A 57,671-nucleotide genomic window follows, 5' to 3' on the forward strand; every position below is an offset into this window, starting at 1 on the left:
GATCGCCGATCCCGATTGGGACCATGATCGCTTCGAAGCGATCAGGCAATGGTGTCTGGAGATTCCCGAGATCGTCAACATCAGCGTGAACACACCTTATCCGGGCACGGAAATCTGGTTGCGCGAACATCGCCAGTTGACCAGCCTCGACTACCGGCTCTACGACATCCAGCACGCCGTGCTGCCGACGAAATTGCCCTTGCCCGAGTTCTATCGCGAACTGGTGCGCACACAGCAGGTGCTCAACCGCAAGCACCTTGGCTGGAGCGCACTGCGCGGCGCGGCGAGCGAAGCGGCGCAGCTGCTGATGCGCGGGCAAACCAACTTTGTGCGGATGTTGTGGCGCTTCAACTCGGTGTTCAACCCGAACCTGCAATTGAACGACCACGCGCGCGAAGTCCGGTATGCAATGACGCCGCCTGCCGCACCGGTCGAACACGCCAATGTGAAGGTGCTTTATGTGCACGGGCCGGCGGGACGCAAGGGACGCAAGCTCGACGATGCAACGGAGAGCTTCGTGGATGAAACTCGCATGGGTGCGGGTTGACCTGCGCTGAAGCGGTGAAGGCGCAGCGCTTGCGGCACGCGGTGCAGTTGTCACAGCGAGTGTCGACGCTGCAGATGTAGAAAAGGCCACGTTCCTTTTGGGAACGCGGCCTTATTTCTTTGGTGCGTGAGGCCGGACTCGAACCGGCACACCATTTCTGGCGTCAGGACCTAAACCTGGTGCGTCTACCAATTTCGCCACTCACGCGAATTTTTACTGCAGGCAGGACCGCTACGGTTTCGCTCGCGATACAGCTCGCGGCAATACCAGCAACAGCCCTTATTCTACGCGGGTTCCAATGACTTCAGCCCTGGCGCCGCCCGGTGGAGCGTCAAGCCTGAAACAGGTGCGCGCACCTGTTTCGCCGCCCGCGCAGGCAGGCATGACACGATGCGCCCGCCTGTTGTCCCGCGTGCCGTCAGCCGCGCCAAAAACACGCGCCCGAAAGCGTAAGCGCGAGATTCTAACCGATTGATTCGCGCTTGTCTGCATTTGCCCGGCATCTGTGCGGGCGGCGCCGATGCTACAATTTTTGGCTTGTTGCACGCACGTCGTGCTCCCTCTTCGCCTGCCCTTCCCCACATTCCCAATCCCGTGAATTTCGACGAATATTGCCAGCAGAAAGCGGCGCCGCCCGGATCGAGTACTTACTATGCGCTTCGGCAGGCGCCCGCAGCGAGCCAGCCGCTGTTGACCGCGCTGTTCGCGCTGCGCCGCGAGTTCGAGGAAACGGTCAAGGAGACCAGCGATCCGGCCATCGGCCGCACGAAACTCGCGTGGTGGCAAAACGAGCTCGCCGCGCTGGCTGCGGACACGCCGTCGCATCCGGTGTCCAAGGCGTTGGCCGCCTACCTGCCCGATGTGAAGGCCGAGTACCCGATGCTGCAGGCGTTGCTCGCCAGCTTCGAGATGGATCTCGACCAGGCGCGCTACCTCGACTATCCGAATCTGCGGCGCTATGTGCAAGGCGTCGGCGGCACGTTCGCGTCGCTGGTCGCGCGCGCCACGGCGAAAGATGTCGCGCAGGCGTCGAACTGGTCCGCGGCGCTCGGCGAGGCGCTGCTGCTCGCGCAATTCGTGGTCGAAACGGGCAATGACGCGCGCCACGGCCGCATCTATATTCCCATCGACGAAATGCAGCGCTTCAATGTGACCGCCGCGGATCTGATCAATCGAAAATATAGCGACGCGTTCACCGAATTGATGCGCTTCGAGACCAGGCGCGCCCGCGACGCGCTGCAGACCGCGCTCGGCGCCGTGCCCGCCGGCGAGCGCCGCACGCAGCGCACGCTCGTCGCGCAAGCTGCATTGGCGTTGGCCTTGCTGGATGAAATCGAACGTGACGGCTATCACGTTCTGCATCAGCGCATCGCATTGACGCCGATTCGCAAGCTTTGGATCGCGTGGCGCGCGAAGTGAACTGAACTACCGGCGCGTCGGCTTCACGCGAGGCGCGTTCAGCACGTCGTCAGACGCGTAACAACGGCAGCGGTTCGAACCGCTGCTGCAGGATCGTCGACGCGTCGAGTCCCCACCAAGGCCCGAGCACGGTGGCATAAAGCTGCCGGAAATCGACGCCGACCGGCAAGTTGCCATTGCCGTCGAGCCGCGCCAGCACCGGCGGCACGCCATATAGGCCGCCGCGCACGCGTCCGCCGATGACGAAATGCGGCGCCACGGTGCCGTGGTCGGTGCCGTTGCTCTGATTCTCACGCGGACGCCGGCCGAACTCGGCATACGTCATCACCAACGTATCGTCCCAGCGGCCAAGTTCGGCGAGCGCCGACTTCATCGACATCAATCCTTCCGCGAACTGCTTGAGCAGCGCCGCCTGCTGACCAGGCTGATTCTGATGCGTGTCGAAACCGTTCAGCGTGAGGCGGATCACCGCGACGCCGGCGCCTCGCCGCGCTTGCGCTTGTTCTTGCTGCGCGTTGCGCGAAGACGCTGCTTTTGGAACTTCGCCCGCCGCCAGCACCTGCATCGCCGTTCTGATCGAACTGCCGAACGCGCCGCCTGGAAACAGGGTCTTCAACGGCGCCTGACCTTGCGCGGGACGCAGCCGGTCGGCGGCTTTCACAATGTCGTTTTCGACGTCGAGAATATGCGCCAACTCGGGATTGCGCTCGTGCAGCGATACGGATGTGGCAAGCCGCGAAGCCTTGACGAACTGCGCCGGATTGACCAGCGCGATCGCGCGCGCGCCGTTCGCTAGCGGTCCCATCTCCGCGCTGCCGATTACCACACCGTCGGCGGCAAAACCGGCGGGCACCGGCGTCTGCGCAAACGCGCGCGTCAGCCACCCCTCGCGCAAATACTGGTCGGAACGCGACGCGGTGTCCCAGATCTCGATCGAGCGGAAGTGTGACAGGTTCGGTTGCGCATAGCTCACGCCCTGCACGATCGCCAGTTGCTGGTCACGCCACAGCGGCATCAACGCTTGCAAGGACGGATGCAGCGCGGTGCGCTCGTCGAGTTGAATGGCCTGCTCGCGTTTGATGCCGATGTTCTTGCGCAACTGGTAGTACGTGGGGTCGGCAAAGGGAATCACGGTATTCAAGCCGTCGTTGCCGCCCTTCAGTTCGACGAGAATCAACAGGTTGTCGTAGCCGCGCGCCGAAGATGCGCCCGGCGCCGCCATCGGCGCGCCGAATGCGCGGGGCAGCCAAAGTGTCGCGCTCGCGGCCGCGCTCATCGAAAGAAAGCTGCGTCGTTTCATCCTGCACCTCGTTCGATCGTCGCAGCGCGAGTCGTATCGCCGTCGACAGACATATTCTTTTTAGCTGCGTGGCGCGTGCTTATTTCACCGGCTCACTTCAATTGATACGCCGGGTCCATCAGCAATGCCTCCAGATACGCACTCGCGGTCGAACCGGTTTCGATCGCGTCGACCGGCGTGAGCGGCAGGACTGCATGCTGCAACTGCAACTCGGCCGACAGCCCCGGCCTGGCGGTCGGCGCGGTGTTGTAGTGCGCGAGCCATGTCGCGATGTCGAAGCGTACGCCGCCTTTGCCGCCTTGATCGGCTCGCGTCATCGTGCGCTGCAGCGTGGGAGCCGTCTGCATCTCGGGCATCGTGCCACTCGCCGCGACATTTGCGTTCATCGGATTGGTCATGCGCCGCGGACCGGCGGCCTCGGTCGCGCGAAACAGTTGCTCGACGAATTGCTTGCGGGCGAGCAGCGTGGAACTGTTGATCCATGTCGTGCCGCCCGGCCATCCTTTGACGTTCGGCGGGTAGAACAGGTTCTCGCCGAGCGTGCGGATTTGCGAGGCGAACGGCGCAGTGTTGTCATAGCCGATGTCGAACGCGCGCAGCGTGCCGACCACGAACTCCGCCGGCGACTTGACGAGGACGCCGCGATTGCCGTCGTCCCAGAACGCGTCGCTCAGGAAGACGCCGCGCAACGCGACCTTGATATCGTAGTGGCTTGCGCGAAAGCGCGCCGCGATCGGTTCGATGCGCGCAAGGTCCGGCGTATCCGAGACGAACTCGCGCCAGAGCTTGGTCGTCACGAACGTGGCCGTTTCCGGCCGCGCGAGCAGGATATCGAGCACCTGATCGCCGTCGAACGGCCCTGTCTCGCCGAGCACGGTCTTCTCGCCGTCGTCGTGCTGAGTGGCGCGCCACACATAGGCCTGCGTGTCCGGATCGAGGCTCCAGCCCGTATATGCGCGCGCGGCCTCCGACACGTCGCGCTGCGTGTAGTGCCCTTCGCCGAGCGTGAACAGCTCCATCACTTCACGGGCGAAATTTTCATTGGGCTTGCCCTTGCGATTGCTTGCGCCGTCGAGGTATTGCAGCATCGCCGGATCTTTCGCGACGTCGTGCAATAGCTCGCCGAAGTTACCGAGCGCGTCGCGCCGCAACAGCATGTTCTGCAGCGCCATCTGCTGCGGATACGGCACCTTGTCCTGACCCGAGGTGAAGTGGTTATGCCAGAACAGCGTCATGCGCTCGGTGAGCGGCGACGGCGTGGTCAACATCTCGCGCACGCACCACGCGCGTAATAATTCGTAACGCCGCGCGCGCAGTCGCTGCTCCTCGCGGCGTTGATCGTCGGTCCACGTCTTCTTCGTCTCTCGTGTCGGGATCGGTTCGAGCACCCAGCCGGGTAGCGGCGTGAGCGCCTCGGTCCGCGCGCTCGCGAGTACTTTATCGACGGCCTGCGCTCGCGTGAGTCCAACGTATTGCGCGAGCTCAGCGCTATCCGGCGCGAAGCCGACGCGCGTCAGAAAGAAGCGCGCATCGTCGGCATCGAGGATGCTCTGTTCACGCTCCGAAGCTGCATGCTCATCGGCGGTCGGCGCAACGGGCTTGACGTGCGGAACATGAGCCGCGCCCGGTTGCACTGCGGCGGCGGGCCCACTCCATGTCATCACCGCCAGGGCAATCGCCGATGCTACAAACTTGCGGCCACAACTATCACGCGTGTGCAATTTCATCGTCGGTCATCAAGGTTGGCGCGATCTGATGGAAGGGGCATTGGCGCGTGCCGTGATTGCATCGCGCGCTTCGCTCTGACGACTTAACGGCAGATTGAACGGGGAAGTGGACAGGAGAAGTGCAACGAATTCTTTCACGCAGGCGAGAAACGTGAACCGCGTGCCGAGGGGCTGGCACGATAATAGCTACCGCTTATAGAGTTCGCGGACGGCGTCTTCAATGTGCTGCCGCAACAGACGCCGTTCGTCGGGCGTCATATGGCCATCGCGACGACGTTGATCAAGATCGGGGGGAACTGCGGTGCGCAACATGACGTCTGATGCGGGCTGCTGGGTGTTCGGGTCGTGGCGGTTAGCCTTGCCCTGCCTGGGCGCGCGCGCGCCGCGCTCGCTCGCAACTCTATCGGCGGAAGGCTGGGCATGGGCGAGCGTTGGTCCTAGTGAGCCTGCAAGCGTACCGGCTACCGCCAGTGCAATCACGCTCAGGCGCACATTCGGCCAAACCCCTCCCTTCATGTTGTTCCCTTCGTGGCGCGGCAACCGGCTACCTCAAATGCGTATACAAACCCCGGTAACGAGCCGGGTGCGAGAGTTTTAGTCGTGTGAAGTATCCACCGAACAGCCGCATTCAGTAAAGGAGTCTACCTGCCCCCGCTTTACGTCGTGCCACAGTGCGGGTAAATTTTGTAACTGACTGTAACCCGTTAAATGATGCAAACGCGCACCACTTTCTAATCGCGCTAAGATGCCGACCATGGAAACCAAAAACCCTTCGAAAATCCTCGTCGTCGATGACGATCCGCGCCTGCGCGATCTGCTGCGCCGCTACCTCGGTGAACAGGGCTTCAACGTCTATGTCGCCGAGAATGCGCCGTCCATGAACAAGCTCTGGGTGCGTGAGCGCTTCGATCTGCTGGTGCTCGATCTGATGCTGCCGGGCGAAGACGGTCTGTCGATCTGCCGCCGCCTGCGCGGCAGCAACGACCGTACGCCGATCATCATGCTGACGGCCAAGGGTGAAGACGTCGACCGGATCGTCGGTCTGGAAATGGGCGCCGACGACTATCTGCCCAAGCCGTTCAATCCGCGCGAGCTGGTCGCGCGCATCCACGCGGTGCTGCGCCGCCAGTCGCCGTCGGAGTTGCCGGGCGCGCCGTCCGAAACCACCGAGGTGTTCGAGTTCGGCGAGTTCGCGTTGAATCTCGCCACCCGCACGCTCACCAAGGCCGGCCAGGAAATTCCGCTGACCACGGGCGAGTTCTCGGTGCTCAAGGTGTTCGCGCGTCATCCGCGCCAGCCGCTGTCGCGTGAAAAGCTGATGGAGCTCGCACGCGGCCGTGAGTACGAAGTGTTCGACCGCAGCCTGGACGTGCAGATCTCGCGCCTGCGCAAGCTGATCGAACCCGATCCGGGCAGCCCGCGTTTCATCCAGACCGTCTGGGGTCTGGGCTACGTGTTCATCCCCGACGGTGCAGCCTGAGTTTGTTCTCACCTCCAGCTTTTGATTTCAGATAAGAAGGGCCCATGCGGATCGACCGGCGCCTCCTGACGCTCGCGTTCGGCGGCCTTTTCTGGCGGACCTTTCTGTTGATCGCGCTGTTGATCGCAGTCAGCCTCGCCGCGTGGTTCCAGAGCTTCCGGGTGATCGAACGCGAGCCGCGCGCGCAGCGCGTGGCGTTGCAGCTCGTCGCCATCGTCAAGCTCACGCGCACCGCACTCCTCTATTCCGATCCCGACCTGCGGCGCGCCCTGCTGCAGGATCTGGAAAGCAATGAAGGGGTGCGCGTGTACCCGCGCGAAACCACCGACAAGTACAAGCTCCAGCCCGACGAGTCGCTGAACCGGCTGATCGAACACGACATACGCGGCCGCCTCGGCGACGACACCGTCATCGCGCAGAGCGTGAACGACATCCCCGGCGTGTGGATCAGCTTCAAGATCGACGACGACGACTACTGGGTCGCGCTCGACCGCGATCAGCTCGACAACGCCACCGGTTTGCAATGGGCCGGCTGGGGCGTGTTCGCGCTGGCGCTCTCGCTGTTCGGCGCGGCCTTCATCACGAGTCTCGTGAACCGTCCGTTCGCGCGCCTCGCCATGGCCGCGCGCAAGGTCGGCTCAGGCCAGTCGCCCGAGCCGCTGCCCGAGCGCGGCATGGGCGTGGCCGCGGAAACCAATCGCAGTTTCAACCAGATGGTGCAGGATCTCGAACAGCTCGAGGCCGACCGCGCGCTGATGCTCGCGGGCATCTCGCACGATCTGCGCACCCCGCTCGCGCGGCTGCGGCTCGAAACCGAAATGAGCCCGTCCGACCAGGCCACCAAAGATGCGATGGTGGACGACATCGAGCAGATGGACATGATCATCGGCCGGTTCCTTGACTACGCGCGCCCGGTGCAGCGCGTGCCGGAGCCTGTCGACCTGTCCGTGATCGCGGGCGAGTTGGCCGCGCGCATGCAGAGCGAAGACAGCATGCGCCTGATCACGCGGCTCGCGCCGTCGGCGGTGATCGAGGCGGATGAGACCGACATGCGCCGGGTAGTCGGCAATCTGCTCGAAAACGCGCGCAAGTATGGCCTGAGCGACGGCGACGGCATTCCGCACGTGATTCTGGAAACGCGGGTGTCGCACTCGCGGGTCGAGCTCTCGGTGGTCGACGAAGGCCCCGGCATTCCGGAAGACCAGTTGGCGCTCGTCACACGGCCGTTCTATCGTGTGAATTCGGCGCGCACTCAGGCGAACGGCACAGGCCTCGGCATGGCCATCGTCCAGCGCCTCGTGGGCCGTTACCGCGGCGCGCTGCGCCTGCGCAATCGCACGCCTGGACCGGGTCTCGAGGTCACCATCGAATTTCCGCTGGCCAAGGGCGTCTGAGCGGAACAGCGATCATCCGCCCTTCGTGCGAGTTTGCCGGGTCAACGGCTATCGATCGAATCACCCAGTAGAGGCGAGGCAGATAACGTATAACGGGCTCGTTGCGACGAGTTGGTCGCTTTAACCATGCTGTTTTTCCGACGCACGAAGGAGCACTCTCATGAAAACTGTCGGCGATAAAGTTGAAGCGTTCACCGTCACTGCCGCGAAGCCGGGCTTCAACCATCATGAAGAGAACGGCATTTCGGCATTCGAAGAGATCACTGAGCAGTCGTTTCCGGGCAAATGGAAGATCATCTACTTCTACCCGAAGGATTTCTCGTTCTTGTGTCCGACGGAGATCGTCGAGTTCGGCAAGCTGGCCAGGGATTTCGAAGAACGCGACGCGGTCTTGATGGGCGGCAGCGTCGACAATGAATTCGTTAAGCTGGCGTGGCGCCGCGAGCACAAAGACCTGAACAGGCTCAATCACTATGCCTTCGGCGACGTGAAGGGCGAGTTGATCGACCAGCTCGGCGTGCGTGACCAGGAAGCGGGTGTCGCGTTGCGCGCCACCTTTATCATCGATCCGGACAACACCATCCAGCATGTTTCGGTGAACAACCTGAACGTCGGCCGCAATCCGGAAGAAGTGCTGCGGATTCTGGACGGCCTGCAAACGGACGAGCTGTGTGCCTGCAACCGCCCAGTCGGCGGCGCCACGCTCTGAGCCGGGGTTGTTAAAAGCCCCGCCTGGCTAGCATGCGCGCAGCGCGACGAACCTCCCGCCGCTGTGCGCGTCTTGTAGCACCAGGCTCAGTTCTTGATCAGCAGAACCGCAGCCTGGGCCTCGATACCCTCGCCTCGCCCGAGATAGCCGAGCTTTTCATTGGTCTTGGCTTTGACATTGACGCGCTCGACCGGCAGTCCGAGATCGGCGGCGATATTGGCGCGCATGCCCTCGATATGCGGCGCGAGCTTCGGCGCCTGCGCCACCACGCTGCTATCCACATTGGCAATGGAAAAACCCGCCGCTTTCACGCGCGCGAAACATTCACGCAGCAACACGCGGCTGTCCGCGCCTGCGAACTTCGCGTCGGTGTCGGAGAAATGCCGGCCGATATCGCCCATCGCTGCGGCGCCGAAAATGGCGTCGGTTATGGCGTGCAGCAGCACGTCCGCGTCCGAATGGCCGAGCAGGCCGCGCTCATAGGGAATCGTCACGCCGCCGATAATCAACGGACGCCCCGGCACCAGCGCATGCACGTCATACCCTTGCCCAATTCTGAAATCCATATGCGTCAAGTCCTTAAGCCCGCTAATTAAAATTGAAATCGTCCAATCAGGACGCAGCCGCCGGCCGGCTCAGAATCGCCTCGGCCAGATCGAAGTCTTCCGGATACGTCACCTTGAAGTTGCGCAAGCTGCCCTGCACCAGCTTCGGCGCGTGGCCCAGCCACTCGATCGCGCTCGCTTCGTCCGTCAGGTCGTGACCGTCGGCCTGCGCGCGCAGGATCGCCTCGCGCAGCATGCCGATGCGGAACATCTGCGGCGTCTGCGCCTGCCACAAGCCGTCGCGCGCTTCGGTGCGGGCGATCCGGCCGTCGGAAGACGTCGCGTCGATCCGCTTCAGCGTGTCCGCCACCGGCAAGGCCATGATGCCGCCCACTGGGTCGTCCTTCAGCGCGCCGACCAGCGTGCGGATCAAAGCGGGCGTGATGCCGGGGCGCGCTGCGTCGTGCACCAGCACCCAGTCGTCGTCGCGCGCGCCGAACTCGGCGAGCGCATGCAGGCCGTTGAGCACCGAGGCCTGACGCGAGGCCCCGCCGCTGCGGCGCACGGCAAAACGCAAGCCGCCGAAGCGGCGGCCGTCGAAATGAGCGTCGTCCGGAGCGATCACGACAAGAGTTTGCGCAAACTCGCTGCAGGCGTCGAACGCCGCCAGCGAGTAATGCAACATGTCGCGGCCGGCGACGGTGCGATATTGTTTAGGCATCGCGGCGCCGGAACGGCTGCCGGTGCCAGCGCACGGAATCAGGGCAAATAGACGGGAAGTCACGAGTGCGGATGCCGCGAAGTCAAAGTAAAGGACGGATTTTATAATAGGTCCTTCGCATCCACGCCCCGACACGCGTAAACTTGCCGCTCACGTGTGAGCCTGAGGCCGCTTTTTCTCTTCTATGCCAGACATCGCCGCATCATCGCAGTACTCCCCGCCCGTCGCGCTCGTCAAGGCCGGCCAGCGTTTCGCCTTCGACGGCACGCACGGCTCGTCCGACGCGCTGCTCATCGCCCGCTACCATCTCGCCTATCGCGAGAAGGTGCCGCTGCTCGCGGTCGTGTGCGAAAGCGCCGTCGATGCGCAGCGTCTGGCGCAGGAAATCGGCTTTTTCGCGCCCGAGGCGCGCGTGCGTCTGCTGCCGGACTGGGAAACGCTCCCTTACGATACCTTTTCACCGCATCAAGATCTGGTCTCGGAGCGTCTCGCCACGCTGCACGATCTCGGCGAAGGCCGCTGCGACATCCTGCTGGTGCCCGCCACCACGGCGCTGTACCGTATGCCGCCCGCCTCGTTCCTCGCGGCCTACACGTTCTCCTTCTCGCAAGGCGAGCGGCTCGACGAAGCGAAGCTCAAGGCGCAGTTGACGCTGGCCGGCTACGAACACGTAAGCCAGGTGGTGCGTCCTGGCGAATACTGTGTGCGCGGCTCGCTGCTCGATCTCTATCCAATGGGCTCGCCCTTGCCCTACCGGATCGACCTGTTCGACGATCAGGTCGACTCGATCCGCGCGTTCGACCCTGACACCCAGCGCAGCCTGTACCCCGTGAAAGACGTGCGCCTGCTGCCCGGCCGCGAATTTCCGTTCGACGAAGCCGCCCGCACCGCCTTCCGCAGCCGCTGGCGCGAGACCTTCGAGGGCGATCCGAGCCGCGCGGCGATCTACAAGGACATCGGCAACGGCGTGCCGTCGGCGGGGATCGAATACTATCTGCCGCTGTTCTTCGAAGACACGGCCACGCTGTTCCACTACCTGCCCGAAGGCGCGCAACTGGCGTTCGTCGGCGATCTCGACGCGGCGATCCGGCGCTTCACCAACGACACGAAGCAGCGCTACAACTTCCTCTCGCACGACCGCGACCGGCCGATTCTGGAGCCGCAGCGTCTGTTCCTGTCGGACGAGGACTTCTTCACGCTCGCCAAGCCCTTCGCGCGGCTCTCGCTGCCTGCGAACGCGGGCGGCGGGTGGTCGACGCCGTTACCGAATCTCGCGATCGACCGTCATGCGGAAGATCCGGTCGCAGCCTTGCGCGCGTATCTCGACACCACGCCGAATCGCGTGCTGTTCGCCACCGAATCCGCGGGCCGGCGCGAAACGCTGTTGCAGTTGCTCGCCGACAATCATTTGCGGCCGGTATCGAGCGACAGCTTCCAGGACTGGCTCACGAGCGACGAGCGCTTTTCATTGGGCGTCGCGCCGCTTGCCAACGGTTTTGCCGTGCCGGTCGACGGTATTGCGATCATCACCGAGACCGAGCTGTATGGTCCGCTCGCGCGTCGCGCGGGGCGCCGCCGTCAGGAACAGGCGAGCAATGTCGATTCGATGGTGCGCGATCTGTCCGAGCTCAAGGTGGGCGATCCGGTCGTGCATTCGCAGCATGGCATCGGCCGCTATATGGGACTCGTCACCATGGATCTCGGCGAAGGCGAGACCGAGTTCCTGGACCTCGAATACGCGGGCGACAGCAAGTTGTACGTGCCCGTCGCGCAACTGCATGTGATCTCGCGCTATAGCGGCGCCGACCCGGAAAGCGCGCCGCTGCACTCGCTCGGCTCCGGCCAGTGGGAAAAAGCCAAACGCAAGGCCGCACAGCAGATCCGCGACACCGCGGCCGAACTGCTGAATCTCTACGCCCGCCGAGCGGCACGCGAAGGCCATGCGTTCGCGCTCGAACCGAAAGACTACGTGAAGTTCGCGGAGAGCTTCGGCTTCGAGGAAACGCCGGACCAGGCCGCGGCGATCGCCGCCGTGATCGGCGACATGACGAGCGGCAAGCCGATGGATCGCCTCGTGTGCGGCGACGTCGGCTTCGGCAAAACGGAAGTTGCACTGCGTGCGGCGTTCATCGCGGTGATGGGCGGCAAACAGGTCGCCCTGCTCTCGCCGACCACGCTGCTCGCCGAGCAGCACACGCAAACCTTCAGCGACCGCTTCTCCGACTGGCCGGTGCGGATCGCCGAACTCTCGCGCTTCAAATCGACCAAGGAAGTGAGCGCGGCGATCCAGCAGATCAACGAAGGCACGGTCGATATCGTGATCGGCACGCACAAGCTGCTCTCGTCCGATGTGCAGTTCAAGCGGCTGGGCCTCGTGATCATCGACGAGGAACACCGGTTCGGCGTGCGTCAGAAAGAGGCGCTGAAGGCCTTGCGCGCCGAAGTGGACGTGCTCACGCTGACCGCCACGCCGATCCCGCGTACGCTCGGCATGGCGCTCGAAGGGCTGCGCGATTTCTCGGTGATCGCCACCGCGCCGCAAAAGCGCCTCGCGATCAAGACCTTTGTGCGCCGCGAGGAAGACAGCGTGATTCGCGAAGCCATGCTGCGCGAGTTGAAGCGTGGCGGCCAGGTCTACTTCCTGCACAACGAAGTCGAGACGATCGAGAATCGCCGGCAGATGCTCGAAGCGTTGGTGCCCGAAGCACGCATCGCCGTCGCGCACGGACAGATGCACGAACGCGAACTCGAACGCGTGATGCGCGACTTCGTCGCACAACGCGCCAACGTGCTGTTGTGCACGACCATTATCGAAACCGGCATCGACGTGCCGAGCGCCAACACGATCCTGATTCATCGCGCCGACAAGTTCGGTCTCGCGCAATTGCATCAGTTGCGTGGCCGTGTGGGCCGCTCGCATCACCAGGCGTATTCGTATCTGCTGGTGCACGATCCGCAAGGGCTGACCAAACAGGCGCAACGTCGCCTCGAAGCGATCCAGCAGATGGAAGAACTCGGTTCGGGCTTCTATCTGGCCATGCACGACCTGGAGATTCGCGGTACGGGCGAAGTGCTCGGCGATAAACAATCCGGCGAGATTCACGAGATCGGCTTCCAGCTTTACACCGACATGCTGAACGACGCGGTGAAGGCGCTCAAGGAAGGCAAGGAGCCGGATCTCACCGCGCCGCTCGCCGCGACCACCGAGATCAATCTGCACGCGCCGGCGATTCTCCCCGCCGACTACTGCGGCGATGTGCAGGAGCGTCTGTCGCTCTACAAGCGGCTGGCTAATTGCGAACACAACGATTCGATCGACGGCATTCAGGAAGAACTGATCGACCGCTTCGGCAAGTTGCCGCCGCAAGCGCATGCGCTCGTGGAGACGCATCGTCTGCGGCTGGCGGCGAAGCCGCTGGGCATTTCGAAGATCGATGCCGGCGAAGCGGTGATCGGCTTGCAGTTCATCCCCAACCCGCCGATCGACGCGATGCGGATCATCGAGATGGTGCAGAAACACAAGCACATCAAGCTCGCGGGCCAGGACAAGCTGCGTATCGAAACGCGTAGCCCCGACCTCGCGGTCCGTGTCGCGACGGTCAAGGAAACCTTGCGCGCGCTCGGCACGCCGAGTCGCGGCACGGCGACGAGCGCAGCCGCGCGATAAGTTCGCGGCATGCGCGGCTGCGCTGGCGCAGCGTCGAAAACCGGGGTACGTCTAGCGCTTTTCCCATTCATGCTGCGGTGCGCAAACACGCACCGCAGCATACGGGCGCCTTTTTTTTGGGTATGATCGAAAGACTCAAATGCCGGAGTTCTGTCATGTCCCATGTCGCTGAAACAGCGCAGTCCACGCCGCAGTCCACCTCGTCTTCTCCCGTTTCGCTCCCGTGGGTCACCCGTCTCGTGTCGATGGACACGGTCAGCCGCAATCCGAATCTCGGCCTGATCGAAACCGTGCGCGACGAATTGCGAGCGGTCGGCGTCGAGGCCACGCTCACGCACGACGAAAGCGGCAAATGGGCCAACCTGTTCGCGACGATTCCCGCGCACAACGGCGAAACGAACGGCGGCGTGGTGCTGTCGGGCCACACCGACGTGGTGCCCGTAGACGGCCAGCAATGGGACAGCGACCCGTTCAAGCCGGAGATTCGCGGCGACAAGCTGTACGGCCGCGGCACCTGCGATATGAAAGGCTTCATTGGCGCGGCGCTAACGCTTGTGCCGGAGATGCAGCGCACCAAACTCGCCAAACCGATCCACTTTGCGCTGTCCTTCGACGAGGAAGTGGGCTGCGCCGGCGCGCCGCTCCTGATCGCCGATTTGATGAAGCGCGGCGTGAAGCCGGACGGCTGCATCGTCGGCGAACCGACCAGCATGCGGCCTATCGTGGCGCACAAAAGCATCAATGCCTACCAGTGCTGCGTGCGCGGTCAGGCGGCGCATTCGTCGCTTACGCCGAACGGTTTGAACGCGATCGAATACGCCGCGCGTCTGATCTGCTACATCCGCGACATGGCCGACCAGTTCCGCGAGCAGGGTCCGTTCGACGAACTGTACGACGTGCCCTTCACCACGGCGCAAACCAGCACGATCGTGGGCGGCAACGCGATCAATACCGTGCCGGCCGAATGCAAGTTCCAGTTCGAATTCCGCAACCTGCCCACGCTCGATCCCGAGCCGATTTTCGCACGCATCGATCAATACGCTCGCGAAACGCTGCTGCCGAAAATGTTGCGCGAGCATCCATCGGCGGCGATCGAGATCACGAAGATCGCCGCGGCGCCCGGACTCGATTCGTCTGAACAAGCTGCCATCACGCAGCTGGTGCGCGCGTTGACCGCCGATCAGGACAAGCGCAAGGTTGCCTACGGCACAGAAGCCGGCCTGTTCTCGCTGGCGGGCATTCCGAGCATCGTCTGCGGCCCCGGCGACATTCAGCAGGCGCACAAGCCCAACGAATTCGTCGCGCTGGATCAACTGGTGGCGTGCGAGCGGTTCCTGCAGAAATTCATTCACAGCATGTCGGTCGACGCGCACGCGCACTGAAACTGTCACATGTAGAAAGAGTCTTACCCACACCGACCCAAGCACGCCGACGCCATGTCCACCGCCACCCCGCAGCACACCGACCATACGATCGACGGCGAGCCGATCCCCACGCTCGACGACATCGCCGCGCAGCACTTTGCGTTGACGCCGTGGGTGGCGCGAACGCCGGTGTTCGACCGGGTGGACTTTCCGTCGCTGGAAGGCACGGTGGTGAACTTCAAGTTCGAGCTGTTGCAAGCGGGTGGCAGCTTCAAGGCGCGCGGCGCGTTCACCAACCTGCTCGCACTCGACGAAGCGCAGCGCAGCGCGGGCGTCACGTGTGTGTCGGGCGGCAATCATGCGGTGGCGGTCGCGTATGCGGCCATGCGCCTTGGCATCAGCGCCAAGGTCGTGCTGTTTCACGCGGCCAATCCGGCACGTGTGGCGCTGTGCCGGCAATATCGCGCCGAGATCGTGTTCGCGCAGGACATTGCCGAGGCATTCGAACTGGTGCGCCGGATCGAGGCCGAAGAAGGCCGCTATTTCGTGCATCCGTTCAACGGCTATCGCACGGTGCTGGGTTCGGCCACGCTGGGCTACGAGTGGGCCACGCAAACGCCGGATCTCGAAGCGGTGATCGTGCCGATCGGCGGCGGCGGCCTCGCGGCGGGTGTCGCGACCGCGATGCGGCTCGCGAATCCGAACGTGCACGTGTATGGCGTGGAACCCGAAGGCGCGGACGTAATGGGCAAGAGTTTCGCCGCCAATCACACGGTCAAGATGCGCCAGATGCACGGCATTGCCGACTCGCTCATGTCGCCGCATACCGAGGAATACAGCTACGAATTGTGCCGCCGTCATATCGATCAGCTCGTCACCGTGTCCGACGACCAGTTGCGCGCGGCCATGCTGACCTTGTTCGGACAACTGAAGCTCGCCGTCGAGCCGGCCTGCGCCGCGGCTACGGCGGGTTTGCTCGGCCCGCTGCGCGAACAGTTGCAAGGCAAGCGAGTGGGCGTACTATTGTGCGGCACCAATACCGACCCGGTCACATTTGCCGCGCATATTGAACGCGCGCGGCATAGCGAGTCCCTGTTTCCTCAATAACGAAACAAACCTCGCGTTCCTGACCAAAAGACTAGCCTATCCTTCTCAGGTTGGTATCATTCGAACATCGACTTCTGGGAGGAACCTCTATGAGCATGGTCAAGGAATTCAAGGAATTTGCCCTCAAGGGCAACGTGATGGATCTTGCAGTCGGTGTGATTATCGGCGGCGCGTTCTCCACCATCGTCAATTCAATTGTTAAAGACCTGATCATGCCGGTTGTCGGGCTCGCCACCGGCGGCCTCGATTTCTCCAATAAGTTCGTTCGCCTCGGCCCCATTCCGCCCAGCTTCAAGGGCAGCCCCGAGTCGTATAAAGACTTGCAGACGGCGGGCGTTGCCGTGTTCGGTTACGGCTCGTTCATTACCGTGCTGATCAACTTCCTGATTCTCGCGTTCATCATTTTCCTGATGGTCAAGTTCATCAACAATCTGCGCAAGCCGGCCGAAGCCGCGCCGGCAGAACCGCCGCCGACGCCGGAAGATGTTCTGCTGCTGCGTGAAATCCGCGATTCGTTGAAGAACTCACCACGTTAACTATTCCGGCGCATCAGCCGGAGTCAGTCATAAATAAAAAGGCCTGTTGCGATTGAAGTCGCAACAGGCCTTTTGCTTACTTTCATGGTCCCGATGCCAGCGGCCCATACGCTCACGCGTCGCGCTGCTCCTTCAGAGTCACCGCGCCTTCGATCATCGTCTCGAGCTGGCTGAAGTTGACCGGCTTGGTCAGATGCGAGGTGAAGCCGGCGCTCAGGCAGCGACGCACGTCTTCGTCGGTGCCGAAGCCGGTCAGCGCGACCGCGGGCGCGTCCGAGTGCTCGCGGAACGCTTTGATGAAGTCGAGACCGGTGCCGTCGGGCAATCCTACGTCGCTGACGACCAGATCGAAGGTCTGCGATTGAGTCGCGGCCAACGCGTCGTCGACCCGGCCCACGGTCGTGACTTCATGGCCGAGGCTGCGAATCAGTTGCTCCATGACCTCGGCGGTATCCACATGATCTTCGATAAGCAGGATGTTCAGCAGACCGCCCGAATGCACTTCGTCGGGCACCACGACCGGTGCAGCCACCTCCGGCGCCGCAGCCGTCGGCAACATGATCGCGAAGGTCGCGCCGCAGTGCGCGCCGGGGCTCTGCGCGGTCACGGTACCGCCGTGCACGTCCGTCAACGCCTTCGTGATCGCGAGTCCGAGGCCGAGGCCGCCGAACTGCCGCGTCATGTTCTGGTTGCCCTGCTCGAACGCGTTGAAGAGCTTACCGATCTGGTCCGGCTCGATGCCGATCCCCGTGTCTTCGACCGATATCTGCACGTGCATGCGTTCGTCGCGCGTGCGCACATAAATATGGCCGCCGTCCGGCGTGAACTTGGCGGCGTTGCGAATCAGGTTCCACAGCATTTGCTGCAGCCGCGCGCGATCGGCCAGCACGTAATGATGCTGCGCGTCCTTATGGACGTGCACGTCCTGCTGCTTGACCTGAATCTCGCTGCGAAACAGTTCGAGCACGCTGTCGATCACGTCGTGCACGTCGACCGTTTCCAGCGACAGCCGCAGCTTGCCGTTGGCCACGCGCGTGAGATCGAGCAGGTCGTCGATCAGCCGCGCTTCGAGTTCGACGTTACGGCGGATCATGCGCACGCTCGCCCGCGCCTGATCGGGCAGACCTGGAATCATTTCCAGCACGCTGGCGCCGGCCAGCACCGGCGTGAGCGGCGTGCGCAATTCGTGCGACAGCATGGCCAGAAAGCGGTCTTTGGCGCGATTGGCTTCTTCGGCGGTCTGGCGGGCGGCCTGCTCCGACGCCAGCAGCCGTTCGCGCTCCTCGATCGCCTCGCGCTGCGAATGAATGTCCGTGCAACTGCCGAACCATTTGCTGACGTTGCCTTCGGCGTCGCGCATCGCCACCACGCGCAAGTCGAACCAGCGATATTCGCCGTCGTGACGGCGAATCCGCAACTCGTGCCGGTAGTCGCCGGCGTTGCCCGATACCGTTTTGAGCCAGCTTCGGCGAACCTCTTCGCGGTCGTCCGGATGCACGGCGTCGAGCCAGGCGAGACCGTACGAACAGCTTTCAGCGAGGCCCGTGTAGTCGTACCACTGCTTCGACAGAAAATCGCAGTCGCCCGTGGCGTTGCAGGTCATGACGAGGTGCGGCAGCGCCTCCGACAAAGTGCGGTAATGCTGCTCGCGATCGCGCAGCAGCAAGGCTTCGTCCGACGCGCGCTGCAGGCGCACTTGCGAGAGCACCCGTTCGACGGCTTCGGGCAGGTAATCGAGGTAATCGCCGGATTTTGGCACGACGTCGGACACGCCCGCGCGCAGCGCTTCGATGACACGCGATTCGTCGGTAAAGCCGGTCACGAGGATGGCGGGAATCCGCACGCCTTCCGCGCGCAGACGGCGAAAAAAGTCCAGGCCGGTCTCGGGCCCGCTCAGTTGATAGTCGAGCACCAGCAGGTCGGGACCGCTGCGCGCGAGCCGGTCACGGGCCGCTTCGACGCCGGCGCAGATCGCGACCCGGCAGCCGGCGCGCTCGAGCGACTTGCGCGCGAGCCGCAGGATGCCTTCGTCGTCATCGACCACTAGCACGTAGGCGGCAGGCTGCGTGGACACTTCGTCGGTCATGCGGAGTCTTCTCTGGCTAGGGTCAACAAGTGGTCTATCTTGTCACGAGCGGCTTTCGGCCCGCTTCATGCGAACCTTCCATCACGGCGCCGCGAGACGATGCCCCGAAGGCAGCTTGACCACCTGCAGGAAAAAACCAAGGCGGCGCACGGCTTCGATAAACGCATCGTACTCGACCGGCTTGGTGATGTAGACGTTGCAGCCGAGCTCGTAGCAACGCGCGATTTCGCGCGGGTCGTCGGTCGTGGTCAGGACGATCACCGGCACGGCGGCCGTCTGCGGCGATTCTTTCAGGCGCCGCAAGACTTCGAAGCCGTCCACTCGCGGCATTTTCAGATCGAGCAGCACGACGAAATTCATCAAATCGTCGCGTGCGGGTACAGCGCTGTGAGCGGGGTCGGCCGCGGAACTCGCGGCGGCGTCGGCTGGTGACGGCGCTGGGCCGAAGAAATAATCGAGCGCCTGCTGGCCGTCGCGAAAACGCACGAAACCGTTCGAAATGCCGGCACGGCGCAGATTGCGCTCGACGAGCGTGGCATGGCCGTCGTCATCTTCGATCAGTACGATGCTGACCGTTTCCCCGTGATTCATATGCTCTCCGTGCTCAACGATTGGTTGATGCCTGCCGCTTGTGATTATCCGCGCCGCCGCGCTCTTTGCCTGCCGAAGTTCAAAGACGCGCGGGCTGTTCCGGCAACACCACGAAAAACGTCGACCCCGCGCCCTCCGCCGACTCGACCCACACGCGGCCCCCATGCCGCTCCACCGTGCGACGCACGACCGCGAGACCGATGCCGTCGCCGTGCGCGACGTCGCCGTGCAGGCGCTGAAACGCCCGGAACACTTTCGACATATACGCGGCCGGAATGCCGAGGCCGTTGTCGCGCACATAATACGTGCGCATGCGGACCGCGCGCGGCTCACCCGCCTCGGCCGGCTCGACCGGCTCGGGTTCCAGTGCGCCGACTTCGATACGCCCGTTGCGCGCCGGGTCGAGATAATTCAGTGCGTTGCCGATCAGATTGCTGAAGATCTGCTCGATCGCGCCGGGGTCGCCCCATGCGGGCGGCAAGTCGCGCACGGTCACCACAGCGGAGCGCTGGCCGATCGCGCCCTGCAGCGCATCGACCACCCGGGCCACCACGCGCCCGACGCTGACGCGCTGCCACTGGTACTCGAGCCGGCCGGCGCGTGAAATGCGCAGCAGCGCGTCGATAATCGCGGCTGCCCGCGTCACTGCCGTGCGCAAATATTGCAAGGACTCGCGCACCTCGCCGTTGAGAATATGCGCCATGCGCCGATGCTCGGCGTCCGGCAATTTTGCCGCCTCGACGACGCTGTCCAGTTCGTCGCACGAGACCTGCAATTCCTTCGAGAAACCTTGCAGATTCACCAACGGCGAGCGCAGATCGTGCGACACGCTGTAGATGAACATTTCATTGTCTTGCGTCTCCTGACGCAGTTCCTCGTTGACGCCCGCCAGTTCCTGCGCACGTGCTTCGAGCCGCATTTTCAGCATGGCCTGCTCGGCTTCCGCCTCACGCAGGCGCGCACCCGTCTGATGCAGCACGGCGTCGAGCGCGGCAATTTCGTCCTTACCCGACAGCGCCGGCGCCAGCGTGCGCCCGCTGCCCAAACGCTCGGCATTCTCGGTCAACACTTCCAGCCGCCTGCCGATGCTGCGCGCAAAGACCACCGCGGTGGCGGCCCAGATCAGCATCGAGCCCAGCACGGCGCCGATCAGCGCGTACTGCTGACGGTCACGGCGCCGCGCGAGCGCGGCTGAGCGCTCGGCATCGAGCCGCGACGCCTCGTCGCCGAACGCCGCGAGCTCGTCGCGAAACGCGGCGATCTGCTGCGGCAACGCGCCGGTCTCCAGCGCCGCGAACGAAGTCAGACGACGCCCTTCGTGCAGCGCCTGCGAGATCGCGGCAGTCTGCGTGCGATACGCGTCGATCGCCCGCTGCATCTTGTGCACGCGCTCGACCTGATGCGGCGTGCCGGCGACCAGCACCTCGAGATTCGACAGCCGGTCGCCCAGATCGACCCACACCGTATGGCGGTCGATCAGTGACGCATCGCCGATCACCATGCCCGTGCGAACCCGCGCTGCCTGGCGCAGCAGCGGATCGATGATGGCCGACGACTGATAGAGAATCTGCTTGCTGTTGGTGACCTGCTGGGCGGCGTGCGCTGTCTGCTCCTGGGTATCGAAGACGACGCCAAGAAGCGCCAGCTCGACCGCGCTCGGCACTGCAATCAGCAGCAGACCCTTGGTGAATAGTTTCATGTTCGCCCGAAGGGTCGCAAAGGGTCGCTCAAGCCGCGGCGGCTCATGACCAGCGATGCAACGGCGCGCCGGTGGGACTTTGCGGTGGGGCATCGGCGAGCTCGGCGCAGTGCAGCCGGACGGGCCATTATCGACGTGAATTCGAGATATTTCAACGTATCGGCAAGATGCGCCTGCCCACACAAAAACGACATTTTTATTGGTATGAGATGATTTTTCGGCGCCTCGTGCGTCTATGATGGAAATAGATGGGATGGGAAGCGAAAGCGCGCGGCGAGGCGGTTCGGCATGATTCGTGCGGGAGGCGGTGGGGCGGCGTTGTTGTCGAATCACCGTGAATCCGACCTTGTCGTATGCTATAAAAGATCGACGTGCGGCGCGCGAAGCCGGGAGTGGTCGCATGAGGACGCTGCGTTTCTTGCAATTCTTTTTCAGGCGAATTTTTATGTCCTTCCCGAAAAAGCGTAGACGCGCGAAGGTGGACGGCGATGAGTCGTTCCTCGCGGTACTACGGCATTTCAAGCCGTTCGGTCAGCTCGACACCAAGATTGCGCGTGCTCGCGCGCAAGACGAGCCGGTCCTTTATGCGCACGTGCTGCCGGGGCTCGATGTCCTCCTGTGCAGTGTGCGTGGCGCACAGCCGCCCTATCCGGCACCCGCGGAATTGCGGCGCCGCTGTATCGAATCCATTACGAATGCGCTGGAGCAGCCGCTCGACGGTCTCGAGAACGGCGGCTACTGGTATGAGGCGGATGGCTTCGGCTTTCTGGTGTTTGCCAGCCGCGCTCGCGGCAAGATCCTGACGGAATTCGGCGCGACACGCGTCGGCGGCACACGTCGCGGGGTGCGTCGGCAGGATGCTGCCGGCGACGCCACACCGCGCTCGCTCAGGTAAACATTTAGCTTTGCGGTAGACCTTCAAATTCGCAACACCGTCTGTTCGCACAGTTCGTCAGGCGGCGTTGCGTCATCACCTTTCCTCGATTCGGCTTGCCATCTCAGGTGATCTGTCTGCGCGCGCGTGCAGCACCCGCCTCGTCTTTTTTCATCATGACGTCATCGAAGTGGCCGCGCCCGGGCGGCACGCTGATCAGCCACAAGAGGATCAAGGACAGGCCGCCGCCAAAACTCCAGCTCAGCCAATCCGAAGGCAGGATGAAAGGCATCAGCTTCCCTTGTAAGTAGCCGCGCTGGCGGGCGACATCACCGCCGGCTTCTTCTTGTCCGTCGTAGCCGGCGACGAAGCACCGCTCGAAGACTTGTTCACCGGCGCGCCATCCAGAGAAATCGCCGACTTGGGCTGCTGCTTGACGCCCGGCGGCGGCGCTGTCGGCGCCTGACGGATCTGTTCCAGCATCTGCGTGCATGGCAACGGCTTGTTGTTGCTCGGCGCGAGCAACGGAATCAACGCCGCGAACGGATTGATCAAGCCGAGGCCGACCGCCGCGCCACCGCGCAGTGCCAGCGCGGCCGCATTCACGCCCACGTGCGGGTCTTTGAAGGTGCCTTTCACGTAAAGCGGCGAGCGCAGCGAGAAGACACGGAAGCCCTTGGTATGCGGATGCACGCCGAGGTCCATCGACTCGTCACGCAGGTTCACGTTGCCGTCGATATCGATCACGGCGTCGTCCGTATCGAGCGCGAAGACGCGCGATTCGAGCACGCCGTTGGTTGCGACAAAATCGGCGGCCGCGCAGTTGATCTTCACGTCGCGATTGCCGAACAGCTTTTCGTAGACGACGTTCGCCACGTTCAGCCCCGCCGCTTCCATCAGCAGACGGCTCACCGTGCCGTCCGTCACCAATGCCTTCACCTCGCCGTTCGATGTGGCCGCAAGCGCCGCCGGCGAATTGCCCGTCGCGGTCAGCGCGGCGTCGCCGTTGATTTCACCGAGCGCGTTCTGCATCGACTTGAAGTTCGGGAACAACTGCTTGAGCTTCAGATGCCGCGCCGATGTCGCGAAGCGGCCCTTGAGCGGCGTCGCGCTGCCGTCCAGATGAATGTCGGAAGCGAGCGTGCCGCCCGCCACGCCGAACTTCAACGGTTCCAGCGAAAGCACGCCGTCAGTCAGCACGACGTGCGTGTACAGATCCGTGATCGGCAGATTCACGTCCTTGACGATGCGCCGGCCGGTGAACTTGACGTCGGCGTCGATCGCCTTCCAGCGGTCGGTGCGGAATTCCTCGACCGGCAGCGCCTTGTTGGACGGCTGCGCCGTCGCGTCGCCGCGCTTGGCCTTGCTGGCGTTCGAGTCCGCGCCGATCACGGGCGCCAGATCGGAGAATTGCAGCAGATGCGAGACGAGTTCGCCCTGCAGCAGCGGACGCGGTTCACGTGCCGTATAGATCAGCGAGCCGTTGATATCGCTGCCGCCGACCCGGCCTGTAAAATTTTCATACTTGAAGACGTTGCCGGTGGACTTGAACTGGCCGACGAGCCGCCCTTCGGTCGCATACGGCGGCGTGTCGGGCAAGGTCACGCCCGTCAGCGAATACAGGCGCGCCATGCTGTTGCCTTGCAGCCAGAGGCGCAGATCGACCGCGGCAAGATGCGCCGGATCGGTGATCGTGCCCACCAGGCCGATATGCAGATCGCCCGCCTTCACATCGGCCTGGACCGGGAACGGCCGGTTGGCGTCCTGCAATGCGAGCACGCCGCCTACCTTGCCGCTGCCCGACACCGGCGTCTTGTTGTAAGTCCCTTTGACGGTCCAGCCGATCGCGTACGGCGGAATCTCCTGCTTCGCGCCGGCTTGCGCCTCGTTCGCGCCCGAAGCCCCCGAAGCGCCCGAAGCGTTCGAAGCCGAAGCCGGCGCGGACGCCACGACTGCGCCGCTCGCGCCTGCCGCGACGGCCTCGCTCGCACCCTTCGAGCCGCCCGCGACCAGGCCGCCCGAGGCGCCCGTGGCCGCCGTCGTACCCGATGCGCTGATATCCGTCGACGACGCGCCCGAAGCCGCCGCCGCGGACGCCGCCGCAGCCTCCGACGCCGCCTGCGCATTCGCCTGCTGCGTCAGCTTGTTCGCGCCCGACTTGCCGATGGTTTGCGCCGACGAACTGCGCGACGCCGCTTCCTGCTGTTTCATCGCCTCGCCGATCGGAATCGGCTGACCGAGCGTGTCGATGGCCATCTGCACATCGACCTTCTTCTGCTGATCGGACAACGCAATGTTGCCCTTGGCAAAGGCGATATCGTGCAGATCGAGCTTCCATTCCGAAGGCCCGCTCGACGACGCCAGTTTGAACGTCCAGTTATTGCGCCCGTCGAGCACGCGCTCGAGATCGACCGAAGGATTCACGAGGTTGATCGTGGGAATCACGATATCGTGCGCGAGCAGCGGCAGCACCTTGACCTGAAAGTCGATCTCGTCGAGCGTGGCGAACTGCGGCTGCTTCGTCCAGTCCGGATTGCCCACGGTGACATTGGCCGCCGAGAAACGCGGCCACGGCACCCAGCCGCGCCAGCCGGTTTCGCCAACCGGATGCCGCCAGCCGACCTTCAGATCGCCGTTGATGGCGAACGGCCTGCCGATAGCTTGCGTGACCTTGTCGTTGACATAGGGCCTTGCCCGGTTCCAGTCGAAGGTCAGTATAAAAATAGCCAGCGCGGCAATCAGGATGACGATAATCGCCAACAGCCATGCGATGATTTTTCCGATCCGCCGTCCGGTCGTGCTCGACACTGCCATTGAGAGGCTCCGCTAATTCTTCTACGTTGAGCACCGTGCAGCACGTTGCATGCCCGATCCCTGGACGGCCTGCGCCAAACCGTGCCGCTTTATCATGATGCACGCATGTTGCACGCACACGTCGCAACGCGCTTCGACCTTACGCATCTCCCATTACAAATTCACACATGACCGATGTTCCATTAGTCCTTGCCGACGGCATCGTCCGGCGCGATGCCGTGCGCGGGCAGACGCTGCTGCAGCCGACCACCTTCGCTTTAGAAGCGGGCGACCGCGTCGCGATCACCGGGCCGTCCGGCTCGGGCAAGAGCGTGTTCCTGCGCGCGCTCGCGCTGCTCGATCCGCTCGATGCGGGACGCATCATGTGGCATGGCGCGCCGGTGGAACGCGCCGCCATTCCACGCTACCGGCGCAACGTCGCGTATATCCGGCAGCGGCCCGCGTTGCTCGACGGCAGCGTCGAAGACAATCTGCGCTATCCGTTCGAGTTGCGCGCGTACCGCGACGTGCATTTCGATCGCGGGCGCGCGGCGAGCCTCGCCGCTCAGGCCGGCCGCGGCGACGACTTTCTCGACAAGCGTGCAAGCGAACTGTCTGGCGGTGAGGCGCAGATCGCCGCGCTGATTCGCGTGCTGCAACTCGCGCCCGAAGTCCTGTTGCTCGATGAGCCGACTGCCTCGCTCGACCCGGAGTCGTCGCATGCGATCGAAGGTCTGGTGCACGCCTGGTTCGACGCCGACCCCGGACGTCACGCGTCGATCTGGGTGTCTCACGATCCGGCGCAAGCCACGCGCATGAGCGCGCGGCATCTGACCATGCGCGCCGGCGTGCTCGACGAAACCGTGCGGTCCGAGATATTGCCCGCGCATCAGGATCACCAGGAGTTCGGCCAATGACACTGCAAAACCTGAGTCTGTGGGATGTCGCGATTGCCGCGTTGCTGATCGTCGTGAACGGTGTCGTGTCGGTGGCGCTCAAGCTCGATCTCGAGCGCAAGCTGGCGTGGGCCGCCGTGCGCACCATCGTGCAGTTGCTGGCGATCGGTTACGTGCTCGGCTGGGTGTTCCGTTACGACCGCTGGTACGTGGTGTTGCCGTTGATGATCGTGATGACGCTGATCGCCGGTTTCGCGGGCGCGCAACGCGGCAACCGCACCTATCGCGGACAACGCGCGGACAGTGTGCTGTCGATCTGGGTCAGTTCGTGGCTGGTGGCCGCGGTCGGGCTCTTCGTCGTGATTCGCATTCACCCGTGGTACGAGCCGCAATATGCGATTCCGATTCTCGGCATGATCCTCGGCAATACGCTGACCGGCGTGTCGCTCGGCATCGAACGGATGACCGAGGAATTGACCGCGCGGCGCGACCGCGTCGACATGGCGCTCGCGCTCGGCGCGACGCGCTGGGAAGCGGCACAGGCGCCCGCGCGCCAGGCGGTGCGGGCGGGCATGATGCCGACGCTCAATCAGATGGCCGTGGTCGGCGTGGTGAGCCTGCCCGGCATGATGACCGGCCAGGTGCTGGCCGGTCAATCGCCGTTGCAGGCGGTGCGCTACCAGATCGTGATCATGTTCCTGATCGCCGCGTCGTCGACGCTGGGGACCGTGGGCGCAGTGCTGCTCACGTATCGGCGGCTCTTTTCCGCCGAGCACCGGTTTCTGTCGGCGCGGCTCGTGGAGCGGACCGCGGCGCGGCGTTGAGCCGCGCTGCGCCGCCGTGCTCCCATCAGTCGCCGGACTCAACGCTTCGCGCTGATCGCGACTTCCGTGCCGTCGCTGAGCGTGAGCGTTTTCGTGCTGCCGTTGACCGGCATCGTGAAGCGCACGATCTGACTGACGCTCACGTCGTTCGGACACTTGAGCGTTTTACCGCCGGCCGTGACGGTTTTCACGCCCTTCGGTGTCTGCGCCTGAAAGCTCAATTGCACGGTCGCCGTGCCGTCGCCTGCGACCACCGGCGCGAACCGGATCTGCGTTTGCCGGATCATCGCGCCGTTGGTGTCGGTCGGCAGCGACGTATAGTTCGGGCACGCATCCGTTGCGGGAACCGGGCCGCCAGGCGGCACCGTCTTCCACGTGAAGTCGTCCGATTCGCCGGAGCGGATCGTGCGGGTTTCCTGCGAGTTGCCGAACTGTTTCGACGTGACTCGCACCGTGTAGCGGATCGGCCCGTCGAGGGCGGACTGGGACGTGACCGTGATCGGCGTGGCCGCGTGAGCCACCGGCACGAGCATGCCGGGCGCGAACGCGCATGCGAGAGAAGCGACAACTGAAACGGCGGAGAGTCTGAAGCTCATACTGTCACCTCGTTGTTGTGCCGCTGCGCGCCCGCTTCAGCGCTACTGCCCGCGCACCGCCTGGCTCAATGATGCCGGGCCGCGAGACACGCAACCGTTTTAGCATGATGCCCTGCCAGTCTAACGCCAAGCGACGCTGCGCGCGCTGCCTGCGAATCGGGTGTTAACCCGCTTGCGGCGACGCGTTTTCTGCGCGTGTCTCGACTCTGGCGCACGAAAGCGCACGTCGCACCGCACTGCTGCATATCGACGCACCGGATCGCACAGTTTGATGTGCATCAAATGAACACGGCCGGCGCGCATTGCTGCGACGCCGGCCGTTATTTCGCTGCAACCCGCTTCAGGTGAAACGTTATTTAAGCCTCGAAACCCGTCAGCACCAGTTTGCCGATCGCGCGCCCTTCTTCGAGCAGTTGATGCGCGCGGCGCAGATTAACGGCATTGATCGCGCCGAGGTTCTGGCCGACGGTCGTGCGCAGCGTGCCCGCATCGACGAGACGCGCTACTTCCGTCAACAGCTTGTGCTGCTCGATCATGTCCGGCGTGCCGAACATCGAGCGCGTGAACATGAACTCCCAATGAAAGGCGGCGCTCTTCGCCTTCAGCAGTTCGACCGGCACCGGCTGGCTGTTTTCCACGATCGTGCAGATGCTGCCTTGCGGCTTGACGACCTCGGCGGCGGCCGGGAAATTCTTGTCGGTGTCGTTGAACATGAGCACGTAATCGACCTGGTCGATGCCGAGCTTTTTCAATTGCGCGGGCACGTCGCCGAAGTGATCGACGATGTGATCCGCGCCCAGTTCAGTGGCCCATTTCGCCGATTCGGGCCGCGACGCGGTTGCGATCACCTTGAGCTTCGCGAGTTGCTTCGCCAGTTGGATCCCGACCGAGCCGACCCCGCCCGCGCCGCCGAAAATCAGCACGCTGCGGCCTTCGTCCGCGCCTTGCGGCGACACGCCGAGACGGTCGAACAATGCTTCCCAGGCGGTGATCGCAGTCAGCGGCAGCGCGGCCGCGTGGGTGAAATCGAGCGACGCCGGCTTGCGCCCGACAATCCGCTCATCGACCAGATGGAATTCGCTGTTGGCGCCCGGCCGCGTGATGCTGCCCGCATAGAACACCGGATCGCCGACCTTGAACAGCGTCACGTCCGGCCCGACCGCGGCCACGGTGCCCGCGGCATCCCAGCCGAGGATGCGCGGCGTCTCTTCGAGCTTGTCTTTCGGTGCACGCACTTTGGTGTCGACCGGATTGACGGAGATCGCCTCGACCTTGACCAGCAGATCGCGACCGGTGGCTTCCGGTTTCGGGATCTCGACATCGACCAGGGCTTCCGCCTGATCGATCGGCAAATAACGATAGAGACCGACGGCTTTCATACATGCTCCTGTTGGTTCAAATCAGATTGAAAAGATCGCGATTTTGCGGCCGGCCTGTGGTGCCGGTTGCGTATCGGCGATTCCATGGGCGTCATCCTAGGGCGGTTCTTATTCTTTTAAAACCGTCATAATGGCTGAAACATCTTTTGGAATTTCAGAAGAATGAACCTGCCTGTCATTTCGCCCGAACGCGCGCCGCCCGGCGAACGGCAGCGGCTCGATCTGCTCGACGTCGCCCTGTTCGTGCGTGCCGCGCTTCTGGCCAACGTATCCGCGGCCGGCCGCGAATTCGGTTTGTCCGCGGCGGTGGCCAGTTCCCGCATCGCCCAGCTGGAAAAGCTGCTCGGCGCGCGTCTGCTGCACCGGACCACCCGCCGCATCAGCCTCACGCAGGACGGTGAAGTCTTCATGACGCGCGCCGAAGCCCTGCTCGATGCGGCCGCCGCCGCGCGCGCGTCGGTGGGCCGGGCGCAGGCCGAGCCGCAGGGCCGCTTGCGAGTCTCGATGCCGTCTTCGTTCGGACGGCAGCACGTGTCGCCGGTGATCAGCGAATTTCTGCGCCGCTATCCCGGCGTGAGCGTCGATTTGCGGCTCACCGATCAACTGGTCGATCTCGTCGATGCGGGTATCGACGTGGCGATCCGCGTCGGCGTGCTGAAGGATTCGTCGCTGGTGGCGCGGCGCCTCGCGGTGAATCGGCGGGTACTGTGCGCGGCGCCCGCTTACCTTGCCGCGCGCGGTACGCCGCGTCATCCTTCGGACCTCGCGCAACACGAGTGCATGATTCTGTCGGACCAGCGCGACTGGGCCTTCGTGACGCCTGCCGGACCACTTGCAGTGCGCGTGAGCGGGCGCCTCGTCACGGACAACGGCGAAGTGATCCGCGACGCCCTGCTGGCCGGTTTCGGCATCGCGCTCAAATCGACGTGGGACGTCGCACCTTACTTGCGCAGCGGCGAGCTGGTCAGCGTGCTGGACAGCTATCCGCTCGCCGAGAGCGTGGCGATCTGGGCCGTGTATCCGAGCCGCTCGTTCGTGCCGCCGAAGACGCTCGCCTTCATCGAATTCGTGGCGGCGCATTTCGGCGATCCGCCTTACTGGGACAAAGAGCCGGTTTGACACCGTTGCGCCGGCGACGGCACTCGGATCAATGGGTCGTCAGTGCTTGTTGCCGCGTGCGCCGCTGGCTCCTTTGTCATCGGAGTTGACGTCGGTGTGCGCATCGTTCTGCGTCTTCTGCTGATACTCGTCGCCGCCGCGGCGGTCGGTATCTTTCAGCCCGCGTTCGAGGTCGCGATGCGCCTGCTTGCCGACATGACGCGGACCGTCCTCGTGCTGCGATTCCGGATTCTGATCGGCTTCGTGCGGCAAAGGCGCGGCTGCTTCCTGCATCGATTTGGGCTGCTTCCCGGCATGCGGGTCCGCCTGCTTGTCGCCGTCGGACGATTGCGGTGAGGTCTTCATGGTGTAGCTCCTTGTCGTTCTGAATCGGGTCTGCCCAGGCTTATTGCGCGTCATCCAGACGTTTTTTCATGGCCGCGGTGATGCGCTGACGCGTCTTCGCATAGTCCGCCCACGGGTCGGTTTTGAGTTCGGCGAGGCGCTCGTGCAGATTCTCGATGGTCCATTGATCGCCGCCTGTGGTGCCGGCGACTTCGTCCCACGCAAGCGGAACCGATACACCGAGGCCCGGGCGCGCCCGCGCCGAGAATGCGGCGACCGTGCTGGAGCCGCGGTTGTTGCGCAGATAATCGACGAAGATTTTCTGCTTGCGGTTCTGCGCGCCCATCTTCGCGCTGAAGTACTTGGGCAGCGTTGCCGCCATGTGCTGCGCGACGGCTTGTGAGAAATCCTTTACTTCGTCCCAGCCGGCCTGTTTCGCGAGCGGCACGACGACATGCAGGCCCTTGCCGCCGCTCGTCTTGCAGAACGATTTGAGGCCGAGTTCCTCGAGCAGCGAACGCGTCAGTTGCGCGGCTTCGATCATGCGTTCCCAACCTAGCGCTGCATCGGGGTCGAGGTCGAAGACAACGCGGTCCGGTTTTTCGATATTCGACGCGACGGCATTCCACGTGTGAAATTCGACGGTGCCCATTTGCGCGGCGCCGACCAGCGCTTTGATGGTATCGACGGTGATCAGCGGCGGGTGGCCGGGATCGAGGCCCGGATGCTGCGTGACATTCGGAATCGACAGCTTCTGGCTGTGCTTCTGAAAAAATAGCTCGCCGCCGATGTCCTCGGGCGCACGCACCAGCGACACCGGGCGGTCTTTCAGATGCGGCAGCATCCATTCGGCGACCGACTCGTAGTACTGCACGAGATCGATCTTGCGCGCGCCGCTGCTTTTGTCGATGACGCGATCAGGATGCGAGATGCGCACACCGGCGACTTCGGCGGGCGGCGCAGCGGTGGTTGATTTTGCGGGTGTGGTTTTTTCGGCTGCGGTTTTCGTTGCTGCAGTTTTCGCGGCGGTTTTCGCGCCGCCGACGTTCGCGCCGTCGTCCGGCTCCGTGCCGCGTTTGCCTTTGCCGCTCGCTTTCGCGTCCGCCATTTTCGCTTCAGCCTTCAAGTTTGCCGCCTCCCTCTTCTCTTCACCGGATGCGGCCGCAGTACTGCCGGAAGTTTTCCGCGCCGCACGTTTCTTCGGCGCGTCGTCGGACATAGAATCGGTTTGCTGTTGCACGTCGGCCCCCTGGCGAGGTGTTTCCTTGACGATCTGGCGCGCCGGCTTGTCTTTGCGCAAACTCACGAACGACGCCTGACGCACGATGCCGTCACTCGTCCATTCCGCGAAATTGCATTCGGCTACGAGCACCGGTTCGACCCAATGCACCGGCGTGCGACTGCGCTCGCGCGGCGCGGCCGCAAACGGCATGCGCTGGGTCGCGTGCGCATCGAGTTCTTTCTTGACCGAGCGCAGCAACGCCGCGTCGAAGCCGGTGCCGACGCGTCCCGCGTAATTCAACTTGCCTTTGCTGTCGTAGACGCCGAGCAGCAGCGCGCCGAATGCCGCACGACTGCCGGACGGTTCCGAATAGCCGCCGATCACGAACTCCTGGCGCCGGCGGCATTTCAACTTGATCCACGTCGACGAACGTCCCGACAGATAGCCGCTATCGCGCCGCTTGCCGATGATGCCCTCCAGCGCCATGTCGCACGCGCTTCTGAGCAGGTCTTCCGCGCTGAAGTCGAAATTGTTCGAGAAGCGCAGCACGCTGTCGTCGACGCCTTCCATCAAGGCGCGCAGAATCGCGCGACGCTGTTCGAGCGGCACGCCGCGCAGGTCGTAACCGTTGAGGAACGGTATATCGAACAGGTAGACGATGATGTCTTGCGGCCGGTTCGCATCGAAAGCGTTCTGCAGCGACTGAAAATTCGGCACGCCGTTCTGGTCCAGCACCACGGCTTCGCCGTCGAGCCACGCGCTTTCGATCCCGAGTTGTTCAAACGCCTTGACCTGTTTGCTGAACTTCGCGGTCCAGTCGTTGCTGGCGCGGGTGAATACTTTGACGGCGCTTCCCTTTGCGTCCCGATCGATTCGGGCCAGCACACGGTAACCATCGAACTTGATTTCGTACGACCATTCGTCGCCGGGCGGCGCGGCGTCGACGAGCGTCGCCAGTTGCGGTTTGAAGGTCGCGGGCAAGCGAGCTTTCACCGCGCCCTCTATCGAGGGCGTGGCGGCGAGTTCGCGTAGCGACTGCGTGTTGCGCGTCGCCACGATGTCCGGTCGCCGGGGATCCGCGCGGGTGGATGAAGCGGCTTTCGCGCCGCTTTCGCCGCCTCGTTTTGCGGTGGACTTCGCATCAGAGGCCGCGGTTTTACGCGCGGCCTTGGTTGCCGCTGTCGTCGTTTTTTCGCCTTTAGCCACCGAGGCGCTGCCGCTGAGCACGCTGCCCGGGCGCTTCTTCAGGATGTCGTAGTCGCTCTCATCGCGCGCTTCGTCGTCGCGTTCCTTGATCAGCAGCCACTGCTCCTTGTCGCCGCTGCCGCGCATATGGCTGCGCACCAGTGTCCAGCCGCCCTGCAGCTTTTCGCCGTGCAAATGAAACTTGAGTTTGCCGGCGGCGTAGGAACGCGCCGCCTCCGCCGCGCCGCCAACCGGTTCCCAGGTGCCGCGATCCCACACGATCACGCTGCCCGCACCGTAGTTGCCGGGCGGGATTTCCCCTTCGAACGAACCGTATTCAACCGGATGATCCTCGACATGCACCGCCAGCCTTTTCACCGAGGGATCGAGGCTCGGCCCTTTGGGCACCGCCCACGACAGGAGCGTGCCGTTCAGTTCCAGCCGGAAATCGTAGTGCAATCGCCGTGCGTCGTGCTCCTGAATCACGTATGAGAGCGCCTCGTCGGCTGCCTGGCGGGTCGTTTTCCGGCCGCCTGGTTTGCGCCTGGCGCGCGTGCCCGCCGGCTCCGGCGTGTCGTCGAAGCGGCGCTTGCGGTTGTAGAGATCGAGTCTGTCGTTCATGGCGATGACGTCGTCATGAGTGGCTCAGGCGCGATGCCGACGATCAGGCCGCCGCGCGACGTTTGCGGGCCGCAGGCGTCGACGAGGTTTTGGTGCTCGCGCGGCCGCTGGTGCCACCGGCGCGCGTTGCTGTCTTACTCGCTGTGCGCGTCGTGCGCGGTTTCTTGCGCGCCGGCGTTTCGGCCTCGGCATCCGCGTCGGCCTCATCGCCGTCGTCGTCCGCGGTGCGCTTGCGGCCGCCCGCCGGCTGTTTGCCCTTGCCGCGTCCGAGGCTGCGTTTGAGCAGATCAGATAAATCGAGGATATCGGCGGATTGACGCGACTCGTGCGGCGCTTCGACTTCGGTGATTTCCTCGGTCTTGCCCGCGCGAATCTTGCGATCGACCAGCGCCATGATGTCGTCGCGGAAGGTGTCGTGATACTGCGAGGGATCCCACTTGTCGCTCATGTCGTCGATCAGCTTCTTCGCCATATCGAGTTCGCGCGCGGACACGCCCGCGGCCTTCACACCGTCGGGCGGCAGCTTGAACTCGTCGAAATCGCGCACCTCCGCGGCCCAGCGCAGCGTGTTCAAGGCCAACACCGGACCCACCGGAATCAGCGCCGCCAGATGCTGCTTGTTGTGCAGCACCACGCTCGCCACGCCGATCTTGCCGGACGCCTTCATGGCTTCGCGCAGCAGCGCGTAGACCTTTTCGCCCTTGCGGTCGGGCGTGAGGAAATAAGGGGTGTCGAGGTAAAGAAACGAGATATCCGGGGCGTCGACGAACGCCAGAATATCGACCGTTTGCGTCGACTCGGGGTTCGCCGACCGAATCTCGTCGTCGGAGAGCACGACATACTTGTCCTTCTCGTACTCGAAGCCGCGCACGATGTTATCGCGCGTCACATCCTTGCCAGTGCGCTTGTTGATCTGCTTGTAGCCGATCGGATCGATCGAGCGCTTATCCAGCAGATTGAAGCCGACTTTCTCCGACTGCGTCGCCGGATATAGCTGCACCGGCACGTGGACGAGGCCGAAGCTGATTGCGCCTTTCCAGATCATGTGTGGCATCGTGCGCTCCCCTGGGCCTAAGACCTGACATGAAGCAGCAAGCGTGCCACGGCTTTGCGGGCAGAGCCGGCGCGCGTGGCGGTGCGACGGGCGCCGGCGCAGGCTGTAAGTCTTGCGTCAGCACGGCAAAAGCTACGCCGTGCGACTGGCGGCCGGTTCGAGTTCCAGCGGTACCTCGGCGAAGCCGCGAAAGCGGACGCGTCCGCCGCGCGTCGGCTCGCCGTCGAGGCGATAACGGGGAAAGCGTTGCACGAAGCGGCCGATCGCGATGCGCGCCTCGAGCCGGGCGAGCGATAAGCCGGCGCACTGATGGATGCCGAAGCCGAACGCAAGATGCCGGTTCGGATCGCGGCGAATGTCGAAGCGGTCCGGCTCCGCGAACTGTTCAGGGTCGCGATTCGCCGCGCCGATGCACAGGGTGACCGGCGTGCCACGCGCGACCACGACGCCGCCAATCTCTGTGTCGACGGTCGCCATCCGGTTGCCGAGCTGGTTCGAACTCTCGAAGCGCAGACATTCCTCCACCGCCGATTCGATCAGCGACGGCTCGTGCAGCAACGCCGCGCGCTGCTCGGGCCATTGCGTCAACGTGACGAGGCCGTTGCCGATCAGATTCGTGGTCGTCTCATGGCCGGCGTTCAGAATGAAAATGCAGTTCTGCAGCAACTCCACTTCCGACAATTGCTCGCCGCCCTCCTCGCCTTGAATAAGACGCGTCAGCACGTCATGCTGCGGGTCGCCCGGTTCGCGCCGGCGCCGCGCCACCAGATCGCGCAGATAGCCGACGAATTCGTCCACCGCGCGATTGCCGCGTTCGAACTGCGCCTCGGTCAGCGACGGTTCGAGCGCGCCGAGAATCGCGAGCGACCAGTCACGCAACGGCTCGCGCTCCGCGTGCGGCACATCCAGCAGATTGCCGATGATCTCAACCGGAATCGCCGACGCGAATTCGCCGATCAGATCGATCCGGCCACGCTCGGCGGCGGCATCGAGCAAGCCGTCGACGAGGCGCACCAGCCCGGGCTCCATCGCCGCGATGGCGCGCGCCGTCAGCGCCCCGGCAATCAGCTTGCGCACGCGCGTGTGGCGCGGCGGATCGTTGAAGACCAGACTCGTGGTGTGATGCGCGTAGAGCGGCGAGTCGCCGTATTTCGGCTTGAATTCGACGGTCTTGTCGGAACTGAAGGTTTTCGCGTCGCGATATACCGCCTGCACGTCGCGAAACCGTGTCAGAAATAGCGAGCCGTCCGGCATGCGCTTGACCGGCTCGTAAGCGCGCAATGCGTGATAGGCCGGATAGGGATCGGCATGGAAAGCGGGATCGAGGTGACGCAGATCGAAGTCGCGCGCAAGAGTGGATGCGTCGCTGGCGGTCGCCGGGGGCATGCGTTGTCTCCGTAGTGGTGCGCCTCGTCATGGATGCCGTCGCGTTCACATGCCGGACGTTGCACGCCGCAAAGAGGCGGACGCGACGGTCGGCGCGCGCAGCGGCTGCGGGGCGTCGTTCGATGCGCCAGTATGAACTGGGCGCCGCGGGATTGCACGGTGCGATGCGAGGTGTGGGGCGGTGTGCTCTGCTGGTTGCCGAAGGCGCGATGCACTGCGATGGGTGGCGTTCCCTGTCGGCTGCCACAATTGCGGTGCAGTGCGAGGTGCGGCGTAGCGTTCTCTACCGGTTGCCAAAAGCGCGGTGCGCTGCGAGGTGCGCGGCGCAGCGCTCTCTGCGGGTCGCCAAATGCGAGGCGCACCGCGAAACGCGGCGTGGCATTCGCGGCCGGTTGCCAAAGGCGCATGCTGTGCGCCTCTCCAAGCAGATCGCAAGCGGCAAGGCCCACGGGCGAACCGTTACAATAGCGTGATTTTCCGCGCGCGCCGCGCGCCGCCCTTTTCCGCGTTACTGCGTCGTCGTCCATGAACCTCGTCATTCAAAGCCCCGCGCCCCTTTCCGCCGACCATCACAAAACGCTCGTCGCGCTCGCGCGCGGTTCGCACGCCAGCGTCGTCGATGCGAACGCGATTCGCATTGCCGACGCGAACGTCGCCCAGCGCGCCGACCTCGACGTCTATTGCGGCACTCATCAACTGGACTACGCGTTTGTCGAAGCCGGCCGCCAGTTGCGCGACTTCGGACTGGTCGCGATGGACATGGATTCAACGCTGATCACGATCGAGTGTATCGACGAAATCGCCGACTTCTGCGGCCTGAAAGCAGAAGTGGCCGCGATCACCGAGGCCTCGATGCGCGGCGAGATCAAGGACTTCAACGAAAGCCTGACGCGCCGCGTGGCGCTGCTCAAAGGCCTCGACGCGAGCGCGCTGCAACGCGTATACGAAGGGCGGCTGCAACTCTCGCCGGGCGCCGAGCGGATGCTGGCTGGCGCGAAGGCGGCCGGGCTGAAAACGCTGCTGGTGTCGGGCGGATTCAACTTCTTCACCGAAAAACTGAAGGCCCGTCTCGGCCTTGATTTCACTCGTGCCAACACGCTTGAAATCGTAGACGGCAAACTGACCGGCAAGGTCATCGGCGAGATCGTCAACGCCGATGTCAAAGCACGCACGCTGCGCGAAACGTGCGCGCAATTGGGCATTGAACCGAACCGCGCTATTGCCATGGGCGACGGCTCGAACGATCTGAAGATGATGGCCGAGGCCGGACTCTCCGTTGCGTTCCGTGCAAAGCCGGTGGTGCGTGAAGCGGCTAGCGTGGCGTTCAACTATGTCGGACTGGACGGGTTGTTGCGGCTGTTCTGATGGCGGTTGGATGCGCTGGCCGACGCGATGACGGCCAGCGCCGACAGTGACGTTATTTTTTCAGAACGTCTACTGCGATTAACGCCAGCATGTAAGCGAAATCGACAACACCGATGATCCCACACCACTTCACAAAGCGTGTGTAGTTTTCCTCTACTGTCAGCCACATTGTCATTTTCTTCATGGGTGCCTCCTTTGAGAAGACAAGTATAAGTGCTGCACTATCTGAAAAAAGCTAATTCAGGTGCACATGTAGGAATGCCAGGATAATCGCGGCGGCGCATGCGAAAAGGATCGACATACCTATCTCTACGCGTGAGAAAGCCCCATCGGCAAACGGTTTGTTTCGCGGCGACGCCTGCGCCTTTGTCCGTTCGTAATGTGTATTGACCAGACCCGACATCACGAGGCTGGAACAGGTGAATGCCGCCACGCACAGTCCGACTACGTAGTACGCTAGAACCGGCGCCTCGCCACTTCCGCGCGCGAGCGCCGTCACCGCCTCATAAACCGCCGACGCAAACATCCCGATCGCACACCAGAACAGTTGGCCGTCTTTGACCGAGCCGGCGATCAACGCCTTTGCGACGCGCCAGCCGTGCGCGGGCGCGACGAGCACTAGCGTGAAGATCGGGCCGATGATCGGCACGCCGAGATTCAGCAACACCCAGAAGAAAAAATTCATCGAAGCTCACCATAGTGCGGCAACCGTAAGTTGAGATGCGCACCATCGTAGCGTCGAGACCGAACGCCGAACATTCGGCCGAATGGTTAGGCTTACTGGCTATCTTGACAAGAAAAAAGCCCACCGGGAACATGTCCCGATGGGCTCACTCTTCCTGCCGAAAAACGTCGTCGGACGTTTAACCCAGCGTGGCCAGAGACTGCTCCATATCCGCACGCAAATCCGCCTCGGCTTCGAGGCCGATATAGAAGCGCACCAAGGTCCCGCTGTGCGGCCACTGCCCTGCCGTACGCATCGACGCGACGTTGTACGGCATCACGAGACTGTGTGCACCACCCCAGCTCCAGCCGAGCGAGAACAGTTCGAGCGACTCGCAGAACGTATCGATTTGCGCCGGGCTGTAGCGGCCGTCGAACACGACGGAGAAAAGCCCGCCCGCACCAGTGAAGTCGCGCTTGTAAAACTCATGTCCCGGACAGTCGGAGAGCGCCGGGTGCAACACCGCGGCAATTTCCGGCCGCGTCTTCAGCCATTTCGCCAGACCGAGCGCCGAGCGGTCATGCTGCTCGAAACGCAGTTGCATGGTCGGCAGGCTGCGCAGAATCAGCGAGCAGTCGTCCGACGAGACGCCGATGCCCATGCGCATGCGCGCCGCCTTCAGCTTCAGATGCAGTTCGCGATCGACGGTAATCGTCGCGCCCATCAGCACGTCGCCGCCGCCCGATTGATACTTGGTGAGCGCCTGCACCGAGATGTCGACGCCGTGATCGAACGGCCGGAAACCGAGACCCGCCGACCACGTATTGTCGATTGCCGTGACGACGTTGCGCGCGCGCGCCGCCGCGGTGATGGCGGGCACGTCGGCCACTTCCATCGTCACCGAGCCAGGCGCCTCGAGCCAGATCAGGCGCGTATTCGGCTGGATCAGATCGGCGATGCCCGCGCCGATCATCGGATCGTAGTAGCGCACCGTGATGCCGAAATCGCGCGCCAGCCAGTCGCCGTGATCGCGGTTCGGCGAATAGACGTTATCGGGAATCAGCACGTCGTCACCGGCTTTGACGAGGCCGAAATACACGTTCGAAATCGACGACAGCCCCGACGGCTGCAGCAACGCGTGATTGCCGCCCTCGATGGTGGCAAGGCGCTGCGCCAGCGCGAGCGAAGTCGGCGTGGCATGCAGGCCGTAGCGCCATTGCGCGTCGTTTTTCCAGTCGAGCGCGCGCATGGTGGCGAGATCGGGGAACACGACCGTCGACGCCCGCGTGACCGGCATCGAAAACGACTCGAAGCCCGGCGTGAGCTGGTCCTCGGCACGCACGATGCGGGTTTGCAGATCGCGTTGGAGTTTGGATTGGGTCATGGTGAGTTCTGGTGAGAAGCAGACGGAAACGGAGCGCGCGTGGTGTCAGGGCGCGCGCCGCACACGCAAGGGTAGACGAGGCGGCGGGATTTCGCTCGCGAGACAGCGCGCGAGCGGTTGGGCGCCGCACGGCTGCGGCTTCACTCGCCGGTTTGCAGATTGCTGACGCCGCCCACGGCGTGGCCGCCAGTGGCGGCGGCGCTCGAAGCCGGCGCAGCGGCAGCGGCAGCGGCAGCCGAAGGCTGCGCCGCAGCCTTGTTCGCCGCACTCGCGGTCGCCGGTGCGCCGGGCGCCGGCACGGCCTGCCCTGCCGCCAGCGGCTTCAGGTCAAAAGGCTGCGGATTGGAATCGTCGACGTTCATGCGGTCGCCCGCCACCGAGCCGTCTGCCGCGAACTTGCCGACCCAGTTGCCGGTGATATGTGTGCCGTCGTTCGATTCCTCGACTTCGAGCGTATCGCCGTCGCGGTCGCCCGCAATCAGGATCACCGCGCCGGTGTCCGTGAACTGATACTCGCCGTGCACGCCGGACGGGTCGTCGCTTTTCGGGCCGAGCTTCAGCACGATCTGACGCGAGCCCAGCATGCCGGCGTAGCGCGGGAACTTCGCGAATTCGGGGCTCGGCTTGAGTGGCAACTGGATCGGCGGGGGCGCCGCCAACTCCTTCACCGCGTCGCTTTCCGCCCATGCCTGCGCGGGCAGCACCATCGCCGCGCCGGCACACAACAATACGGCAGCGCTCGTCGCCAACCAGCCGCGCCGGCGCCCCGCACCCTTGATCGCTTTCAGTTCCCGCATCCTTCCTTTCCTCATTGCTCGATACCGCTTACTGCCGACATGTCACGCTTCAGATCCGTTCGAAGATCGCCGCGATGCCTTGCCCGCCGCCAATACACATCGTGACCAGCGCATAACGCCCGCCGATCCGCTGCAACTCATACAGCGCCTTGACGGTGATAAGCGCACCGGTTGCGCCGATCGGGTGGCCGAGCGAAATGCCCGAGCCGTTCGGATTGACCTTGGCCGGATCGAAGCCCAGTTCCTTGCTGACCGCGCAGGCTTGCGCAGCGAACGCTTCGTTGGCCTCGATCACGTCGAGGTCGGCGACCGTCAGCCCGGCGCGTTCGAGCGCGCGGCGCGTGGCCGGCACCGGGCCGATGCCCATGTATGCCGGATCGACGCCGGCATGCGCGTACGACACCAGCCGCGCCAACGGCTGGATGCCGCGCTGTTCCGCAAGGCTGCGCTCCATCAGCACGACAGCCGCGGCGGCATCGTTGATGCCCGACGCATTGCCCGCCGTCACCGTGCCGTTTTCTTTCGCGAACACCGGCTTCAACTTGGAGAAATCCTCCGCCGATGCGTTCATGCGCGCATGTTCGTCCGTGTCGAACACGACGTCGCCTTTCTTCGACGGAATCGTGATCGGCAGGATCTGTTGCTTGAAGTAGCCGCTCGTGATCGCGTTGGCCGCGCGGCGATGCGATTCGAGGGCAAGCGCGTCCTGTGCTTCGCGCGAGATGTCGTATTTGCGCGCGACGTTCTCGGCGGTCACGCCCATATGGATCGACTGGAACGGGTCGTTCAGCGCGCCGACCATCATGTCGACGAGGCGCGCGTCGCCCATGCGCTGGCCGAAGCGCGCGGCCGGCATGGAGTAAGGCGCGCGGCTCATGTTTTCCGCACCGCCGCCGATCGCGATGTCGGCGTCGCCGAGCAGCACGCTTTGCGCGGCTGAAACGATGGCCTGCAAACCGGAGCCGCATAGCCGGTTCACGGTCAACGCCGGCGCGTGTTGCGCGACGCCGCCGTTGATCGCGGCCACGCGCGCCAGATACATGTCTTTAGGTTCGGTATGCACGACGTTGCCGAACACCACGTGGCCGACTTCGTCGCCCGACACGTTGGCGCGCGCCAGCACTTCACGCACTACGCGCGCACCGAGATCGGTCGGCGAAAAGTCTTTCAGACTGCCGCCGAAACCGCCGATTGCCGTACGCACACCGCTTACCACCACTACGTCCCGTTGCATCGCTCGCTCCTCTTCTAGTCTCTCAAGATGATCTTGCCTCGGCGGGCCGCGCTCTGTAGCGCGTGTGTTCAGCCCGCCAGAAGTTGTTCGACGGTCGCGCGCGAAGGAATTGGCGCCACCGCGCCGTAACCTTGCGTGGACAGCGCCGCGGCGACGTTCGCATAACGCGCCGCAGCGAATGGATCGTCACCCGCGACGATGCGCGCGATGAACGCGCCGCCGAAGCAGTCGCCCGCACCGGTTGCATCGACGGCATTGACGACGTGGCCCGGCACGACGCGCCGCTCGTTGGGCGTCGCGATATACGAGCCCTCTTTGCCGAGCTTTAGCGCAACCACGCTCGGCCCGTGCGACAGCAGGAAATCGACGATCTCGTCACGGCCGGTCAGGCCCGTGAGGTCGGTGACGTCGTCCCAGCTCGGCAGGCAGATGTCGGTCTGACGGATGGCTTCGAGCATCACCGCCCGCGCCCGCGCGAGCGGCCACAGCTTCAGACGCAGATTGGTGTCGAAGCTCACGCGCACGCCATTGGCGCGCGCATGCGCGACCGCTTCGAGCGCCGCGTCGCAGGCGCCCAGGCTGATCGCGAGGCTGATGCCGGACAGATGGATCACCTTGGCCGCGGCGATCGCGTCGAGCGGCAGATCCTGCGGCGCGTAGCGGCTTGCGGCCGAGCCGGCGCGCAGATAGTCGAACGCGTGGCCGTTCGGGCCGTGCGACACGAAATACACACCCGTGGACGCCTGCGGATCGACGCGCACCAGCGACGTGTCCACCTGCTCACGTTCCCACAGATCGACCAGCAGACGCCCAAAATGATCCGCGCCGACCGCCGACACGAAACCGGTCTGCGCGCCCTGCCGCGCGGCCGCGATACAGAAGTTCGATGTATCGCCGCCGAAGCCTTGCAGATAGTTCGGCTGGTTTTTGGCCGACTGATTGAATTCGATCATCGCCTCGCCGAGCGCGAGAATCTCGGGACGGCCCGTGTGCGGCGCTGCGGTCGTGCTTGACGTCATCGATTACACCTCGCCCCACAGATCGTGACCGTCGGCGCCGGTGATCTTCACCGACACGAAATCGCCGACCTTGTAGCGCTTCGACGCCTTCGCAGCCGGCGCGATATACACGACGCCGTCGATTTCCGGCGCGTCGGCCGCGGTGCGGCCAATGCCGCCGTCCGCGTTGATCTCGTCGACCAGCACCTTGAGCGTCTTGCCGACCTTCTTCGCGATACGTTTGGCCGACACTTCTTCGGCAACTTCCATGAAACGCGCGCGGCGCTCTTCGCGCACTTCGTCGGGCAAGGCGCCGTCGAGTTCATTGGCCGTCGCGCCTTCGACCGGCGAATAGGCGAAGCAGCCGACGCGATCCAGTTCCGCCTCGCGGATAAAATCGAGCAGCGTCTGGAACTGCTCTTCGGTCTCACCGGGGAAGCCGGCGATAAACGTGCTGCGGATGGTCAGATCCGGGCACATCTCGCGCCATTTCTTCACGCGCTCCATCACCTTCTCGGCGTTGGCCGGGCGCTTCATGCGCTTCAACACTTCCGGATGCGCGTGCTGGAACGGCACGTCGAGGTACGGCAGCACGTGGCCCTTGTACGGGCCTTCGGCCATCATGGGAATCACTTCGTCGACGCTCGGATACGGATACACGTAGTGCAAACGCACCCACGCGCCGTATTGCGCGGCGAGTTCGCCGAGCGCGCCGACCAGATCGGTCATGCGCGTCTTGATCGGCTTGCCGTTCCAGAAACCCGTGCGATATTTGACGTCGACGCCATAGGCGCTCGTGTCCTGCGAAATCACCAGCAGTTCTTTCACGCCCGACTTGAACAGATTTTCCGCTTCGAGCATCACATCGGCGACAGGGCGCGACACGAGGTCGCCGCGCATGGACGGGATGATGCAGAACGTGCAGCGGTGGTTACAGCCTTCGGAAATTTTCAGGTACGCGTAATGGCGCGGCGTGAGCTTCACGCCGGCAGCCGGCACCAGGTCGACGAACGGATCGTGCGGCTTCGGCAGATGGGTGTGCACGTGCTGCATCACTTCGCCGAGCGCGTGCGGGCCGGTCACGGCCAGCACCTTCGGATGCACTTCTTCGATCAGCCCCGAGCCGCTCGCGCTTTTCTTCGCGCCGAGACAGCCGGTCACGATCACCTTGCCGTTTTCGTTGAGCGCTTCGCCGATCGCGTCGAGACTTTCCTGCACCGCTTCGTCGATGAAGCCGCAGGTGTTGACGACCACGAGATCCGCGCCGTCGTAGGTGCCGGAAATCTCGTAACCTTCGGCGCGCAGTTGAGTGATGATCTGCTCGGAATCGACCAGGGCTTTCGGGCACCCGAGGCTAACGAATCCGACCTTCGGCGTGGCACTCGGGACAATCGTGGGTGTGGCAGACATGGGGGACCGCTTGAAGACGTTAAACCTTGAATTGTAGCGGTTCGCCAAGGCTGCCGCTCGTAAGTCTTTGAATATTCGCCTTCAAACGACCGCGAGGTCCGCTGGATCGCGCTGCGAAAGGTGCCCGGATCGATGTCTCGCCGTTGATTGACCGACGCCCAAAGCATGCTCGATCACTTCCAGAATTTCCTGCGAATCCTGCACCCGGCGGATCGCCGCATGCAACTCGGCTGCCTGCGGCCAGGTCCGCTGCAGGTAGCTCAGCCACTTTTTGACGCGCCCATGCTCGTGCCGGGAGGCGACACGGGCCTGCAATTTCCGCAGATAACCGGCGATGTGACCCAGCACGTCCCGCCAGTCCCCGTCAGATGGGGAGCGCTCCATCAGTCCGCGGATCCTCAGCGCCAGGAAAGGGTCCGAGACGGCGCCGCGTCCAATCATCACGTCGTCACAACCGCTGACCGCGCGGCAGCGCTCCCAGTCGGCCACCGTCCAGACCTCTCCGTTCGCGATGACCGGCACGTCCACGGCGGCGTCGATACGCGCGATCCACTCCCAGTGGGCGGGCGGCCGGTAGCCGTGATCGCGCGTTCTGGCGTGGACGACGAGCGAGGCCGCGCCGCCTTCCGCCAGCGCCGTGGCGCAGTCGATTGCAAGCGATGTGTCGGACACGCCAAGGCGCATTTTTGCCGTCACGGCAATGCCGGCCGGCACCGCGGCGCGTACCGCCGACACGATCCGGTTCAGTTGTTCAGGGTCGGCCAGCAGCATGGCTCCGCCACCGTGCTGATTCACGACCTTGGCGGGACATCCGAAGTTCAGATCGACTCCATGCGGCGATAAGGTGGCCGCGTGGGCTGCGTTCAGCGCCATCCATTCGGGGTCGCTGCCGAGCAGTTGGATAACCATTGGCGTGCCATTGGGCGTGTGGCCTCCGTCGAGCACCTCTGGGGCTTCCCGCTCGTAGACGCGGGTAGGAAGCACCGAGCCCGTCACGCGGATGAACTCGGACACGCATCCGTCGAATCCGCCGATGCCGGTCAACACTTCGCGCAAGACGTAGTCCGCGAGACCTTCCATTGGGGCGAGATAGAGGCGGCTCATGCGGAACTGGGCGCCGGGAAGTGGCGCGTTTCCTGAGGATAAGTGGGGCATCCGTAACACATGAGATCGACGGTCGGAATGGGGATGAAGTTGGCGGCCAGAGCGCCCTCTCCGAGGAAATGCCCCACACACGCAGCCCGCGATTGTACCGCGCCGGCAACGGATCGCCCGCAACCGGCCGCCCCGTCCTGGCGAAGGCCGCGCTTGCGACTCGTCAAAACTCCGGGGCGCTTGCCGACGACGCCTCAACGCCGGAACACCCCGCTCGCCGGATCGCCTACTTCTTCTCCGCCTCCGGATCAACCTCCGGGTTGCCTTGCGGATTGGCCGGCGCATTCCCAGGATTGCCGGCGTTGACCGCGCCGCCCGGCGTAAACGGGAACGTGGCGAACATCGATTTCGCCTGGTTCTGCATCTGCTCCTGCATCTGCACGAACATGTTCTTCGACTGCTCGATGTAGCTGGTCATCATGCCCTGCATCATCGGCGCCTGCATGTTCATGAATTGCGACCATACCTCGGGGTTCATCGCCTTGCCTTCGTACAGATTCTTCGACTGGTCGGCGAGCTTCGCCTGAATGTCGATGAAGGCCTGAATGTTCTTTTCCAGATACGTGCCCATCATGCCCTGCATCGCATGACCGTAGAAGCGGATGATCTGCGACAGCATCGACGACGAGAACATCGGCAAGCCGCCGCTCTCCTCTTCGAGAATGATCTGCAACAGAATGGCGCGCGTCAGATCCTCGTTGCTCTTCGCATCGATGACCTTGAAATCCTCCTGATCCAACACGAGCTGTTTGACGTCCGTCAGCGTGATGTACGTGCTTGTCTCGGTATCGTAGAGCCGACGATTCGGATATTTCTTGATCAGTCGTTCGGCTGTTTTCTTTGTAGTAGTGGTCATGTAACGCCTTTGAGCGCAAGTTGAGCGCGGAAACGGCGTCAGCGGCTGCGCAATCGGGCCTTTGCGCAGTCGAGACGCCGCCGAACCATCTGAGCCGAAGCGCGCTGCCTTGTGAGCGGCGCGCCGGTGACTCAGCCCATATGCAAACCGCCGTTCAGCGAAAAATCAGCGCCCGTGGAGAAACCCGATTCATCCGATGCCAGCCATGCCACGATCGAGCCGATTTCGTCCGGCTGGCCGAGGCGGCGCACCGGAATCGTCGCGACGATCTTTTCCAGCACGTCGGGGCGGATCGACTTGACCATATCCGTGCCGATGTAGCCCGGCGACACGGTGTTGACCGTCACGCCCTTGGTGGCCACTTCCTGCGCCAGCGACATCGTGAAGCCGTGAATGCCGGCCTTCGCGGTCGAATAGTTGGTCTGGCCGAACTGGCCCTTCTGGCCGTTCACCGACGAAATGTTGATGATGCGGCCAAAGCCACGCTCGACCATGCCGTCGATCACCTGCTTGGTGACGTTGAAGAGGCTGGTCAGGTTGGTGTCGATAACCGCCGTCCAGTCTTCGTGCGTCATCTTGCGGAACACGACGTCGCGCGTAATGCCGGCGTTGTTCACCAGAATGTCGATCTCGCCGACTTCGGCCTTGACCTTGTCGAACGCGCTCTTGGTCGACTCCCAATCGCCGACATTACCTTCGGACGCGACAAAATCGAAGCCCAGGGCCTTCTGCTCTTCGAGCCACTTCACGCGGCGCGGTGAGTTCGGGCCGCAGCCCGCGACAACCTTGTAGCCTTCTTTGTGCAGCCGCTGGCAAATGCTCGTGCCGATGCCACCCATCCCGCCCGTTACGTACGCAATTCGCTGTGTCATAACCTACACTCCGTTATCGTTTTCGAGGCGCCAAGTGGCTGCCTCTTTCCTCGCCTGTGCTTCATCTCCGCTGCCGCCGGGCGACCGGCTGACGAGGCCTCCGCTGACCGCGCGCCATAGCGCGCGGCAACGTTCCGTTCGACGCATGGCCGACGCCCGCGGCGCCCGCCACGCGCCCTTGCTCAGGCGCGCTCGAGCGCCAGCGCCACACCCATGCCGCCGCCGATACACAGCGACGCCAGACCCTTCTTCGCATCGCGCTTCTGCATTTCGTGCAGCAGCGTGACGAGAATCCGGCAACCGGACGCGCCGATCGGATGGCCGATCGCAATCGCGCCGCCGTTCACGTTGATCTTCGACGTGTCCCAGCCCATTTGCTGATTCACGGCGCACGCCTGCGCGGCAAACGCCTCGTTGATTTCCATCAGGTCCAGATCGGCCGGCGTCCAGCCCGCGCGTTCCAGACAGCGGCGCGAGGCCGGCACCGGGCCCATGCCCATCACCTTCGGATCCAGACCCGAAGTGGCATATGCCTTGATGCGCGCGAGCGGCTTGAGGCCGAGCGCTTCGGCCTTCTTCGCCGACATCACCAGCACCGCCGCCGCGCCGTCGTTCAGGCCCGACGCGTTAGCCGCCGTCACCGAGCCTTCCTTCGAGAACGCCGGCTTCAGGCCGGCCAGCGATTCAGCTGTCACGCCGTGGCGCACGAATTCGTCCGTGGCGAAACGCAGCGGCTCGCCCTTGCGTTGCGGAATCTCGACCGGCACGATTTCGTCGTCGAAACGGCCTGCTTTCTGCGCGGCTTCCGCCTTGTTCTGCGACAGCGCCGCGAACGCGTCCTGCTGCTCGCGCGTGATGCCGTATTCCTTGGCGACGTTTTCCGCCGTCACGCCCATGTGGTACTGGTTGTAGACGTCCCACAGGCCGTCGACGATCATCGAGTCGATCAGCTTCGCGTCGCCCATGCGGAAACCGTCGCGCGAACCCGGCAGCACATGCGGCGCCGCGCTCATGTTTTCCTGACCACCGGCCACCACGATATCCGCGTCACCCGCGATGATGGCGTTGGCTGCAAGCATCACCGCCTTCAGGCCCGACCCGCACACTACGTTGATCGTCATGCCCGGCACAGCCGTGGGCAAGCCGGCCTTGATCACAGCCTGACGCGCCGGATTCTGGCCCGAGCCAGCGGTAAGCACCTGACCCAGGATCACTTCGCTTACCTGCTCCGGTTTCAGACCGGCCCGCTCGAGGACGGCGCGAATCACCGTGGCGCCGAGTTCGGGCGCGGCGATCTTCGCCAGCGACCCACCGAATTTGCCCACTGCCGTACGGGCGGCCGATACGATCACAACATCAGTCATTTCCATATCCTCCGGGCGGTCGGCCGCATGCACCGCTGCCCGTCAAGTTAAAAATCTCGTTGCTCTTAGTCACGCGCCAACTCAATCAGACGCTCATTCACACCGCAAACAATCGCGCCATGAAGCGCGTTCGAACCTACTCCCGTTGCCGCACGTAACGTCCCGGCGCCGGCTCGATCACGGGAAAGTCGGCCGAGCCTGCCGTAGCACGCGGCTTCACCTTCTTGCCACCGTACTGGTCGAGCCATGTGGTCCATTCGGGCCACCAGCTGCCGGGGACTTCGGTTGCCTGATCGAGCCATTCTTCCGGATTCTCCGGCAGCGTCTTGACGTCGCCTTCCAGCATCCAGAAGTTTCGTTTTTTCTTCGCAGGCGGATTGATCACACCCGCGATGTGACCCGACGCGCCGAGCACGAACTTCAACGGCCCGCTGAGGAGCGGCACCGACGCGTACGCCGTTTGCCACGGCACGATATGGTCTTCACGTGAACCGTAGATGAAGGTGGGCACGTCGATCTTCGACAGATCGATCGGCTGGCCGCAAGTGGTCAATGCACCCGGCTCGCGCAGACGATTCTCGAGATACGTATTGCGCAGATACCAGACATACATCGGGCCCGGCAGGCTGGTCGAGTCGCTGTTCCAGTACAGCAGGTCGAACGGCACCGGCGTGCGGCCTTTGAGGTAATTGTCGACGACGTAGTTCCACACCAGATCGTTCGGGCGCAGGAACGAGAACGTATTGGCGAACTCGATGCCGCGCATCAGCCCCGGCGGCGTACCGTTCTTGCCGCCGATGGTCTGCTCGCGCATCTGCACATGCTGTTCGTCGACGAACACGTCGAGCACACCCGTGTCCGAGAAATCGAGCATGGCGGTGAGCAGCGTCATGGACGCGGCCGGATGTTCGCCGCGCGCGGCGGCCACCGCCAGCGCGGCGGCGAGCATCGTGCCGCCGACGCAGAAACCGAGCGTATTGATCTGCTCGCGGCCGCTGATCTTGCTGACCGTGTCGATGGCGGTAAGCACGCCCTCGCCGATGTAGTCGTCCCACGTTTTATGCGCGATCGATTGATCGGCATTGCGCCATGAAATCAGGAACACCTGGTGTCCCGAATCGAGCGCGTGAGCGACCAGCGAATTCTCGGGCTGCAGATCGAGAATGTAGAACTTGTTGATGCAAGGCGGCACGATGAGAAGCGGCCGCTCGCGCACGGTCGCCGTGCGCGGCTTGTACTGGATCACCTGCATCAGGTCGTTTTCGAACACGACCGAGCCTTCGGTGTTCGCGAGATTTTCACCGACCACGAAACCCGATTCGTCGGTCTGCGAGATCTTGCCTCGCTGCAAGTCGCCGAGCAGGTTCATCACGCCCTGGCGCAGGCTCTCGCCCTTGCTGTCCAGCAAGGTCTTTTGCGCTTCCGGATTCAAGGCGAAGAAGTTGCTCGGCGAGGCTGCCGCGGTCCATTGCTGGACGGCGAAACGGATGCGCTCGCGCACCTTGGGTTCGGTGTCGAGCGCGTCGACCATTTCCTGCAGATAGCGCGCGTTCAACAGATACCACGCCGCTGTAAAGGCATAGGCCGGCGCCGAACTCCATGCGTCGGAACTGAAGCGGCGGTCCTTGAGTTGGGGCGCCTGAGTGGCTGACGTGGCGGCTTGCTGGATCAGCTCCATTGCCTCGCGCGAATAATCAGCCTGCAACTTCTGCAGACGCTCGGAAGGAATGGCCGCGGTCGGAATATTCAGGCCGGCGAAGGACGGCATGCCGGGCATCGATCCCGCCGCCAGCTTGCTGAAGTCCGGCATGCCGGGAAACGACGGTATTTGAGGGAAACCCTGCGGCAAGCCCATTTGCGGCATTTGCATTGGCATCTGCGGCATGGCGAAAGGCATGCCGCTGCCGCCGGGCGATGTGCCGAGCGAACGCCATGCGTTCATCCATGCGTCGACAAACTGCTGCATGCCTGCGGCCGGTGTTGCACCGCTCGTACCGGCCTGCTGCGTGTGCTCCGTCGAGGAGTCGGTGCTGGGGGAAGCTGAGGGATGTGAAGCTGCCATACCTGCTTTTGACCGGTAAGTCCTTGCGGACGGGTTGAGAGGCAGGTTCGTGCGCACGTGAGCAAATGCTCGCGACCTCGTCACGCCCTGTCCCTTGTACGAGGAGCCGTGAGGAACATTCTTGCTCCCCATCGCAAGGCATGTCAATGCTTGTTCCCGATTTTGCCGCAGTGCGATAGTTTTTTAATTATCGTTTTCCCTGTGTAGAAGATCGCGCTTTTGGAACACGCGTAGTTCGACGCACACGAGAACGAAAAAAGCTCCCAAATTGCATAGGCTTATGTGCATTTATCCGTTCGCGCGCGGACAGTTTTGGCGGCAGATTTACGCCAGCGTCCGGAATTCCGGCAGCGCAGCAAAAACCCCTGTCCTTCTCCGAACAAACCCTCATACGGGTGCTTGCGGGCAAGGGTCATGTGAGACGTGACAATGCTCAGACAAGCATGCCCGCATGCATGGCGTCGCGCCGTGTCGACGTCATGCATGTGGGCATGGATGTGTTGAATATCGCGAAAAAATGGCCGCGCGTGATGCGCGTCGCGAGTTAGTCCGCGATCGACTGCGCCTGATCGTCAAGCCAGATCATCGCGGCCATGCGGCCGGTCTCGCGATCGCGGCGGTAGGAATAGAAACGCTCACGTTGCGTGACCGTGCAGAGATCGCCGCCGACAATGCGCGTCACGCCCAGCCGCTGCAGACGCAGACGCGCCAGCGCAGGGAGATCGGCGAGATATTTGCCGGGATTGTGCGGATGCTCGACAAAGGCGTTTGCCGTCGCATCGCGTTGTGCGGCGCCCACGCCGTTCATGAAGGCGTCACGAACGTCTGCGCCGACTTCAAAGGCGTCGGGACCGATCGACGGACCGAGATAAGCGTGCAATGCGCCCGCCTCCACACCGGCGAGTTCGGCGACCCGCTGCGCCGTCTGTTCGACGATGCCCGCCGCCAGTCCGCGCCACCCGGCGTGCGCCGCGCCGACCGCGCGGCCCGCTTCGTCGCACAACAGCACCGGCATGCAATCGGCCACCATCACGACACACACGGTGCCGGGACGATCGGTGACGCTGGCATCGGCGCGCGTCGGTGCGCCGTTCGCATGCGCTTGCGCGAGCACGTCTTCCGCTCGCACGATGCCGGCGCCGTGAATCTGTTCGAGCCAGGCGGCCTCGCTCGCGCCAACCAGCTTCAATAGACGCTCACGGTTGGCCGCGACCGCTGCCAGATCGTCGCCGGATTTCATGCCCAGATTCAGGCCGCCGGGCAAGTCCGCGCCGTTTTGCCAGCGGCCGAACGGCGCTTCGCTCACGCCGCCGTCACGCGTGGTGACGAGCGCGCGCACGCGCGGCGAGACATTCCATGCGGGTTGCACGACATCGGCAAAGCTTAGTTCGGGCACAGTCATGCGTGGTCGTCCTCGTTGTGATCGTCGTGATCGTCGTGATCGTCGTGATCGTCGTGATCGTCGCGATCGTCGGCTTCATCGTCGGCGTCGTCGTGATCCAGGGCGCCGTCTTCATCGGCGTCCTCGTCGAGCGACACGTCGTAGTCGTCTTCCTCGTAGTACGTCTCGTCGAACTCGCCCGCGTCGTCGCGGCCGAGGCCGAGCGCCGCCGACAGCGCCTCCATATCCGCCGGCGCATCGGCACGCCATTGCATCGTGCGGCCGGTCTGCGGATGGATCAGGCCGAGGCGCCATGCATGCAGCGCCTGGCGCGCGAAACCGTCGGGCAGCGGCGTGACCGAGCGCTTGCCGCGCGCGCGCCCATACACCGGATCGCCGAGCAGCGGATGACCAATGTGCGCGCAATGCACGCGAATCTGATGAGTGCGCCCGGTTTCCAGATCGCAATGGATCGCGGTGACCGGCTGACGCTGCCAGATCGCCGAATCCACGCGCCGGAAATGCGTGCGCGCGGGTTTGCCCGAGGCGCTCGTGACCACGGCCATGCGCGTGCGTTCGCGCGGATCGCGGCCAATCGGCGCGTCGATCGTGCCTTCTTCGGGCATGTTGCCCCACACCAGCGCGAGATAGCGGCGCTTCACCGTGCGCGCCTGCAACTGGCGCACGAGGTCGGTCTGCGCCTCGAGCGTGCGCGCCACCACCATCAGGCCCGAGGTTTCCTTGTCGAGCCGGTGCACGATGCCCGCGCGCGGCAGACCCGCCGCGGCGTCGCCGTAGCGGTACAGCAGGCCGTTGAGCACCGTGCCGCTCCAGTTGCCGGCCGCCGGATGCACGACCATGCCGGCCGGCTTGTTGATGACCACCAGCGTGTCGTCTTCATAGACGATTTCGAGCGGCACCGGCTCCGGCGTGAACGCGAGCTGTTCGGGCAGCAGATCCGGCACGAGCTCGATGGTCGCGCCGAGCGGCACCGGCTGGCGGATTTTCGCGGGCTTGCCGTCGATCCGCACGCGCTCGGCCTCGATCCAGCTTTGCAGGCGATTGCGCGAGAACTCGGGAAAAACCCGCGCGAGCACCTTGTCGAGGCGCTCGCCGGCCAACTCGTCGGGCACGACGACGCTGCGCGGCGTTTCGTCCGCCACGCGGCTCGCCACGGTCGGCACATGGCTGGGCAGAGCGGCGGCGACGAGCGCGTCGCTGCCGAGATCGTCGTCGAGGGAATCGACGCCCAACGCGTCGGAGGGGTCAGCGCTTACGCTATAATCTTTGTTGCTATTCCCGGCACCGGTTGCGGCGCCTGGAGTATTTGAGCGGGTCATTGAGTCTGGGTCACCTGGACGTAAAGCTAGACTGGAAAATGCGAGCCTTGAACACCATCACTAAAGCGGCGATCAATTTGGCGGCCATCAAGAAGGCGGCCCGGAAAGTGGCCGGATACATTGCGTGCGCCGCAGCCGTCGCCGTTGTCGCGGCTTGCCACGGCCTGCCGGAAAAGACCGACGAGACGGCAACGTGGAACAACAACAAATTATATACGGAGGCGAACGACGCCCTGAGCGGTGGTGACTTCGGCAAGTGTGCCAAGTACTTCGAAATGCTCGAGGGTCGCGATCCGTTCGGCCACTTCGCCCAGCAGGCGCAGATCAACGTCGCGTACTGCAACTGGAAAGACAACGAAAACGCCGCCGCAGACCAGGCTATCGACCGCTTCATCCAGTTGCACCCGGATCATCCGGACATTGCTTACGCGTACTACCTGAAGGGCATGATTCACTTCAACGACGACCTCGGTCTGTTCGGCCGCTTCTCCGGCCAGGACATGAGCGAACGCGATCCGAAGTCGCTGCGCGAGTCGTACGACGCGTTCAAGGTCGTGGTGGACAGGTATCCGAACAGCAAGTATGCGCCGGACGCCGCGCAACGCATGCGCTATATCGTGAACGCGCTGGCGTCGCACGAAGTCCATGCGGCGGATTACTACTACCGCCGTGGCGCCTATGTCGCCGCAATCAACCGCGCGCAACTGGCGCTCACGCAATACAAGAACGCACCGGCTATCGAAGACGCACTGCACATCATGATGCTGTCGTATGAGAAGCTGAACCAGCCGCAACTGGCCGACGACACGAAGCGCGTGCTGGCCGGCACCTTCCCCGACAGCCCGTACATCACGGGTCATGCACGGCCGGGGACGGAAAAGTCGTGGTGGCAGTTCTAAGTTTCACCACGTACTGAGAATCGGCAGAAAGAAGAACGCCACGACTTCGGTCGTGGCGTTTTTGTTTGAGCGTTGCGTTACCTTGCCTTACGTCGCCGAGGCCGCGCGCCAGCGCCTCCGCCACGCCGGCAGCGTGACTCAATCCCGCTCGAACAACGCAATCGACTCCACATGCGACGTGTGCGGGAACATATTGACCACGCCCGCACCCACCAGCCGATAGCCCGCCTCATGCACGAGCAGACCGGCATCGCGCGCGAGGGTAGCCGGCGCGCACGAGACATAGACAATGCGCTTAGGCAGCGGACCATCGCCGCTCTGCGCGATCTCCACCAACGCCTTGGCGACGGCCAGCGCGCCTTCGCGCGGCGGATCGATCAGGAACTTGTCGAAGTGGCCGAGCGCGCGCATGTCGTCGGCGGTGACTTCGAAGAGGTTGCGGCACGCGAACGACGTATGCCCCGCCACGCCGTTCAGTTCGGCATTGGCCAGCGCGCGCGAAGTCAAAACCTCGCTGCCTTCGATGCCCACGACTTCCTTCGAAATCCGCGCGAGCGGCAGCGTAAAGTTACCGATCCCGCAGAACAGATCGAGCACGCGATCCGTGCGCGCCGGCGCCAGCAAGCGCAGCGCACGGCTCACCAGCACGCGGTTGATGGCGTGGTTCACCTGGGTGAAATCGGTCGGCTTGAACGGCATGCGGATGTCGTATTCCGGCAGCGTGTAGCCGAGCTGCGCGTCGAGCGGATAGAACGGCGTGACCGTATCCGGGCCGCCCGGCTGCAACCAGAACTGCACCTTGTGCTGGTCGGCGAAATCACGCAGCACCTGCTCGTCCGCGCTCGTGATCGGCTCGAGATTGCGCACCACCAGCGCTGTAACCGACGAGCCCACCGCCAGTTCGAGCTGCGGCATGCGGTCGTAAATCGACAGCTTGCGCACCATGAAACGCAACGGCATGAGCATGGCCGACACGTGCGGCGGCAACACTTCGCAAGTCTTCATGTCGGCGATGTAGCTGCTCTTCTTCTCATGGAAGCCGATGCGCATGCCGCCTTTTTCCGGCAGGAAACGCACGGCGAGACGCGCACGGTAGCGATAACCCCAGGACGGCCCATGAATCGGCCGGAACACCGTTTCTGGGCGCAGCTTCGCCAGATGCTGCAGATTGTCTTCGAGCACACGCTGCTTGACGGCCACCTGCGCGCGAATGTCGAGATGCTGCATCGAACAGCCGCCGCAGATATCGAAGTAAGTGCATTTCGGCTTGGTGCGCATCACGCTTTCGCGGAACACCTGGACCACTTCGGCCTGCTCGAATTTGGGCTTGCTACGATGCGTCGAATAGCTGACGCGCTCGCCGGGCAACGCGCCTTCGACAAAGATGACCTTGCCGGACGTGCCGTCTTCGGTTTCCGTGCGGCCGACGCCGCGCGCTTCCATATCGAGCGAAACGATTTCGATGACCGGCTCGTTGCCGGTGACGACGTGTGCCGGCGCGGGCGGAGGCGTCTTGGAGCGCTTCGGTGCGCGGCGATGGGGGGCAGTTCGGGACACCTGCGACTTCCTGACAAACTTGGGGAAAGGCGAGATTGTAGACGAAGCGCCGCGCCTGGCCATCATTCGGAGCGGCGCCGACGGCCGCACGAGAGTCGAGGCCGAGCGTTGGCGTCAGTCCGCGGACGAGCGCCTTGCATCATGAACGAAGGGCCGCAGTGGCCCTGCAATTCGCCGCAAGGCAAACACGTCACGCCCCGAGCGCAAGCAGCTTACTGGTCGAACGCCGCCAGATACTCGGCCCATTGCGGCGCCGTTTCCAGCGCCAGCGCGTTCTTGACCAGGTTGATCTCGTCAGCATACTCCGCGGGCGAAAACGCGCCGCGAATCAATTGGAAGCGGCAATAGAGCAAGTACGTATTGACGACGTCGGTCTCGCAGTAGTTGCGAATTTCCTCGATGCGCCCTTCCTGATACGCATGCCACACCTGGCTGCCGTCCATGCCCATCTTGCCGGGGAAGCCGCACATCTTGGCGAGCGCGTCGAGCGGCGCGTTGGCGCGCGCCTGGTACATGGCGAGCACGTCCATCAGATCCGTGTGACGCGCGTGATAGCGGCTGATGTAGTTGTTCCACTTGAACTCGCGGTCGTCCTCGCCGAGATCCCAGAACTTATAGGCGGGAATGCCGTTGACGAGCGCGCGGTAGTTCAGCACCGGCAGGTCAAAGCCGCCGCCGTTCCACGACACGAGCTGCGGCGTGTACTTCTCGATCACGCGATAGAACGACTGCACCAGCGCCGCCTCGCCGTCAGCCAGCGTGCCGAGCGAGCGGACCCGGAAGCCGTTGTTGTCGCGGAACACGCAGGAAATCGCCGCGATCCGTTGCAGATGATGCGGCAGGAAATCGCTGCCGGTTTTTTCGCGGCGCGCGGCGAACACATGCTCGGCGACTTCGGCGTCGCTCAGGTCGGCGGGCAAATCTTCGAGGCGGCGAATGCCGGCGACATCGGGAATCGTCTCGATGTCGAAAACAAGAATCGGTGTCATCAGGTTATAGAACGGCGTCCTTGCGAACACCGTTGGAGGCGAAAAAGCGCTTCAACCGCACGAGCGCTTCTTGTTGGATCTGGCGCACACGCTCGCGCGTGAGGCCCATTTCGTCGGCCAGTTCTTCGAGCGTGGCGGGTTCGATGTGATTCAGGCCGAAGCGGCGCTCGATCACATGACGATGCTTGTCCGACAGACGAGCCAGCCACGCGCGTGTAAGCGTTTCCAGTTCGCGGTGCTGCACTTCGGCATCCGGCGACTGGCTCTGGTCGTCGGACAGCAGATCGAGCAGGCTGCTCGCCGGATCGAGATCGAGCGGCGCGTCGAGCGACGCGGTATGTTCGTTCAGCGCGAGGATGTCGGTGACTTCGTCGGTGGTCTTGCCAGTCAGATAGGCAATGTCGTCGATGCTGGCGTCGCGGCGCTCGGCGGCCTCGCCCGAATTCATCGAATTTCTTTCCAGATGGCGCTTGGCGCGCAGCACCTGATTGAGCTCGCGAATCACGTGCACCGGCAAACGGACGGTGCGCGCCTGATTCATGATGGCGCGCTCGATACTCTGGCGGATCCACCACGTGGCGTAAGTAGAAAACCGGAAGCCGCGCGTCGGATCGAATTTCTCGATGGCGTGCATCAAGCCGAGATTGCCCTCTTCGATCAGATCGAGCAGCGGCACGCCGCGATTCAGATAGCCCTTCGCGATACTTACCACGAGCCGCAGATTGCGCTCGATCATGACTTGCCGCGCTTCGAACTCGCCCGCCTTGGCAAGACGCGAATATTTCTGCTCTTCCTCGACAGTTAGAAGCGGCTTGACGCTAATGCGGTTCAGGTAGTGCTGAATCGTGTCGGCCGTCAGCTCGGCTTGCAGCAGCGCACGGAAATCGTCCGCGTCCGGTGCGGCTTCGCTTGCGCCCTCACGGGTCTCGGCGGCTTCGTCCGCGCCGCCCTGGCGTTCGTCGAGATCGCGCTCCTCGGCGACTTCCTCTTCCACTTCCGAAGCGCCGCCTTCGTCGACCGAAGCGGACATAGCATGGCTGGTCTTCTCAGACTCGGCTTGCGGCGGGCGGCGCTTCGATTTCGGCATGGTCGTATCGCTTATTGCGGCGGCAAATACTTCAGTGGGTCGACAGGTTTACCCTGCCGGCGAACTTCGAAATGCAACATCACACGGTCGGAATCGCTATTGCCCATCTCGGCGATCTTCTGCCCCTTCGTCACCGCGTCCCCCTCTTTTACCATCAAAGAGCGGTTATGTGCATACGCCGTGAGATAAGTTGCATCATGCTTGATGATAATGAGATTGCCGTAACCACGCAGCCCATTTCCGGCATAAACCACGCGGCCGTCCGCCGACGCCTTCACCGGATCTCCCGCAGCGCCGCCGATATTGACGCCCTTGTTGGTCGAGTCGTTGAACGTGCCAAGCAGCGGTCCGCGCACCGGCCACGCGAAGGCCACGTTGCCGGACGCGCCGGCGTTCGAATCGCTGGCCGCGCCAGGGGTGGCCGGCGGCGTCAGCGACGCATTGTTCGTCGTAGAACCGTAGATAGGCGGCGCCGCCACACCGGCTGCGCCAGCAGTCCCGCCCGCCGCCGGCGGCGTGCTGCCGAGCGGCGCGCTTTGCACCGCACCACCGCTGCCGATCGGTGCGGTCGACACGCCCGGCGTCAGCGCCGCGGTGTTCGCACCCGGCGGCACGACGCGCAGCAACTGATCGACTTCGATCTGATTCGGGTTGGTGAGATTGTTCCACGCCGAAATGTCGCGGTAGTTCTGACCGTTCTCCAGCGCGATCCGATACAACGTGTCGCCCGGCTTCACGCGATAGTAGCCCGGCGGCGGCGGTCCGAGCGGCACGGCCGGCTGCGCGGCTTGCGTGCCGAGCACAGCGCCGCCGGAGCGGTCGACGACCGGCGCCTGATCGAGCCGGGATGCGCAGGCCGTCATCAACAGGGACAAGGCGAGCACGCACACGCTACGCTGGGTTACGGTCATGGGGACATTCAGGCTGGTTCTTCGCATCGCGCGCAACATACTCATCGGTGTCAAATCACTCCGGATTTTAAGGGTACAAAGAAAACGCGATCAAGCCGCGACTCGCGCCACTGCGCGGGTCCGAGGCGCTCGACCAGAGTCAGCACCTGGTTCTGGCCGTCCTGAGAGCCGACCGGCGCGA

At 63.7% G+C, this 57,671-nt stretch carries 50 protein-coding genes and 1 tRNA gene (2 of these 51 cut by a window edge); 15 read left to right on the forward strand and 36 right to left on the reverse strand.

Annotated elements, in window-relative coordinates:
- Positions 1-547, forward strand: the 3' end of a protein-coding gene (gene hpnR, locus B0G75_RS16780; protein ID WP_106307529.1) for a hopanoid C-3 methylase HpnR. Its footprint begins 992 nt before the window's first position; 547 of the gene's 1,539 nt are visible here — the last part of the coding sequence; the start codon falls outside the window, past its left edge; its stop codon occupies positions 545-547.
- Positions 548-667: 120 nt separating this feature from the next.
- Here the strand turns inward: hpnR and B0G75_RS16785 are convergent.
- Positions 668-754 (reverse strand) — tRNA-Leu (locus B0G75_RS16785).
- Positions 755-1,141: 387 nt separating this feature from the next.
- Here B0G75_RS16785 and B0G75_RS16790 point away from each other — a divergent pair.
- The gene (locus tag B0G75_RS16790) at positions 1,142-1,966 is read left to right on the forward strand and encodes a squalene/phytoene synthase family protein (protein ID WP_106307533.1); all 825 of its coding nucleotides are present in this window, start codon (positions 1,142-1,144) and stop codon (positions 1,964-1,966) included.
- A gap of 49 nt (positions 1,967-2,015) precedes the next feature.
- On the opposite strand, the gene B0G75_RS16795 is transcribed toward B0G75_RS16790, so the two are convergent.
- The 3 genes from B0G75_RS16795 to B0G75_RS41375 form a co-directional block, all read right to left on the reverse strand.
- Positions 2,016-3,266 (reverse strand): DUF1501 domain-containing protein, encoded by a 1,251-nt coding sequence (locus tag B0G75_RS16795; RefSeq protein WP_106307536.1) that lies wholly within the window; start codon positions 3,264-3,266, stop codon positions 2,016-2,018.
- A 92-nt stretch (positions 3,267-3,358) separates the two neighbouring features.
- The gene (locus B0G75_RS16800; protein ID WP_106307539.1) at positions 3,359-4,993 is read right to left on the reverse strand and encodes a DUF1800 family protein; all 1,635 of its coding nucleotides are present in this window, start codon (positions 4,991-4,993) and stop codon (positions 3,359-3,361) included.
- A gap of 186 nt (positions 4,994-5,179) precedes the next feature.
- Complete coding sequence (locus B0G75_RS41375) at positions 5,180-5,509, reverse strand: hypothetical protein (RefSeq protein ID WP_106307542.1); 330 nt, start codon at positions 5,507-5,509, stop codon at positions 5,180-5,182.
- A gap of 229 nt (positions 5,510-5,738) precedes the next feature.
- Between B0G75_RS41375 and ompR the strand changes: the two genes are divergently transcribed.
- The 3 genes from ompR to B0G75_RS16820 all read left to right on the forward strand — a co-directional run bounded on the left by ompR (position 5,739) and on the right by B0G75_RS16820 (position 8,576).
- Positions 5,739-6,473 (forward strand): two-component system response regulator OmpR, encoded by a 735-nt coding sequence (gene ompR / locus B0G75_RS16810; RefSeq protein ID WP_006048917.1) that lies wholly within the window; start codon positions 5,739-5,741, stop codon positions 6,471-6,473.
- Positions 6,474-6,517: 44 nt separating this feature from the next.
- Complete coding sequence (locus B0G75_RS16815; protein ID WP_007182020.1) at positions 6,518-7,867, forward strand: ATP-binding protein; 1,350 nt, start codon at positions 6,518-6,520, stop codon at positions 7,865-7,867.
- A gap of 160 nt (positions 7,868-8,027) precedes the next feature.
- Positions 8,028-8,576, forward strand: coding sequence for a peroxiredoxin (locus B0G75_RS16820; protein WP_106307545.1), 549 nt, complete (start codon positions 8,028-8,030; stop codon positions 8,574-8,576).
- A gap of 86 nt (positions 8,577-8,662) precedes the next feature.
- Here B0G75_RS16820 and ispF read toward each other — a convergent pair whose 3' ends face one another.
- On the reverse strand, positions 8,663-9,142 hold the full coding sequence (ispF, locus tag B0G75_RS16825; protein ID WP_012432887.1) for a 2-C-methyl-D-erythritol 2,4-cyclodiphosphate synthase: 480 nt from the start codon (positions 9,140-9,142) through the stop codon (positions 8,663-8,665).
- A 46-nt stretch (positions 9,143-9,188) separates the two neighbouring features.
- Positions 9,189-9,905 (reverse strand): 2-C-methyl-D-erythritol 4-phosphate cytidylyltransferase, encoded by a 717-nt coding sequence (gene ispD / locus B0G75_RS16830; protein ID WP_106307548.1) that lies wholly within the window; start codon positions 9,903-9,905, stop codon positions 9,189-9,191.
- 121 nt (positions 9,906-10,026) lie between these two features.
- Here ispD and mfd point away from each other — a divergent pair, with 121 nt between their 5' ends.
- The 4 genes from mfd to mscL all read left to right on the forward strand — a co-directional run bounded on the left by mfd (position 10,027) and on the right by mscL (position 16,516).
- Positions 10,027-13,509: a transcription-repair coupling factor gene (mfd, locus tag B0G75_RS16835; RefSeq protein WP_106307551.1), complete on the forward strand. Its 3,483-nt coding sequence runs from the start codon at positions 10,027-10,029 to the stop codon at positions 13,507-13,509.
- Between the two features lie 155 nt (positions 13,510-13,664).
- The gene (gene argE / locus B0G75_RS16840; protein WP_106307554.1) at positions 13,665-14,891 is read left to right on the forward strand and encodes an acetylornithine deacetylase; all 1,227 of its coding nucleotides are present in this window, start codon (positions 13,665-13,667) and stop codon (positions 14,889-14,891) included.
- 54 nt (positions 14,892-14,945) lie between these two features.
- A complete protein-coding gene (locus tag B0G75_RS16845) occupies positions 14,946-15,980 on the forward strand; it encodes a threonine/serine dehydratase (protein ID WP_106307557.1) in 1,035 nt (344 codons plus the stop codon).
- An 89-nt stretch (positions 15,981-16,069) separates the two neighbouring features.
- Positions 16,070-16,516, forward strand: coding sequence for a large conductance mechanosensitive channel protein MscL (mscL, locus tag B0G75_RS16850; protein WP_106307560.1), 447 nt, complete (start codon positions 16,070-16,072; stop codon positions 16,514-16,516).
- A gap of 112 nt (positions 16,517-16,628) precedes the next feature.
- Here the strand turns inward: mscL and B0G75_RS16855 are convergent, their stop codons facing one another.
- The 3 genes from B0G75_RS16855 to B0G75_RS16865 form a co-directional block, all read right to left on the reverse strand.
- Complete coding sequence (locus B0G75_RS16855; protein WP_106307563.1) at positions 16,629-18,602, reverse strand: response regulator; 1,974 nt, start codon at positions 18,600-18,602, stop codon at positions 16,629-16,631.
- A gap of 81 nt (positions 18,603-18,683) precedes the next feature.
- The gene (locus B0G75_RS16860; protein ID WP_106307567.1) at positions 18,684-19,193 is read right to left on the reverse strand and encodes a response regulator; all 510 of its coding nucleotides are present in this window, start codon (positions 19,191-19,193) and stop codon (positions 18,684-18,686) included.
- Positions 19,194-19,272: 79 nt separating this feature from the next.
- Positions 19,273-20,892 (reverse strand): ATP-binding protein, encoded by a 1,620-nt coding sequence (locus tag B0G75_RS16865; protein WP_106307570.1) that lies wholly within the window; start codon positions 20,890-20,892, stop codon positions 19,273-19,275.
- Positions 20,893-21,292: 400 nt separating this feature from the next.
- Between B0G75_RS16865 and B0G75_RS16870 the strand changes: the two genes are divergently transcribed.
- Positions 21,293-21,787, forward strand: a complete 495-nt coding sequence (locus B0G75_RS16870; protein ID WP_106307573.1) for a hypothetical protein — start codon at positions 21,293-21,295, stop codon at positions 21,785-21,787.
- A gap of 103 nt (positions 21,788-21,890) precedes the next feature.
- On the opposite strand, the gene B0G75_RS40710 is transcribed toward B0G75_RS16870, so the two are convergent.
- Both B0G75_RS40710 and B0G75_RS16875 read right to left on the reverse strand, forming a co-directional pair.
- A complete protein-coding gene (locus B0G75_RS40710) occupies positions 21,891-22,058 on the reverse strand; it encodes a hypothetical protein (RefSeq protein ID WP_181309286.1) in 168 nt (55 codons plus the stop codon).
- Positions 22,058-24,580 (reverse strand): AsmA family protein, encoded by a 2,523-nt coding sequence (locus B0G75_RS16875; protein WP_106307576.1) that lies wholly within the window; start codon positions 24,578-24,580, stop codon positions 22,058-22,060. Before B0G75_RS16875 ends, B0G75_RS40710 begins: the two co-directional genes overlap by 1 nt.
- 167 nt (positions 24,581-24,747) lie before the next feature.
- Between B0G75_RS16875 and B0G75_RS16880 the strand changes: the two genes are divergently transcribed.
- Entirely contained in the window at positions 24,748-25,476 is a 729-nt protein-coding gene (locus tag B0G75_RS16880) for an ATP-binding cassette domain-containing protein (RefSeq protein WP_106307579.1), read from the forward strand.
- Entirely contained in the window at positions 25,473-26,279 is an 807-nt protein-coding gene (gene fetB, locus B0G75_RS16885; protein ID WP_106307582.1) for an ABC transporter permease, read from the forward strand. The genes B0G75_RS16880 and fetB overlap by 4 nt, the downstream gene beginning before the upstream one ends.
- A 38-nt stretch (positions 26,280-26,317) precedes the next feature.
- Here the strand turns inward: fetB and B0G75_RS16890 are convergent, their stop codons facing one another.
- Together B0G75_RS16890 and B0G75_RS16895 are read right to left on the reverse strand one after the other, a co-directional pair.
- Positions 26,318-26,875 (reverse strand): DUF6013 family protein, encoded by a 558-nt coding sequence (locus B0G75_RS16890; protein ID WP_106307585.1) that lies wholly within the window; start codon positions 26,873-26,875, stop codon positions 26,318-26,320.
- Positions 26,876-27,231: 356 nt separating this feature from the next.
- Entirely contained in the window at positions 27,232-28,254 is a 1,023-nt protein-coding gene (locus tag B0G75_RS16895) for a zinc-binding alcohol dehydrogenase family protein (protein ID WP_106307588.1), read from the reverse strand.
- A 162-nt stretch (positions 28,255-28,416) separates the two neighbouring features.
- On the opposite strand from B0G75_RS16895, the gene B0G75_RS16900 reads away from it, so the two are divergent.
- On the forward strand, positions 28,417-29,373 hold the full coding sequence (locus B0G75_RS16900; protein WP_106307591.1) for a LysR family transcriptional regulator: 957 nt from the start codon (positions 28,417-28,419) through the stop codon (positions 29,371-29,373).
- 39 nt (positions 29,374-29,412) lie between these two features.
- Here B0G75_RS16900 and B0G75_RS16905 read toward each other — a convergent pair whose 3' ends face one another.
- From B0G75_RS16905 to B0G75_RS16920, 4 genes are all read right to left on the reverse strand, one after another.
- On the reverse strand, positions 29,413-29,718 hold the full coding sequence (locus B0G75_RS16905; RefSeq protein ID WP_106307594.1) for a hypothetical protein: 306 nt from the start codon (positions 29,716-29,718) through the stop codon (positions 29,413-29,415).
- A 40-nt stretch (positions 29,719-29,758) separates the two neighbouring features.
- Positions 29,759-32,725 carry a DNA ligase D gene (ligD, locus tag B0G75_RS16910; RefSeq protein WP_106307597.1) on the reverse strand — a complete coding sequence of 989 codons (2,967 nt, stop codon included), beginning with the start codon at positions 32,723-32,725 and terminating at the stop codon, positions 29,759-29,761.
- Between the two features lie 43 nt (positions 32,726-32,768).
- Positions 32,769-33,779, reverse strand: coding sequence for a Ku protein (locus B0G75_RS16915; protein WP_106307600.1), 1,011 nt, complete (start codon positions 33,777-33,779; stop codon positions 32,769-32,771).
- Positions 33,780-33,911: 132 nt separating this feature from the next.
- The gene (locus B0G75_RS16920) at positions 33,912-35,165 is read right to left on the reverse strand and encodes a cytochrome P450 (RefSeq protein WP_106307603.1); all 1,254 of its coding nucleotides are present in this window, start codon (positions 35,163-35,165) and stop codon (positions 33,912-33,914) included.
- A 525-nt stretch (positions 35,166-35,690) separates the two neighbouring features.
- On the opposite strand from B0G75_RS16920, the gene serB reads away from it, so the two are divergent.
- A complete protein-coding gene (gene serB, locus B0G75_RS16925; protein WP_106307606.1) occupies positions 35,691-36,530 on the forward strand; it encodes a phosphoserine phosphatase SerB in 840 nt (279 codons plus the stop codon).
- Between the two features lie 52 nt (positions 36,531-36,582).
- Here the strand turns inward: serB and B0G75_RS41380 are convergent, their stop codons facing one another.
- The 14 genes from B0G75_RS41380 to B0G75_RS16990 all read right to left on the reverse strand — a co-directional run bounded on the left by B0G75_RS41380 (position 36,583) and on the right by B0G75_RS16990 (position 52,047).
- Complete coding sequence (locus tag B0G75_RS41380; RefSeq protein WP_258194509.1) at positions 36,583-36,714, reverse strand: hypothetical protein; 132 nt, start codon at positions 36,712-36,714, stop codon at positions 36,583-36,585.
- 51 nt (positions 36,715-36,765) lie between these two features.
- Positions 36,766-37,215 (reverse strand): hypothetical protein, encoded by a 450-nt coding sequence (locus tag B0G75_RS16930; RefSeq protein WP_106307609.1) that lies wholly within the window; start codon positions 37,213-37,215, stop codon positions 36,766-36,768.
- A 178-nt stretch (positions 37,216-37,393) separates the two neighbouring features.
- Entirely contained in the window at positions 37,394-38,578 is a 1,185-nt protein-coding gene (locus B0G75_RS16935; protein ID WP_106307612.1) for a cystathionine beta-lyase, read from the reverse strand.
- Positions 38,579-38,718: 140 nt separating this feature from the next.
- The gene (locus B0G75_RS16940) at positions 38,719-39,375 is read right to left on the reverse strand and encodes a hypothetical protein (RefSeq protein WP_106307615.1); all 657 of its coding nucleotides are present in this window, start codon (positions 39,373-39,375) and stop codon (positions 38,719-38,721) included.
- A 49-nt stretch (positions 39,376-39,424) separates the two neighbouring features.
- Entirely contained in the window at positions 39,425-40,609 is a 1,185-nt protein-coding gene (gene bktB, locus B0G75_RS16945; protein WP_106307618.1) for a beta-ketothiolase BktB, read from the reverse strand.
- A gap of 68 nt (positions 40,610-40,677) precedes the next feature.
- Positions 40,678-41,628: a sugar kinase gene (locus B0G75_RS16950; RefSeq protein WP_106307621.1), complete on the reverse strand. Its 951-nt coding sequence runs from the start codon at positions 41,626-41,628 to the stop codon at positions 40,678-40,680.
- Between the two features lie 3 nt (positions 41,629-41,631).
- Positions 41,632-43,017: a 30S ribosomal protein S12 methylthiotransferase RimO gene (rimO, locus tag B0G75_RS16955; protein WP_106307623.1), complete on the reverse strand. Its 1,386-nt coding sequence runs from the start codon at positions 43,015-43,017 to the stop codon at positions 41,632-41,634.
- Between the two features lie 81 nt (positions 43,018-43,098).
- A complete protein-coding gene (locus tag B0G75_RS16960; RefSeq protein WP_106307626.1) occupies positions 43,099-44,121 on the reverse strand; it encodes a tRNA-dihydrouridine synthase in 1,023 nt (340 codons plus the stop codon).
- A 277-nt stretch (positions 44,122-44,398) separates the two neighbouring features.
- Positions 44,399-45,028, reverse strand: a complete 630-nt coding sequence (gene phaR / locus B0G75_RS16965) for a polyhydroxyalkanoate synthesis repressor PhaR (protein ID WP_106307629.1) — start codon at positions 45,026-45,028, stop codon at positions 44,399-44,401.
- 131 nt (positions 45,029-45,159) lie between these two features.
- Positions 45,160-45,900: a 3-ketoacyl-ACP reductase gene (locus B0G75_RS16970; RefSeq protein WP_012432856.1), complete on the reverse strand. Its 741-nt coding sequence runs from the start codon at positions 45,898-45,900 to the stop codon at positions 45,160-45,162.
- 182 nt (positions 45,901-46,082) lie between these two features.
- Entirely contained in the window at positions 46,083-47,264 is a 1,182-nt protein-coding gene (locus tag B0G75_RS16975) for an acetyl-CoA C-acetyltransferase (protein ID WP_012432855.1), read from the reverse strand.
- 136 nt (positions 47,265-47,400) lie between these two features.
- Positions 47,401-49,230: a class I poly(R)-hydroxyalkanoic acid synthase gene (gene phaC / locus B0G75_RS16980; protein WP_106307633.1), complete on the reverse strand. Its 1,830-nt coding sequence runs from the start codon at positions 49,228-49,230 to the stop codon at positions 47,401-47,403.
- Positions 49,231-49,870: 640 nt separating this feature from the next.
- Positions 49,871-50,728 (reverse strand): peptidoglycan editing factor PgeF, encoded by an 858-nt coding sequence (gene pgeF, locus B0G75_RS16985; protein WP_106307636.1) that lies wholly within the window; start codon positions 50,726-50,728, stop codon positions 49,871-49,873.
- Positions 50,725-52,047, reverse strand: a complete 1,323-nt coding sequence (locus tag B0G75_RS16990; protein WP_106307639.1) for an RluA family pseudouridine synthase — start codon at positions 52,045-52,047, stop codon at positions 50,725-50,727. Before B0G75_RS16990 ends, pgeF begins: the two co-directional genes overlap by 4 nt.
- 38 nt (positions 52,048-52,085) lie before the next feature.
- Between B0G75_RS16990 and B0G75_RS16995 the strand changes: the two genes are divergently transcribed.
- On the forward strand, positions 52,086-52,946 hold the full coding sequence (locus B0G75_RS16995; RefSeq protein WP_106307642.1) for an outer membrane protein assembly factor BamD: 861 nt from the start codon (positions 52,086-52,088) through the stop codon (positions 52,944-52,946).
- Between the two features lie 138 nt (positions 52,947-53,084).
- Here the strand turns inward: B0G75_RS16995 and rlmD are convergent, their stop codons facing one another.
- The 5 genes from rlmD to B0G75_RS17020 all read right to left on the reverse strand — a co-directional run.
- On the reverse strand, positions 53,085-54,503 hold the full coding sequence (rlmD, locus tag B0G75_RS17000; protein ID WP_106307645.1) for a 23S rRNA (uracil(1939)-C(5))-methyltransferase RlmD: 1,419 nt from the start codon (positions 54,501-54,503) through the stop codon (positions 53,085-53,087).
- A 212-nt stretch (positions 54,504-54,715) separates the two neighbouring features.
- Positions 54,716-55,492 carry a 3'-5' exonuclease gene (locus tag B0G75_RS17005; RefSeq protein WP_106307647.1) on the reverse strand — a complete coding sequence of 259 codons (777 nt, stop codon included), beginning with the start codon at positions 55,490-55,492 and terminating at the stop codon, positions 54,716-54,718.
- Between the two features lie 4 nt (positions 55,493-55,496).
- Positions 55,497-56,579 (reverse strand): RNA polymerase sigma factor RpoS, encoded by a 1,083-nt coding sequence (gene rpoS, locus B0G75_RS17010; protein WP_106307650.1) that lies wholly within the window; start codon positions 56,577-56,579, stop codon positions 55,497-55,499.
- Positions 56,580-56,590: 11 nt separating this feature from the next.
- A complete protein-coding gene (locus B0G75_RS17015; protein WP_106307653.1) occupies positions 56,591-57,535 on the reverse strand; it encodes a peptidoglycan DD-metalloendopeptidase family protein in 945 nt (314 codons plus the stop codon).
- Between the two features lie 5 nt (positions 57,536-57,540).
- Positions 57,541-57,671, reverse strand: partial view of a protein-L-isoaspartate(D-aspartate) O-methyltransferase gene (locus tag B0G75_RS17020; protein WP_106307656.1) — the final stretch only. The gene runs 922 nt beyond the window's last position; 131 of the gene's 1,053 nt are visible here — the last part of the coding sequence; its start codon lies beyond the right edge, outside the window; its stop codon occupies positions 57,541-57,543.

It is taken from the genome of Paraburkholderia sp. BL18I3N2 (assembly GCF_003001875.1).
Lineage (GTDB): Bacteria > Pseudomonadota > Gammaproteobacteria > Burkholderiales > Burkholderiaceae > Paraburkholderia > Paraburkholderia phytofirmans.

Coding starts and splice junctions, on each gene's coding strand:
- B0G75_RS16795 (WP_106307536.1), bottom strand. CDS start 3,266: ATGAAACGACGCAGCTTTCTTTCGATGAGCGCGGCCGCGAGCGCGACA.
- B0G75_RS16800 (WP_106307539.1), bottom strand. CDS start 4,993: ATGAAATTGCACACGCGTGATAGTTGTGGCCGCAAGTTTGTAGCATCG.
- B0G75_RS41375 (WP_106307542.1), bottom strand. CDS start 5,509: ATGAAGGGAGGGGTTTGGCCGAATGTGCGCCTGAGCGTGATTGCACTG.
- ompR (WP_006048917.1), top strand. CDS start 5,739: ATGCCGACCATGGAAACCAAAAACCCTTCGAAAATCCTCGTCGTCGAT.
- B0G75_RS16815 (WP_007182020.1), top strand. CDS start 6,518: ATGCGGATCGACCGGCGCCTCCTGACGCTCGCGTTCGGCGGCCTTTTC.
- B0G75_RS16820 (WP_106307545.1), top strand. CDS start 8,028: ATGAAAACTGTCGGCGATAAAGTTGAAGCGTTCACCGTCACTGCCGCG.
- ispF (WP_012432887.1), bottom strand. CDS start 9,142: ATGGATTTCAGAATTGGGCAAGGGTATGACGTGCATGCGCTGGTGCCG.
- mfd (WP_106307551.1), top strand. CDS start 10,027: ATGCCAGACATCGCCGCATCATCGCAGTACTCCCCGCCCGTCGCGCTC.
- argE (WP_106307554.1), top strand. CDS start 13,665: ATGTCCCATGTCGCTGAAACAGCGCAGTCCACGCCGCAGTCCACCTCG.
- B0G75_RS16845 (WP_106307557.1), top strand. CDS start 14,946: ATGTCCACCGCCACCCCGCAGCACACCGACCATACGATCGACGGCGAG.
- mscL (WP_106307560.1), top strand. CDS start 16,070: ATGAGCATGGTCAAGGAATTCAAGGAATTTGCCCTCAAGGGCAACGTG.
- B0G75_RS16855 (WP_106307563.1), bottom strand. CDS start 18,602: ATGACCGACGAAGTGTCCACGCAGCCTGCCGCCTACGTGCTAGTGGTC.
- B0G75_RS16860 (WP_106307567.1), bottom strand. CDS start 19,193: ATGAATCACGGGGAAACGGTCAGCATCGTACTGATCGAAGATGACGAC.
- B0G75_RS16865 (WP_106307570.1), bottom strand. CDS start 20,892: ATGAAACTATTCACCAAGGGTCTGCTGCTGATTGCAGTGCCGAGCGCG.
- B0G75_RS16870 (WP_106307573.1), top strand. CDS start 21,293: ATGAGGACGCTGCGTTTCTTGCAATTCTTTTTCAGGCGAATTTTTATG.
- B0G75_RS40710 (WP_181309286.1), bottom strand. CDS start 22,058: ATGCCTTTCATCCTGCCTTCGGATTGGCTGAGCTGGAGTTTTGGCGGC.
- B0G75_RS16875 (WP_106307576.1), bottom strand. CDS start 24,580: ATGGCAGTGTCGAGCACGACCGGACGGCGGATCGGAAAAATCATCGCA.
- B0G75_RS16880 (WP_106307579.1), top strand. CDS start 24,748: ATGACCGATGTTCCATTAGTCCTTGCCGACGGCATCGTCCGGCGCGAT.
- fetB (WP_106307582.1), top strand. CDS start 25,473: ATGACACTGCAAAACCTGAGTCTGTGGGATGTCGCGATTGCCGCGTTG.
- B0G75_RS16890 (WP_106307585.1), bottom strand. CDS start 26,875: ATGAGCTTCAGACTCTCCGCCGTTTCAGTTGTCGCTTCTCTCGCATGC.
- B0G75_RS16895 (WP_106307588.1), bottom strand. CDS start 28,254: ATGAAAGCCGTCGGTCTCTATCGTTATTTGCCGATCGATCAGGCGGAA.
- B0G75_RS16900 (WP_106307591.1), top strand. CDS start 28,417: ATGAACCTGCCTGTCATTTCGCCCGAACGCGCGCCGCCCGGCGAACGG.
- B0G75_RS16905 (WP_106307594.1), bottom strand. CDS start 29,718: ATGAAGACCTCACCGCAATCGTCCGACGGCGACAAGCAGGCGGACCCG.
- ligD (WP_106307597.1), bottom strand. CDS start 32,725: ATGAACGACAGACTCGATCTCTACAACCGCAAGCGCCGCTTCGACGAC.
- B0G75_RS16915 (WP_106307600.1), bottom strand. CDS start 33,779: ATGCCACACATGATCTGGAAAGGCGCAATCAGCTTCGGCCTCGTCCAC.
- B0G75_RS16920 (WP_106307603.1), bottom strand. CDS start 35,165: ATGCCCCCGGCGACCGCCAGCGACGCATCCACTCTTGCGCGCGACTTC.
- serB (WP_106307606.1), top strand. CDS start 35,691: ATGAACCTCGTCATTCAAAGCCCCGCGCCCCTTTCCGCCGACCATCAC.
- B0G75_RS41380 (WP_258194509.1), bottom strand. CDS start 36,714: ATGAAGAAAATGACAATGTGGCTGACAGTAGAGGAAAACTACACACGC.
- B0G75_RS16930 (WP_106307609.1), bottom strand. CDS start 37,215: ATGAATTTTTTCTTCTGGGTGTTGCTGAATCTCGGCGTGCCGATCATC.
- B0G75_RS16935 (WP_106307612.1), bottom strand. CDS start 38,578: ATGACCCAATCCAAACTCCAACGCGATCTGCAAACCCGCATCGTGCGT.
- B0G75_RS16940 (WP_106307615.1), bottom strand. CDS start 39,375: ATGCGGGAACTGAAAGCGATCAAGGGTGCGGGGCGCCGGCGCGGCTGG.
- bktB (WP_106307618.1), bottom strand. CDS start 40,609: ATGCAACGGGACGTAGTGGTGGTAAGCGGTGTGCGTACGGCAATCGGC.
- B0G75_RS16950 (WP_106307621.1), bottom strand. CDS start 41,628: ATGACGTCAAGCACGACCGCAGCGCCGCACACGGGCCGTCCCGAGATT.
- rimO (WP_106307623.1), bottom strand. CDS start 43,017: ATGTCTGCCACACCCACGATTGTCCCGAGTGCCACGCCGAAGGTCGGA.
- B0G75_RS16960 (WP_106307626.1), bottom strand. CDS start 44,121: ATGAGCCGCCTCTATCTCGCCCCAATGGAAGGTCTCGCGGACTACGTC.
- phaR (WP_106307629.1), bottom strand. CDS start 45,028: ATGACCACTACTACAAAGAAAACAGCCGAACGACTGATCAAGAAATAT.
- B0G75_RS16970 (WP_012432856.1), bottom strand. CDS start 45,900: ATGACACAGCGAATTGCGTACGTAACGGGCGGGATGGGTGGCATCGGC.
- B0G75_RS16975 (WP_012432855.1), bottom strand. CDS start 47,264: ATGACTGATGTTGTGATCGTATCGGCCGCCCGTACGGCAGTGGGCAAA.
- phaC (WP_106307633.1), bottom strand. CDS start 49,230: ATGCAGCAGTTTGTCGACGCATGGATGAACGCATGGCGTTCGCTCGGC.
- pgeF (WP_106307636.1), bottom strand. CDS start 50,728: ATGACTGTGCCCGAACTAAGCTTTGCCGATGTCGTGCAACCCGCATGG.
- B0G75_RS16990 (WP_106307639.1), bottom strand. CDS start 52,047: ATGACCCGCTCAAATACTCCAGGCGCCGCAACCGGTGCCGGGAATAGC.
- B0G75_RS16995 (WP_106307642.1), top strand. CDS start 52,086: ATGCGAGCCTTGAACACCATCACTAAAGCGGCGATCAATTTGGCGGCC.
- B0G75_RS17005 (WP_106307647.1), bottom strand. CDS start 55,492: ATGACACCGATTCTTGTTTTCGACATCGAGACGATTCCCGATGTCGCC.
- rpoS (WP_106307650.1), bottom strand. CDS start 56,579: ATGCCGAAATCGAAGCGCCGCCCGCCGCAAGCCGAGTCTGAGAAGACC.
- B0G75_RS17015 (WP_106307653.1), bottom strand. CDS start 57,535: ATGAGTATGTTGCGCGCGATGCGAAGAACCAGCCTGAATGTCCCCATG.